This is a genomic window from Helicobacter pametensis ATCC 51478 (assembly GCF_000518225.1).
GTDB lineage: Bacteria > Campylobacterota > Campylobacteria > Campylobacterales > Helicobacteraceae > Helicobacter_G > Helicobacter_G pametensis.
Genome location: NZ_KI912401.1, coordinates 482164 through 539834 on the forward strand (window position 1 = coordinate 482164; position 57671 = coordinate 539834).

Genomic DNA, 57671 nt, shown 5'->3' on the forward strand with positions numbered 1-57671 from the left:
TCTTGGCTTCCTCAAGCTGGAAAAGATAGTGCTTAAGAGAATCTTTATCGGCAAATGCGATTCCATAGATTCTAGTGAGCATCTTGGCTTTTTCATCTCCTCCAAGATAGGCGCCAGCAACTTTTGTCAGTTTGAAAGCATGAAGAAACTTTGTGTTAGGAAGATGAGGACCACGGCATAGATCCTCAAAATCTCCTTGAGAATAAAGACTGAGAGTTGGAGAATCAATCCTTGAAATCACAGCCATCTTAAGATCATCATGCTCAAAACGCTTGATCACCTCTTCTCTTGGAAGTGTTCTTCTAGAGATTTCAAAGCCCTGCTTGGCCAACTCTTTCATCTTTTCTTCAATCTTGCCCAAATCCTCTTCAGAGATCTTTGAACTAACCTCAAAATCATAATAAAAGCCCTCATCTACTACAGGACCGACGAAGAATTTTGCTTCTGGATAAAGTGTTTTGATTGCCTGTGCCATCAAATGAGCACAAGAGTGACGCAAGATGGAAAGAGATTCTATTGAATTATCAAATACGACTTCTTCTCCTTTTAGCCCAAACTCCCTAGCAGTGCAAAGATCAAAAACTCCTTCAGCATTTTTGATGCCTATGATTTCAGACATATAACCTCTATATCATTAAAATTCACTAAAAGCTGTGATTATACACTAGGAGATGGGGTTTTTTTCTGAAATAAAAGTTTCAAGATAAAGATTGCAATCCCAAGATTGATCATCACATCCGCAAAATTAAAAATTGCAAATTCAAATCCATAATGCCAATACACATAATCCACAACACCCCCAACCACAAAGCGATCATAGAGATTGGATGCTCCAGATCCAACAATCAGTGCAAATTCTAAAACATGATTTTTGAGCAAATCTTTTGATGCCAATACACCATATCCCAGTAGCATAACAAAAGCAAGCTGTATCCACTTCAGCCATTCTCCCAAAAATTCAAACATCGAAAAAGCAACGCCATTATTAAGAATATAAACGATAGAAATCACATCTCCTTGATATCTAAATCCATCAAGAATAATCTTTTTGATCTCCTGATCAATCCAAACAACACAAACGCTCAAAATCAAAAAAATCAATATCATTTTGGGATTATTCTTTAGATTTTCCCATATTTTACATGGACACAAAGTGATTTCTTTTTGCAAGCTCTCTTCCCTCTCAACTCTATCTTTACAGCGATCCAAGTGATCAAAAAATAATTATAACTGTTATCATTGCATTTTTACTCAATGCCATCTCAAAGGATAATCATGCTATACATTATTATAGGTGTTATTTTTGAAATTTATTGGGCATGGGGACTAAAACATGCTGTAGGTGATTTTTGGGGTATTGCTAGCATTGCGCTTTCTCTTATGATCTCTTTTTATTGCCTTATTCAAGCTTGCAAAACTCTTGAGGTAAGTATTGCTTATGCAATCTATACAGGACTTGGAGCAAGTGGGTTGGTCATCATTGATATGTTTTCTCTTGGTTTTGATGTCACAAAATTTTCGCTCATTTGTTTATTGCTTGCTGGAATCATCGGCATCAAATTATCCAATCAACCATCAAAAGGTCAGATCAAATGAGCTGGATTTATTTGATCACATCTGGAATCTTTGAGATTTTTGGCATTTTGATTTTTAAAAAGGTAGCACATTCACAAGGTAAATCTCTCATCAAATGGCTTGTGATTTTGGCATTAAACTTTTGCTTCTCTTTGGGTCTCCTATCTTTAGCAATGCAAACGATAGACATGAGTATTGCTTATGCTGTATGGACTGGGATTGGCGCAAGTGGAGGAGTGATAGCAGCGCGCATTTTTTACCAAGAGCTTCTATCGATTCAAAAAACCCTCTGTCTGATTGTCATCATCGCCTCGATGGTTGGGCTCAAGCTTGTGTCTTGATGCCCAAGAAGTGCTTATCCCTGCACTTCACCCAAAGCATTTTTGAAAAACTCTATAAGCTCCTCCATCATTTCTGAAATCTCTCGCTCACTCTTGCCCTCTAATAAAATTCTAAGCTTATTTTCTGTCCCCGAATAACGAATCAAATGGCGCATTTTTTTCTTTTGAATTGTTTGGATCATCTGATTATAGCCTTTAAGCCCATCAAGATTTTGCTTTGAAGCAACATTCAGATTCACCAAGATGCTTGGATACAGATCGAATGGAGTAAGAACCTTGGAGGCTTGTTTTTGAGAATGCTTAACCATCGCCATCACCTGAAGAGCGCTTGTGATCCCATCTCCAGTCTTTGCAAAATTAGAAAAAATAATATGCCCACTTTGCTCTCCCCCAAAATTTGCATGATTTTTTTGCATCTCCTCTAGGACATATTTGTCTCCCACATTGCTCCTAATCAATTCTAAATCATGCTTTTTTAAGAATTCTTCGAGTGCAAGATTACTCATTAGCGTTGTGACGATCTTGGGACTTGTAAGGGCATTGATTTGTTTTTGATAGAGAGCTAAAGCCCCCAAAAGCTTATCTCCATCGATAATATTTGATTTCTCATCAACAACGACCAATCGATCTGCATCTCCATCAAAAGCAAAACCTATATCAGCACGATATTCTCTCACAGCATTTGCAAGCCCTTGAGGATGGAGTGCCCCACATTGTTCATTGATATTGAATCCATTGGGTTCATCATGGATCACAATCACATCAGCACCAAGTTCATCAAATACCAAAGGCGCGACTTTATATGCAGCTCCATTGCTTACATCAAGGACGACACGCACTCCTTGTAGATTTAAATCCTTGGGAAAAGAGTTTTTGATATGCACGATATAGCGCCCAACCACATCATCAATGCGTTTAGAACTCCCAATCTCTTTGCCACTTTTAAGAGCAGATTCCAAAAGATTCTCATCAGCAAAAATCTCTTCAATCTCTCTTTCTGCTTGGACATCGAGTTTGAAACCAAAACGATCAAAGAATTTAATCCCATTATCTTCATAAGGATTATGACTAGCACTAATCATAATCCCACCATCACAGCGCATATCTTCTGTCAAAAATGCGATTGCTGGTGTTGGCATCGGTCCAATCTGAATCACATCAAAACCCACAGAAGTCAGCGCGGATACCAAGGCGTTTTCTATCATATAGCCGCTACGCCTTGTGTCTTTGCCTACCAAGATCTTATTGGTGATTGAATGTTTGCGAAAATAGATTCCTGCGGCTATGCCAAGCTTTAATACTTTCATAGAAGTGATATCAACGCCAGCCTTACCCCTCACACCATCAGTTCCAAAAATTTTCATTTTTTCTCCATTTTTAAAGTATAATCCTAGGTTTATTTTGAAATCTTAGAAGGCATAATTTTAGCCTTAAATTCACAAAAAGGACTAAGCTAAACATGGCAAATCACAAATCTGCAGAAAAAAGAATTCGACAGACCATTAAGAGAACGGAGAGAAATCGATATTACCGCACTAGAATGAAAAATATCATTCGCGCCGTTAGAGAAGCAGTCAGTGCTAAAGATCTCAATAAAGCACAAGAAAGTCTCAAGATTGCAAATAGAGAATTACACAAATTTGTCAGTAAAGGGATCTTGAAGAAAAACACTGCTTCAAGAAAAGTTAGCAGACTCAATGCTTATGTCAAGAAGTTTGCCCTCCAAACCGCCTAACACAACTACATCCTATCATCGATGGGCCTTGCCCATCACATTCACCACAAATAGATAATCATTAGAGATATACGAGGTATTCTATGCTTGTAGATAAACTAAAACCCATTATTGCACGCTATGAAGAAATCACAACGCTCCTTAGCACTCCTGAAATCATCAACGACATCAAAGCCCTCACCACCCTTAGCAAAGAACAGAGTGATATTGCATCTATTGCTCAAAGTGCACGCGAGTATATTGTGACTTTGCAAGGTATCGAGGACAACAAAGTCTTATTGGAAGACAAAGAGCTAGGTGAGCTTGCAAAAGAAGAGTTAAAAATCTTAGAAGAGAGAAAAATACAGCTAGAAGAAGAGATCAAACTCTTGCTTATCCCAAAAGATCCCAATGACAATAAAAATATTTATCTTGAGATTCGCGCAGGAACAGGTGGTGATGAGGCAGGAATCTTTGTAGGAGATCTCTTCAAGGCCTATTGTCGCTATGCGGATTTGCAAAAATGGAAAGTTGAGATTATGAGCTCAAGTGAGAACAATGTCGGTGGATACAAAGAGATCATCGCGCTCATCAAAGGACATGGGGCTTACTCCAAACTCAAATACGAGGGAGGCACACATCGTGTCCAGCGCGTCCCTGAGACAGAATCTCAAGGGCGTGTTCATACCTCTGCTGTAACTGTGGCAATCATGCCAGAGGTCGATGATGTGGAGATTTCCATCAACCCAAATGATCTCAAAATCGAAGTTTTTCGTGCTGGAGGACATGGGGGTCAGTGTGTCAATACTACAGATTCTGCTGTGCGAATCACTCATATCCCGACAGGCATCAGTGTCTCAATGCAAGATGAAAAATCTCAACACAAAAACAAAGATAAGGCAATGAAGATCTTGAAGGCCAGAATCTATGAGGCTGAGATCGAAGCTCAACAAAGTCAAAATGCTGAAGCTAGAAAAAACCAAGTTGGAAGTGGAGATAGAAGCGAGCGTATCCGCACTTATAACTATCCCCAAAATCGCCTCACAGATCATAGAATCAACCTCACGCTCTATAGTCTTGAGGAGATTATGCTAGGAGGAGAACTAGATGCTGTGATCACTCCATTGATCACACATGCTCAAAGTGAAGCCATGGGGGGACATGGGGAGCAATGATCATTCTCTATATTGCAATGAGTTTGGATGGCTACATCGCTGATTTGGATGGAGGAGTTGCTTGGATCAATGGAGATGGCTCTGAAAATGACGCTATAGGAAGCTATGAGAGGTTTATCCAAGAGATTGATGTGATCATTATGGGGAGAAAAACTTACGATCAAATCACACAGGAGCTCTCCCCTCACTCTTGGCCATATCCCAATCAACACACATACATCTTCACCCGCCATCCCACTCCATCGCTTCCCAATCTCAGCTTCACTCAAGACTTTCACACCCTACTTCCAAACCTCAAGGACAAAAAAGTATGGCTATGTGGAGGAGCAAATCTCGTGCATCAGTTCTTGGAACTTGGCTATGTCGATGAGCTTCATATCAGCATCATTCCCATGCTTTTAGGCAATGGGATCTCCCTCTTCCCCCAATCTCAACTCTCTTATAAACTCAAACTCTTAGGGACAGAGAGCTATAATGGAATCACAGACTTGCGATATGCTTTTAGAAAATAGATTCGTCATCCATTATTTTTCAAATCCCAAGACTTCAAGCTTTAAAACCTCAACATATCAAAACGATGTCAAATAAAACATTAATTGCACCCAGAATACTTCATCGCTCACAAATAAATCAATTTCTTGGACAAATTTTGGTATATCAAGAAAAAAGAATTATTTTTAGGATATAATTTTGGTTTTTTATGTTGAAAACATACACAAAAAAGCTATAAATACAATAGAATACAGTTACACTATCTTTATCTTTGAGCACATTCTTAATACTTCTCTAGCAGGACCCATAGAATGAAAGTTGATCAAAAAAGTACGCGAATCGCAAAATTTCTCTCACAGAAATGCTCTAGGCAAAGGATGAAATTTTTTCCACTAATCACCACTTCTTTGACATTGAGCGCAGGCATAATGAATGCATCAACATGCACAAATACATCATCAGCATCCAATAATCAGCCAGCTTTTTGCGTAAAAAATGCCGTTGCCTCAGCTTCGGCACTAGGCGTCAATTACAGTCTGTATTTGATCAACTTTAACTCCCTCAATAAAAGGATGGGGGAGCTTAGGAACAATGCAAATACCCATGGAGTGTGGACTAGAATCTTCACAGGACAACTTTCTGCAGATTATGCCATCCAGACAAAAAGTATCTACACAACTCTTCAGATCGGATATGACTACGCAACAGGATCCAAAGGGGTGAATAATTATTGGGGAATTGCACTCTCTTATGCCAATGCTTCCACAGATTCCAAAGAAAAATCAAATATCGATGAGAGTACAAAAGCACTTAACAAAAATATGAGTCATGCTATCGAGCTTGCAGTCTATAACGCCCATATAGAAGATGAAGGATGGTTCAATAGTAATATCTTAAAATTTAGCTATATCATTAGCAACATTGAAATAAAGGAACGGAATTCAAGCTACAAGAGTAATAATTTTGCATTGAATATTTCAGAAGAATTTGGCTATCGCTTTGCTTTAGGTAAAAACAAAGAATGGAATATAGATCCGCAGGCAGAAGTGGGAGTAGGATATTTTAGTCAAACAGAATTTACTCAGATTTTGGAAGGAGCAAATCTTCAAGGCATTCAAAACAAGATACTCACTCTAAGAGCAAAAGTTGGAACAAATTGGATATATGATTTTAAAAACTTTACAGAGAATCGACCCATCAAAGCCTCTCTGTATGTCGGGACTTATTATGCTTATGATTACATCTATGGAGGAGAAATCACACTTAAAGCGAATCTAGGCAAAACAACTTCCCTACAAACCCTGTCTCCAACTGGAAGATTTATACTTAATATCGGAACAAATCTAATAGTCAAGGACAACACGAGGATTTACTTTGATTTTGAGAGAAGTTTTGGAGGGAAGATCAATATAGATTACCAAGTCAATCTTGGTGTGAGATATAGCTTTGGAGAAGGGAATTATACGCCGGTTATTCAAAAAGCCAATGCAAGGGAAGATTTTGCTCCATTGAAGTTAGAAATCGAGGAAATTCAGCCAGAAGAACCTGAACCGATCAAACCTATCGAGATTCTTCAACCTATTCAGCCAGTTCAACCAACTGAACTTATCCAACCAGTTGAACCAACTTTGGAAGAAGTCATCGAGGAACCACGAATCGAAGAGCAAATCGTTAGTCAAATCAAATTTCAAAAAACCCTTCAAGTTATGAAGGTAGAAAAACTCGTCAATTCTCTCAATACAGTCTCAGCTAAGATATTTTCAAATTCTTTTTTAAAAAATTCGATTGACAACCTACTTACATCACTTAGATATCTCCAGTTTTTCTCTGTTATTCCCAATGGAAACAGTCAAAAAGACAAAGATCAAAAGTAAGAAAGCAGAGAATAGCTTCTCTTTGTGATTGATCTTCTTTTCACTCTTGCCAGTGCCTATCCTTAGGCTCTAATCATCGCTTTGTGATTACCAAAGTTGAAAGTCTTGCTACCATTCTCCACTAGGAAAATTGATCTATAAAAAAAAAGGGGGGGGGGGTATTAGAATCATAAAAAAGATAATCAAAGGAGAAAAGATGGAAAAAGCGATTTTTTATAAGAGTAATGGTGATGTTTTGTGTGAATGTGAGCTAGAAAATGATTCCAGCATGACTCTTCAAAGAAAAGAGGATTTTGATTATTTTTTGAATCAAAAAGTAATAAGTGGAAAAATAACCTCTAGCGTTGCACAAAACTACAAAACACAGACTATGTATTTTTTTCAAGAATTACACGAACAAGAAGGGCTAGAAATTATTGGAAGAATTAACACTGATGAATACTTTCTTTATAGAATCAACAACATACAAATTTTGGAAAAAATTTATTCGACCATGCGTTCTAAATCGCCATTATTTGATGAAATCTATCATGCAATCAATAGAAAAAGAGGCAGCGGTTGCCCAAGTGCCTGTATAGGAAATTATCTTGAATTCCTTAATCAAAAGGACACACTTTTATCAAATGAAAAAAACGAATTGCTTAAGCTATATCATGATTTTAGACAAACTCTTTACCCTCTAACAACAAGAGAAATAAGTTTTAATAGTTTAGAAATAGCCAATATTGCAGATCAATATCCAAACAGCAAGCAATTTTACAAAAACGATATAGATTACTTTTATATTCTTCAAAATGGGCAAGGAATTACATTTGTTACCCCAAACGATACTGGAAGAACAAATAAAGAATCCCTTCCATTCTCCTTGTTTGAAGAATTCTACTCTACTGGAAAAGTAAGCTACTATGAAACATACGCAATCCCAACATTTCAAAAAATTCTTTCTATCCAATCAGCGTCACGAAAACAAACTATATTTGAAAAAATAACACCACAAACCCCACCACTCAATCAAATCCTCTATGGTCCACCTGGGACAGGGAAAACTTACAACACGATCAATAAAACACTAGAGATTTTGGGAGAAGAGACAGAATCTAAAAGCAGACAGGAGCTCAAAGAACTTTTTGAAGCATACAAAGCAAAGGGACAAATCGAGTTTGTGACTTTTCACCAAAACTATGGATATGAGGAGTTTGTGGAGGGAATCAAACCTAAATTCGATAGTGATAAAAACAATGATTTAGAATATGAAGTCAAATCTGGAATCTTTAAAAAAATCTGTGACAAGGCAAGAGAAAATCTAGAAGATTCTCAAATCACCCCCCACATCCTCATCATCGATGAAATCAATCGTGGGAATGTGAGCAAGATTTTTGGGGAGCTCATCACCCTTATTGAGCCAAGCAAAAGAATCGGAGCTGATGAGGCGTTGCAAGTGACCCTCCCCTATAGTCAAGAGTTTTTTGGTGTGCCAAATAACCTCTACATCATCGGAACGATGAATACAGCAGATCGAAGCATCACAAGTTTGGATACCGCTCTTAGAAGACGATTTGAGTTTGTTGAGATGATGCCTGATCACACAAAACTAAGTGGCAAGACAATCAATGGAATCGAGCTTGATAAACTACTACAAGCCATCAATGAAAGAATCGAGTTTCTTTATGATAGAGAAAAAACAATCGGACATGCATATTTACTAGGGATAGATTCTCTTGCTAAACTCAAAGAAGTGTTTCAAAACAAAATTATTCCCCTACTTCAAGAGTATTTCTACAACGATTATGAGGCAATCCAAGCTGTGCTCAATCACAATGGAATGATTCAAATAAAAACACACACTACAGAGGATTATTTCAAAACCTTTATCAATGATCGCGGATTGGATGAGAAAAAGATTTTTGAAATCACCCCAAAAAACAATAAGAACATTTGGGATATCCCATCCATCTATATCGCGATCTATGATGAACAAGTGGCAAAAAAACTTAGAGATAAGACAGATATTCCAAAAACACAGGATGATGGAGAATGAAGCCCCTTACCTACACAATCATCGAGTATCAAAGCTTTGGGATTGATGAGATTTTCAAAGCTTGGACAAAACAAAAGGACAAAGAGTGCAAGGAGATTAAAGAGAGGGCCAAAAAGTTTTTTGTAGCTCTAGAAAATTTTCAAAAATCAAGTCAGAATCATTCCAAATTCCTCAAACACTCCAGCAAACACAAGCTCAAAGCCCAAAACTATGTGGGGATCATCCAAACCAAGCATGGTATTCTTGAAATCTTGCCCAAGTGCTTTGTAGGAGACACTCTCACTCTCCAAATCTCCCAAACACCCACAAATTCACCTAAAGAGAGCAAAAAACAAGACAAAGAAAAACTTGAAGAATTTTTTGCATTTGAAGTTTTTGAACATCAATTCAGCGAGAATGAAAATCAAGAATCTCTCCAATCCCAAAGAGATCATTCCCCCAAAATCAAAGACTTTACCCTCTCTAGCACACCCAAGCAATCCACTCAAAATTTCCTACTCTTCTGCCTAAAAACTCTCAAAAAAGATCTCTTTAAATCAAGCCATCTTGCTTCACTAAGCACTACCTATACACCACTTCTTGAAATTTTTATACAAATGTTTTGCCAAGAGCTTTTGGAAGTTTGCAAAAAGGGCATAAGACACGATTATGTCGCTATAGAAGATAATAGAGCTTATCTCAAAGGAAAGCTTGTCTTTGGAGGACAAATCCGCCACAACCTTATCCACAAAGAACGCTTCTATACAAGCAGTGATGAATACATCACCGATATCGCTCCAAATCGCCTCATCAAATCCACTCTAGAGCTTCTCTCCACTCTCTCCACCTCACACACGACCCACTCACTCATCAATCACTCTCTTGAAATATTTGAAGAGATTCCAAGCAGTGGCAATATAGAGGGGGATTTTCTCTCTTGTCCCAACTCTAGGCATTTTAGTCACTATGATAAGATTCTAAAGTGGTGCGAGCTGTTTTTGAACAATCAAAGTTTCACAACCTATAGTGGAGAGAGTGAAGCGTATGCCTTGCTTTTCCCTATGGAAAAACTCTTTGAATCCTATGTAGCCCATATGTTCAAACACAGTAATCCAAGCCACACTATCCACACTCAAAGCTCAAGCAAATACTTGCTACACTCAAAAGATTCCAAACTCTTTCAACTCAAGCCCGATTTGCTCTTAAATCTAGAAAACAAAAGAAGGATTATCGCTGATACAAAATGGAAAACTCTCAAAAAAACAGAAGATAAAAAGAATGGAATCTCTCAAGCTGACCTCCATCAACTCTTTGCCTATGCTCACTACTATAAAGCCCATGAAGTATGGCTGATTTATCCCAAACTTTACGCACAAGATGAAAGCAATCAAAATGAAAAAAATGAGATTCTAAAAATCATTCAAAATCTCCAAGAATGGGATGGGCATCACTATCAACATCCCTGCTCCTTAGAAAACAACGATCACCAAATCAGGATCAAGATCCTCCTAGCTCCACTCGCCTTTCACCAAAAATAAAAAGAAAAATTAGAAAATATATGTGTAACTCACGCCAATCATCCAAGTTGAGAGCTCTGTCCTCCATTCTTTTTGCAAGATCTCTGAATGTAATGGGATCTTACTCTCAAGCTCAAATCGATTATTTTCATAAAGAGTATAAGCAAAGCCAAGAGAAAGTGCGGGCATCGCATAATACTCACTCAGTGTATCTGTGCCATCATTGCTAAACTCCCCATAACTCACACCAACTCCAAACCCACCAAAAACCCCAAAGCTATGATTTTGCAGCACAACAAAATCATATAAAACCTCAGCATAAAAACTATAGTTGAAGCTAAGCTTAGCATCCACTACCACATTTCGTGTGTCATCAAAAAATGTCTCAGAAAAATGATTGGACCAATCTCCCAAATGTGCATACGCCCTCACTCCAAGATAATCTGTGAAATAATGCTGATACCCCAATCTAAAATAATATGAAAATGCACTATCATAAAATCTTTGATTCCCACCATTTCCTCCAACCCACATACGATCAATACTTCCCCCAATCCCAGCACCAATCATCACCCCATTACGATTGCGGATAAATAATGGCTCGATATCTTCCCCCTCGTATTCATCAACCATCTGCACAACAGCAGGAGGTGGGGCTTGGATGGGTTTGGGTCGTGGTTTGCGTGGAGGAAGTTTCATTTTGTATGGGGGCATTTTTTGAAACATCATATCCTGAGTGATTGGTCGCGATGGACTAACACTTGGCTGAATCAAGTTTTGTGTATCCCTATCATTACTCACTTCTGGAGGATAAACCTTGACCTTAAGGTTTGGATTCTTCTGCTGTGTTTGTACAGGATTATAAGGTGGGATAACATTGACATTTGGCAAAGCTTGCTTAGGCTGATATTGAGGGGGGCGAGCATTTTGGACTTGAACATTTAGATTTTGCTTAAAAGATTGGGAATTATTATTTTGATTGGGTTGGATCTTCACCCCAAGACTCTGGGATCTAGATGGAGTAGAAGATCTTTGAGGAGGGATAACCTGAGGAGCAATTTTCCCAGTGTTTCTGTTGCTCATCTGAGCGCCACTACGGGATTCAGAGGGCAACACATTGTAGTTGATCCCCCATATACAAGAAAAAATAAGAAGACAAATGAAAATTATTTGCATACCCACCTAGCCATCTCAACAATTCGATTTGCATACCCCCATTCATTGTCATACCATCCCATCAGCTTAAGATGTGTATCAGCGACAACAAAACTCAAGTCTTTGGCCAATATCACACTTGAAGGATTCCCAATAAAATCACTTGAAACTCCATAATTTTCATCAAAGCTCAAAATTCCTCTAAGCGAAGTGGAGGCATAATGCTCAAAAATCTCATGCAAATTCTCAATTTTGACTTCTTTGGAAACTCTTAGACTCAAATCAATCATTGAAACATCTGGCACAGGCACCCTAACGCTATGACCATGCATCTTATCTTTGAGTGAGGGGAGCACACGATAGAGAGCCCTTGCAGACCCTGTACTTGTTGGGATGATATTCACACCAGCTGCCCGACTTCGGCGCTTATCACTCCTGTGGGCATGATCAAGCAGATTTTGATCATTAGTATAAGAATGAATCGTAGTCAAAATCCCACTCTCAATCCCAAAATGCTCATCAACGATCTGACAAATAGGGGCAATTGCATTGGTTGTGCATGAGGCATTGGAGAGAATGGTTTGGCCTTGATATGATTGATGATTGACACCTAAGACAAAAATAGGCATGTCCTCATCCATCGGTGGAGCAGAGAGGATGACTTTCTTGGCTCCTTTTTGGAGATGATGAGAGATTGTTTCTTGAGTGAGAAACTTCCCACTTGCCTCAATCACCACATCCACTTCTCCAAAGTTGAGTTCATCCTGATCCTTGACACAAGAGAGTAAAATCTCAGAATCTTCATAGACCAAACGATCCTGAAATAATCGCACATCTTGATCAAGCTGACCATGCACACTATCTCTTTGGAACAAATAATGCAAAATCTCCCAAGAAGCGATATCATTGATCCTAGTTAGTTTGACTCCTGGCGTCTGCATAATGACTCTAGCAATGCTGCGTCCAAGTCTTCCAAAACCATTGAGTGCTATTTTCATAACAATTCTCTCCATCCATGATGATTCTAAAATATAGCAAAAGCAAAAACTGCTCCCACTTCATCATCAATGGAAAATTCTGATTAACTAAGCAAAATTTAATTTATTGTATGATTTCTGCGCATTTTGCATTCAAAAAGGAGAAACAAATGAGTCTGTATGACAGAGAGTATACGCGATCTTATGATCATGCGCAAGCTCTTGATAATGCTCTTGTGAGCTTTGTTAAGACGACATATAAATTTTTTGCAGGTAGCCTTCTGCTTGGCACTTTGGGCGCGCTGTTTGGATTTATGTTCTTTGAAACCGTTGTGACCTATAAGTGGGTCTTTTTTATCGCTGAAATTGCCGCACTTTTTGGACTTATGTTTTCCAAAGGCAAGCCAGGATTAAATCTTTTGATGCTCTTTGCATTCACAACACTAAGCGGGATCACATTGGTTCCACTTCTTGGTTTTGTTATAGCCAAAAGTGGTGTCATGGCTGTGGCTCAAGCTCTTGGAATGACGACAATTGTTTTTGGAGTCATGAGTATCTATGCGATTAAGACTAAAAGCGATCTTGCCAATATGGGTAAAATGCTTTTCATCGCATTGATTGTGGTTCTTGTTTGCTCAATTGTCAACATTTTCTTAGGCTCACCAGCCTTGCAAACAATCATTGCTGGAGCAAGTGCTGTTCTTTTTAGCCTTTATGTTGCATACGACACACAAAATATCATTAGAGGTGCTTATGATAGCCCAATCGATGCTGCTGTCGCACTCTATCTAGATTTTCTCAATATCTTTATTTCGATTCTTCAACTCTTTGGATTGCTCGGCAATAGCAACCAAGACTAAAAAAAAGGGGGGGGTCTTCATAATTTTTCTTCTTTGATTGACTATCGCAATTTTTACATCATCAATTGAGTTTTATTCTAAAGGCTATACTTTTGGATTATTTTAAATGAAGGGATATCTCTCTCTTATGTGCTTTTGTCTTACTCAAAGTCAATCGACTCAATTTGATCGCTTCACCACTTCCAATCACTCAAGAAAATAGACATACCGACCAAATCAAGACACTCGTTATTGTGAGCTATATAAAGCATTGGCAAGAAAACAAAATAGATCTTATTTAGATGAATAAAGCGAATACTTGACCTTATAGTAATCAAAGTCTTCCAAAATTTTGTCTTGCATTTCTTTGTTATTAAGAAAAATCACAAGCTGGATGACTTCATTGGTTTTGTAGTATGCATACTCAACCTTGCTCTCAAGCAAAATCTGATTGATACAATAGAAGCGATACTCACTCAAATCATTGATAAAAACACGCAATGGCTCTACACCACGATCAAAATTATAATTGAGAACCATCTCATTGGCAGGATATGTATAGTTTTGCTGTGTTTGCTCTGATAGGGTCTCTACCCACTTCTCATCTTTTTTTGATTCTCTATCTTCAACCTTAGAAGTTGGAGGATCAAATAATGAGAAGCGAATAGGCTGCTGTAAAGAATAAATAACCCACCCCACCGCGCAGAAAAACAAAGCGCAAAATGCAAAAAAAGCTAAAGCTTTACTTTTCATTGCTCTCGTCGTTTGAGAATATCACCTAGAGTCATTTTAGAATCAGAGTTATATTGATTGAGCTGTTCACGCTCTTTGATACGATCAAGTCTCTTGATAGAGACTCTTACTCTTGAGTTTTGACGATCAATATGAGCAACAACACCTTCAATCTCATCACCAATTTTTATCTCTTCTTTCTTAAGTGGCACAAGATCCTCATCTCTAATCAAAGCTTCAATCTCACCCAAAGAGATAAACACACCAAATTCTTTGATATCTACAATATTTCCCTTCACAACACTATCAAGAGAGTAATCCTTGAGAAAACGATCAAGAGGAGACTCTTCAAGAGCCTTAAGCGAAAGAGAGATTTTTTCATTGGATCGATCGATTTTGATCACTTTGACACGAACACAATCGCCTACTTGCAAAGATGAAGCTTTTTTACTTTTATCCCATGAATAGTCTTCATTGTGCAACAATCCATCTACTTCTCCCACATTGACAAAAGCTCCAAAATCCGTAGTTTTCACAACTTTCCCTTCCAACACATCCCCCTCATTCACTCGTTGTGCAAACTGAGCAAAAGGCTTTGGCATCAATTTTTTAAGTGAAACTCTCAATCTTCTTTTAGTCATATCAATTTCGATGATTTCTACATCTAGCTCTTGTTTTTCAGAAATCACATCAGATGGATGCTGAAGCTGTTTATCCCAAGAAATTTCAGAAATATGCAAGAATCCCTCTGTTCCATTTCCTAGATCAACAAATGCTCCATAATTCTCGATCTTACTGACCACAACGCGGATCGTATCACCCACTTCTAGCTTATCTTCAATCTCTTTCCAAGGATCATCTTGTGTCGCTTTGATTGAAAAAGAAAGGCGTTTTTTCTCAGAATCAAATCCCAATACTTTCACCTGCACTTTATCGCCTGTATTGACAAATAACATCGGATTGACAGGACCCTTGTGACTGATCTCTGTATAATGCACCAATCCCTCGACGCCATCCACCTCTACAAAAATCCCAAATGAAGCTGCTTTGACAACGACTCCTTCATGCACCTTGTCAAGCTCGCCTAGAAGCTTTTGGATATTGCTCTCACGATTTTTTTCTATTTCATCAAGATATTTTTTACGAGAAACGACAATAGTTCTCTCAGCCTCATTGACACCAATAACAATAGCTTTGACCTGCTTGCCAATTATTTTGCCATCATCTCGAAGGGCTGATTCGCGTCTTGGCAAAAATGCTTCTACCCCATCAAACTCCACAACATATCCGCCCTTATTCTTGCGTATAATTTCGCAATTTACGACCAATCCCTCATAATTATCTTTAATCTCAGCAATCTTTTGCTCAAGTTTTCTTAGCTTCTCAACTTTTTTGTGTGAAATCGATAAGCGCTCTTGATTTCCACTCACATAAACCTCAATTTTATCGCCCACAGCAAATAAAACATTGCCAGACTTATCCTGAATCTCAGTGATTGGCAATCTCCCCTCTTGCTTAGCACCGCTCACAGCGATCATCGCATAATCATTATCAACCCTTACAATCACGCCCTCTTGGATCTTGCCCTCATCTAAGCGTCTCTCGCTCTCATTGAGCAGAGCTTCAAAATCAAGCTCATCATCTAATTTTAAACTTTCAATCTGTTCTGGGTTAATCCTCATGACCTTCATTCCTTACAATAAAATATTGCTATTCTATCTTATAACACAAGGGTTTTAGACTGATATTTATAATGCCTCAATCGCCCTTTTAACATTTTGAATAATCCAATCTGGTGTAGAAGCACCCGCTGTCAAACCACAAATTTTTTTACCCAAAAACCACTCTTTGTTCAAATCTTTTTCATCTTCGATAAGATAGCTATCTGGACAGTATTCTTTGGCAATACTAAAGAGCTGTTTTGTATTGGAAGAACTCAATCCTCCCACAACAACCATCACATCTACTTCTTGGGCAAGCTCACGCGTTGCATCTTGATTTTGGAATGTTGCATTACAAATTGTATTAAACACTCTTGTTTCATGAGCATTGCGGATCAAAAAATGTGCAATTTCGATAAATTTTTCCGTTTGCTTTGTAGTCTGAGAAACCAATGCTACGCGTTTTGGGATTTTGGTATCGATCAGTTCATCCAAGCTTCCCACTACGATTGCTGGGGTGCTTGAATAGCTCATCACACTTTTTACCTCTGGATGCGTCATATCTCCAAAAATAATCACTTGATATCCTTGAGCACTCATCTCTTCTACAATTTTTTGAGGTTTGGTGACATAAGGACATGTTGCATCTGTGACAGAGACATTCTTTTGACGCAAAGCCATTAGATCATTTTTGGGGATTCCATGCGTGCGGACAATGACTTGATCCCCTCCATCTACTTCATCTAGGGTTTGCACCAATTTCACACCAAAAGAATGACGCAACCGATCAATTTCTTTTTGATTATGAATCAAAGCTCCAAAGGTAACACCTCCACGACTTTTTTCAGCGATTTTGATCGCTCTTTTGACACCAAAACAAAATCCAAAACTCTTTGCCAAACGCACTTTCATTTCCATCCTTTATAACTCACAAAAAATTTTAAAAAATCAAAAAAACGAGGAAATGAGATATCAATACACTCACTCCCTACAATCTCAACTTGATTTCTCACTCCTGCAAGAGCAAAACTCATCGCAATGCGATGATCACCAAAACTCTGCACAACTCCATCACAAAATTCCCCACCATGTATTTTGATTCCATCTTCTAATTCCTCTGCCTCAATCCCCAAAGCTAGTAGATTTGAGACAATCGAGGCAATGCGATCACTTTCTTTAAACCTCAATTCCTGAGCATTATAAATATAACTCACTCCTTTCGCACAAGCTAGTGCGATACAAAGAGCAGGGATCTCATCAATCAGCCATGAAATAGAAGATGAAATCTCAATAGCCTGTAGCTCACTAGATCTAGCATACACTACGCCGATTGGCTCCACCCCATCAAGTGTGATTTCATAGCTTAGATATGCACCCATTTGTTTGAGAATCTCAAAAGCTTGGATTCTTGTAGGATTGAGCAAAACTTCTGAGATTCTAATCTCCATCTGATGTGAAATCAGACAGGCGACAATAAGATAGATCACACTTGAGGGATCATTGGGAATCTTAAAGTGATAAGAGGGTAATGGATGACTGAGAGGAGAGATCAAAATCTCTTTATCGTGCTGAATGATTTGGGCCCCCAAATGAGACAAAAAACGCTCACTATGATCTCGACTGAGCTCTTCTTCACTATAGCGACTTTCACAGTTAGCTTGCAAGGCTGCTAGGATAAAAGCACTTTTGATCTGTGCTGAAGCGATGGAGCTATGGAAGCAAATTCCTCTCAATGTTTCACTCCCCTCCAATACAAATGGAGCATTTGAGGAAGAAAGCAAGGCTCCCATCTGCTCAAGAGGATCTCGAATCCTCTGCATAGGACGCCTCCTCAAACTCATATCTCCATCAAATGTAAAACTCCCCCTGCTTCCACTCAAAAGTCCAGCAAAAAGACGCATTGTCGTCCCAGAATTATTGCATTGCAAATATGCTTGAGCTGGAAGCTTGTGTGGTGGAGAGATCAACAATCTCTCTCCTCTCTGCTCAATTTTTGCTCCCAAAAGTTGAGCAATCTCAAGAGTTGAGCGCACATCTTGAGAATCCAAAAGATTCTCAATCTCACTCACCCCCTGTGTAAGAAATGCAAAAATTAAACTGCGGTGAGAAAGGGATTTGTCTGGAGCAACCCAATCAAACTCAAGCTGTTTTGGCACATCTATTTTGGGACAAAGAATCATTGACGCAATGTTGCTCCAAATTTTTGATGTAAAAGATTTATGATGCTTTGCATACTTTGTTGCAAATCTTCTTCTTGAAGTGTTTTATGCATCGATTGAAGCACAAAGCGAATGCTCAAAGCCACAGATTCTCCAAAACTCTCATGCCTATATAGATCAAGGGGATAAAATGAAACAAGATTCTCAATCTTAGCTTGATGAATCGCTTGATGCACAAGATCAAATGAAATCTTAGAGTTAATCATTACTGTGAGATCTCGCACACTTGCCTGAAATTTTGAAAATTCTTGGCATTTTCTCTGCACATCTTGATACAAAGGTTTCAAAAGCACCTCACACACAAATCCTCCATCAAAACCACTTCTAGGATTGAGCTTCCCAATGTAGCCAATTCTCTGTCCATTTTTCACAATCCATGCACTCTGATATAAGTGCAAAAGCTTAGAAGTCAGTGCATTTTCTTCCATCTCCACAAGCCTAGCATCCCCAATCACCCTAAAAACGACATCAGCAAAACTATAAAAATCCCACTCTACTCCCTTAGAATGAGGAAAAGCTTCAATCTCTTTGAGAGAATTCACAGCAAATGCAAGCTTTTCGATCTCATCGCGCTCTGATGTATAGCAGATTCCACTCTCACACATCGCAATTGCCCTAAAGCCAAGATTCTCATTTCTTTGGATACTCTCAAGCATCGCAGGGATCAGGGAAGTTCTGAGCGAATTGAGTTCATTTGTGATTGGATTAAGCACATCAAGATGTTCTTTGAGCACCTCAAATCCAAGATCCAATAGTTTGTCTCGATCAACAAAAACATAATGAAGCGTCTCACAAAATCCAAGTGCAACGGCTCTTTTGAGGAGATTGCGCTTGGCCTTAAAATCAAAATAGGTTTGATTCTCTCTTAAGGAATGCTCTTGAAAAACAAGGGGGGCACTTTGGATATTTTCTATCCCATAAAAGCGCAAAATCTCCTCTGTCACATCTTGAATTGTCTGGATATCGTGGCGATACAAAGGTGGAAAGGCCATAAAAAAAGTCTCATCAAAACTTGCCTCAATTTTAAAGCCTATTTTTTTCAAAAGATTGGTCGCAATCTCGCGCTCAATTTCCTGTCCAATCATTGAGTTGATCGCTTCAAAAGTGATCTTAATCCCCCTCAATGGCTCCTCAACACTCACGATATGATGACTAGAATACACATCAACTTCGGTAAATTTAATCAAATAATCACAAAGATATTGCATTCCCAAAAGTAGATCTGGATTGCTTCCACGCGTACTTTTATGAGTCATTTTTGAATCTTTTGATAGCTGTTTGTGAGTATAAATGATCTCTGAGGCAATTTGAGGCAGGATAAAACTTGCTTCCAAGACAAACAAACCTTCTAGAGATAAAATCTCGTAATTTGGACTGATTCCCACAGCGACTCGATCATGACTTCCACATACATAATCGATCCCATCCTCACAACGCAAAAGAATCTCCCCCTTATTTTCTTCAAGCTTAGCATTTTGAAAATATGCAAAAGGATAAATGCGTAAAATCACCCCGACATTATGCATCGCATATGTCAAAAAATCCTGTATGTGATTTTCAATCTCCAAATCACACAACGCCAAAGAAAGGCTAACTTCAAGAGGAACTCTTAGAGATCTAAAATCTGCAACCTTATAGAGCACAGATGAAGCAAATTGCCCTTCATTGACAATCTGCAATACCCTTCCAATTCCAAGAACAGTATTTTCATCTTGATAGCTTTCCATCCTCAAAGGCAGCCCAAATGCTACACTCAAATCACGCGCAACACCCAAAACATTAAAGCAATCACCACGATTGGGCGTCAAGCCAAGCTCAATCACAAAATTATCAAACAAAGCATATGAGTGGAGAGATTCTCCAAGCCTAAGATGTCCAATACTTTCATCAAGCACCAAGATTCCATCATTGAGTTTTGGGAATCCAAGCTCCAAGCTTGAGCAAAGCATCCCACAACTCTCCACACCTCGTAGTTTAGTGGGTTGGATCAGTAGCTCTCCTTTGGGTGTTTGAAGCTTGCTTCCCTCTGTTGCCACAGCGACAAATTGCCCTTCTTGTACATTGGAAGCCCCACATACAATCTGAAGAGTTTGATCTCCAATATTCACCTGACATACACTAAGTTTATCTGCATCAGGATGTTTCTCTTTGCTCTCAACTCTCCCTACAACGACACCATCTGGGACTCTATACTCTATAAATGACTCAACCTCTAGACCAATTTTATTGAGTTCTTTTAGTATGTCTTCTTTTATGATTCCCTTTAGAGAAATAAACTGCTCTAATAAATGTTTTGTAACTTTCATTGACCTATCACCCTCAAATCCGCTTCAAAAAAACTTCGCAAATCATTGATTCCATAATAAAGCATTGCAAAACGCTCAACACCCAATCCAAATGCATAACCACTCACATTTTTATATCCCACAGCATCAAATACCGCTTGATTGACCATCCCACATCCCAATACCTCAAGCCATCCTGTATGCGAACACACTCTACACCCCTCTCCTTTGCAAAATACACAACTAATATCTACCTCAGCACTTGGCTCAGTAAAAGGAAAGAAACTGGAGCGAAATCGCACAGTAATATCACCAAAGATATATCTCAAAAAATCTTCCAAAATAAACTTGAGATTTGAAAAACTAACCCTCCCCTCAGAATCTACAACAAGCCCCTCGACTTGGTGAAACATCGGCGAATGCGTCAAATCATAATCTCGCCTAAACACAGCACCTGGAGCGATGATTCTCAAAGGCGGGGATTTTTTTTGCATAGTGTGAATCTGCACAGGAGAAGTATGAGTCCTCAAAAGCTTCTCATCACGAGTATAGAATGTATCTTGCATATCGCGTGCTGGGTGAAACTTGGAAATATTGAGTGCTTCAAAATTATGAAAATCATCCTCTACCAATCCCCCCTCACAAAGCTCAAAATTTAAAGCCACAAAATAATCAACAATTTTTTCAATCATCAAATGCACATAGTGTTCTTTCCCGCCATAGCTTTGTGTGAATAAACTCACATCAATTTTTTCATCTTGAAGCTTTTTGGCCAACTCAAGAATCTGAAGTTCTTGTTTTTTGCTTTCAAAAAGCTTTTCAAACTCTTGTTTGATTTCATTGAGTGTTTTGGCTTGTTTTTGTCTCTCTTCACCCTCTAGATTTCTCAACTCAGCAAAGGCAAGAGTGAGACCTCCCTTTTTGCCAATAATCTCAACTTTGAATTTCTCTAGGTCTTGCAAAGAGATAATGGAGTTAAATCTCTCTTTTAATGACTGTATCTCTATCATATTGGTGATCCTTCAATCTTGTCATGTATATCGTCATAATATAATGTTAGGATTTTAAAATCCGTAATTCTATATCAAAGGTCAAAAACAATGAGTTCGATTTTTACAAAAATTATCAATGGCGAAATTCCTGCAAACAAAGTCTTAGAATCCCCATCTTGTATCGCTATTCACGATATCGCTCCTCAAGCCCCTATCCATATTCTCATCATCCCCAAGCAAGAGATTAAAGATTTTCAAGAACTTGATTCCCAAACAATGACAGAGCTGCTTCAATTCACTCAAGAAGTCGCGCGAAAAATGGGACTAGATCAAAGTGGATATCGCCTGATTACCAATGTAGGCACACACGGAGGACAGGAGATCCCTCATCTACACTTTCACCTCCTAGGGGGAGCCAAGCTCAAATGGGAAAAGCTAGCCTAAAAAAAGAGCGATCTCATCTGCCAAAAAGACATCCAAAGCCCTCAAGCGCCCCTCTTGGATAAAACATTTCTTTTCTTCAATGAGCATTTGGGCTTTTTGTGGGCTTATATCTTGAAGTGAGACTCCATACTCACAACGCAACCCCAAAAAGATTCGCTCAAATCTTCTCTCTTCTTCTGTGAGAAATTCTTGATGCTTATGCATTGGGGATTGAATATAGCTTTGGATATTATGACTCCCCCATTGTCGCACCCCATTAAGACATCCCACACCCCCAGCACCACATCCAATATAGTCTTCACCACGCCAATATGCAAGATTGTGATGTGATTTATGTGTTTTAAAATAATTAGACACTTCATACTGAATAAAGCCATTTTCCTCTAGCATAGAACGCATCTCAAAAGAATAATCTTGATCTGGAAGTTTTGGAGGATTCTGATAAAACTTTGATCCCTTATCAATACTTAGAGCATAGGCCGATAGATGCGCGATCTCAAGTCTTTTGACACACTCTATCTCGGCTTGCAAGTGCTCAATACAATCAAAAGGCGTGTTATAAATCAAATCGATACTGACATTATCAATCCCCCCCTGCCTAATTCTCTCAATCGCTACAAACACATCATATTCACTATGATCACGCTGCAAAAAATCAAGCTTAAAATCAAAAAAACTTTGCACTCCAAGACTCACTCGATTGGCACCCAAATCCCTCAAAGCCTGACACCACGATAGAGTGACAAGATTGGGATTACATTCAAGAGTAATCTCATATTCTTCACTCAATCTAGCTTTTTTAGAAATGAGATCAAAGATCTTCTCATAGTGTCTTTGATGCAAAATATTGGGCGTCCCCCCTCCAAAAAAAATACTCTTCAAAGATTTGCCCTCAATCTGAGAGCCTAGATCTAAAAGCAATGCATCCACATAAGCATCTTCTAGATGCAACAAAGAATCGCTAGAGTTAAAAGCACAATATCCACACTTGCTTGCACAAAAAGGAATATGGACATATAAAATCATCAAGACCCCTCAAATCTATGCTTTAATTTCAAAACATTATGTCTTCACAAATCGCGTGGAAATATAACTCAAATCTAAGGAGGGAGAATGAACAAAAATTATCGCCCAAATGTTTCTGCTGTAGTTCTCACCTCAAGATATCCAAGCTCTTGTGAGATTCTCATCGCCAAACGCTTGGATATGAAAGATATATGGCAATTCCCTCAAGGAGGAATTGACACTGGAGAGAATCCTCAAGATGCACTCAGAAGAGAACTAAGGGAAGAAATCGGAACAGATCAAATTGAGATTTTGGCGCAATACCCAGATTGGATCAATTATGACTTTCCCTCACCTGTTGCACATAAGTTTTATCCATTTGATGGGCAAAGCCAAAAATATTTTCTTGTCCGACTTAAATCTGATTCGCTAATCAATATTGCCACAGAAAATCCAGAATTCAGCGACTACACCTTTGTCAAATTTGACAAAATCTTTGATAGGATAAAACACTTCAAAAAGCCAATCTACAAGCAAGTTTTGGATTATTTCAAAAAGGAAGGATTCCTATCATGTTGATTGTTCAAAAGTATGGTGGAACGAGTGTTGGGACTTGTGAGCGGATCGAAAATGTTGCCAAACGCGTTATTCAAAGCAAAAAAGAAGGACACCAGCTTGTCGTTGTTGTCTCAGCTATGAGTGGAGAGACAGATAAGCTTGTCCAACTCTCTCAAGCCTTCTGCTCTTCTGCTTATCCTCTACCCAATCCAAGGGAATGCGATGTGATTTTGAGCAGCGGGGAGCAAGTCACTCGAGCAATGCTTGCAATCGCACTAGAATCCCAAGGATACAAGGCGATCTCACTCAGTGGGCAAGAAGCTGGAGTGATGACAGATTTTATGCATACAAAAGCACGGATTGAGAAGATTCACACAGAGAGGATACGCAGCCTTTTGGAGCAAAATTACATCGTGATTGTCGCAGGTTTTCAAGGTGCCACATCCAAAGGAGAAATCACAACCTTAGGACGCGGTGGAAGTGATCTATCTGCTGTAGCTTTGGCAGGGGCATTGAGGGCAGATCGCTGTGAGATTTATACTGATGTTGATGGCGTTTATACCACAGATCCAAGAATCGAACCATCAGCTAAAAAGATTGACAAAATCAGCTATGAAGAGATGCTTGAGCTTGCCAGTATGGGAGCAAAGGTGCTTTTAAATCGCTCTGTTGAGATGGCCAAAAAACTCAATGTCAATCTCATCACTCGCAATTCATTTAGTGATAATGAAGGAACTTTAATCACAAGAGAGGAGAACATCATGGAACAACCCATCGTCAGTGGAGTTGCACTTGATAAAAATCAAGCGCGTATTAGCATCATCGATTTAGATGATCAGCCAGGAATTGCTGCAAAAATCTTTGAATCACTCTCTAGAGCCACAATCAATGTCGATATGATCGTCCAAACGATTGGCAGGGATGGAAAAACCGATCTTGACTTCACGATTCCTAAAACTGAAGTCACTCAAGCCCAGCAAATTTTGCAAGATTTTTCTCATCTTTTTGAAAGATTGGAATATGACTGCAATATCGCCAAAGTCTCTATCGTGGGTGTAGGGATGAAATCACACTCTGGAGTTGCAAGCCTTTGCTTCAATGCAATGGCTCAAGAAAATATCAATATCATGATGATTGGCACAAGTGAGATCAAAATCTCAATGATCATCGAAGATCGTCACGCACAAAAAGCTGTGCGAGCACTTCATGCCACATATCAACTCGATCAATAATGGAAAAAATCTCAGATTGGATGCTTAAAACCATCCGCGAAGAAAACAACCATGGTTTTTTGAGTGGATGGCTTGAAGAAGAGCGCTTCAAATGGACTAAGCTTGTCTCCAATACTTTGACACAAATAATGAATGAAACAAGCTTTTTACTCATTTGTGATTCTCCTAGGGAGTGGCTAAAATCCTACATTCTTAGCCATATCAATGCACACAAAAATCGCCCATTTGTCCCCATCCTTGATTTTCCATTTTCTCCCCATCAAGATCTTCAAAATATTAAAGATGTTTTGGGTATTGCTTATCGAGATTATGCGTTTTTTTATATTGGAAAGCGTAATAATGCATTTGCAGAACTAGCAATTGGACATGAAAATAGTTTTTTGTGGATTTTAGATGAATCGCTTCAAGATGCTTTTTCACTCAATTCCAATCATCCTATGCTTGATTTTAGATTGCTTCAGCTTTATAAAATCTTTGATCTTGCACTTAGTGCATGTATCTTTGGCAAGATAAGTTTGGATGACTAAATGGGCACGATATATCTCACGCAAGATGCACATAAAATCCTTGAGCAGCTCAATCTACCCAATCTCAGAATCTTTGAATTAGACGAGCTTAAAATCACTAGTGCAAGAGATATCATCCATGAGGCCTATATCTCTGAAGAGATGGGTAAAAATATCGCAATCATTGCAAAAATCTTCAATATCGAGGCTCAAAATGCTCTTCTTAAGGTCTTAGAAGAGCCTCCAAGTGGGGTAGATTTTCTTATCTTTACACAAAACAAAAATGCTCTTTTACCCACCATTAGATCCAGAATGCTTTTAATCAATGATCTTCAGAACTCAGAGATTCCGACACTCAACCTTGATCTTGCACATCTCACACTTGAGCAGATCTATCATTTTCTCAAATCACTTGATTCATCTCCCTCTAGAACTCAAGCAAGAGAAATCATTCAATCACTGCTCAAAACCATTCAAGCCTCCAACATCAAGCTTCCACAAAAAGAACTTGATTTTTTCAACAAAGCCATCCAAGCCAATGCTCATTATGAGCGAATCCATATCGTCCTTCTTCCCATACTACTTCATCTAGTGGAGCGCAAATGAAACCCTTTGTATGGCGCATTCATCCCTCATTACTTGAGCAAAATCTCAAAATTCTTGGAACTGATCAAGGTGGTGAGAAAATCATCAAACAAAAATCACGGGACTTTGTTTTCAAAATCCACAGACTTTCTTTAAGTGCGACACATATTCTCAAACAAGAAGCCATCAGTGTGGGTGCGGACTTGGCCACACCTAGAGATTTTATTCTGTGCAAACAAAGTCATTATGATTGCATTCTTTTGGGTTCTACATCACAGATTCGGAGAATCATCCAAAAATGTCAGATTCAGCCCTTTGGTCTCAAAGAAATTGCCAATACGCTCAAAACTCATCTCAAAAGTACACTCCCAGATCAACCAAAACTAATGGCAATCCTCAATCTAACACCAGATAGCTTCTATGAAGGAAGTCGCTTTGACCCACATCAAGCCATCAATCAGATCAGATCCTATATCGATCTTGGGATAGAAATCATTGATATTGGAGGGGCAAGCTCAAGGCCTCAAAGCGAACTTATCGATCCCCAAGAAGAGTTGAAACGCCTAAAAGATCTCATCCTCCTCATTGAGCAAAACAAACTTCACAATCTAGCAACATTTAGTATCGATACATACAATCCTAGTGTCGCTGATTTTGCGCTCTCACATGGATTTAGAATCTTAAATGACATTTTGGGATTTTCTAATCCTGATATGATTCAAGTATGCTCCAAATACAATGCTCAAGCAATCTTAATGCATTCAAGGGGAACACCTAAGACAATGCAAAATCTGACCAACTACACGCATCTCTTTGCAGAAATTGATGCATTTTTTGAGAGCAAAATCACACAGCTTCGAGAACATCGCATAGAAAATATTATTTTAGATATTGGTTTTGGCTTTGCCAAAGAAGTAGAGCACAATCTTTCTCTAATCCAAAATCTTATGCATTTCAAGCGCTTCAATCTCCCTCTACTTGTGGGAGCAAGTCGCAAAAATACCATTGGGATCCTAACCAAACAAAGTATAGAAAACAGACTAAGTGGAACACTCGCACTTCATCAAATCGCACTCCAAAATGGAGCAGATATTCTAAGAGTCCATGATGTCAGAGAGCATCTTGATCTTCTTGCGATCCATCAGGCAATGAGAAAACAATGGTAGAAAAGACAATCCAAAAATTCCTCATCTCTCATGGTCTAAGCCAAGAAGAAATCCAATCCAAAAGTCTGCAAGAATTACAAGAAATCTATACACAAGGAATCAAATCATTTGTGCAAAGATTCAATTCAGAAAAGCAACAAGAGACACAGATTCTCAAACCACAAAATCCATTCAAAACTCTCAAAGATCCTCAAGAAATCTTTGATTTGCCTCTTGGATTTTTTGAGCATTTTTCCATTGAAGATGTTATTTTGATGATTCACAAACATTTTCGCCAAATTCCAATGGAACAGATTCAAAAGATTGCAAAAATCTTATTTCACTCATTTCAAGAAAACATACTTAAAGAAATTAGACAAAAACTACACAACATCCCATTTGATGAGCAAGAGAGCATTATGGAGATTTATGAAGCTCAGCGTGATAACATCGAGCATCTTATTCAAATCAATCAACAACTTGAGCTTGAAAGCTTTAGAAGTAAATTTGAAAGTATTCTCAATCTAAAAACAATTATCCAAGCAAATCAGGAAGAATAATCACCCCATTTTTCACCCCCACCCCCATACTTTAAATAGTTATTTTCTAAGCTCTCGAATTCTCGCAGATTTTCCTTTGCGATCTCTGAGGTAATAAAGCTTTGCTCGGCGCACACGACCAATACGCAATACTTCAATTTTGTCCAATGATTCACTATAAAGTGGGAAAACCTTCTCAACACCCACATTGTTTGCACCCATTTTTCTCACCGTAAAAGTTCGATCTACACCATTTCCACGCACAGCGATGCAAATCCCCTCATAATTTTGAATCCTGCTCTTATCTCCTTCTTGGATCTTGATCCCAAGTCTCAAAGTATCTCCTGCCTTAAATGATGGGACTTCTTTTCCTGTAATTTGTGCTTTCTCAAAGCTCTCAATATAACGATTTTTCATTTTTTATCCTTATGATTTTTCCACTTCTGATAAAGATCGGGTCTATGATATTTTGTCTTACATTCAGAAAGGCTAAGTTTTAAACCCGCAATTTTACTATGATTTCCCCTAGAATATTCCAAAGGTGGAGAAATTTTTGAAAATTTTTCATCACATTGGATTGTTTTGGCAAAAACAGGAGCCTCGAGCAAAAAATCCTCAAAACTCTCTCCGATCAAAGATTGTGCATTGCCCAAAACTCCATCTAATTGCCTAGAGATACTATCACATAGACACAAAGCCGGTAGCTCTCCCCCAGTCACAATAAAATCTCCCACACAAAACACTTCATCAGCCCAGAGCTCAAGTCCTCGCTCATCATATCCCTCATAACGCCCACATACAAATACAATATGCTCTTTTTGAGCAAGCCTTATGCTATCTTTTTGAGAAAACAGTGGCGCACTTGGTGTTAAAAATACAATATGTGCCTCTGTAGAAATTGCACTCAAAGCACGATCCAAAACATCAGCACAGATCACCTGTCCAGCTCCACCCCCAATCTGAGGCTCATCGACTTTTTGATATTTATTCTGCGCAAAATCTCTTAGATTCACAATCTCAATCTCAATCAATCTTTGATCTATCGCACGCTTAAGAATCGAATCCTCAAAATAAAATCGCACAAGTGAAGGGAAAAGTGTCAAAAAGGTAAATTTCATCTAACTCTCTAGCCAGATATCTTTGGCTCCAGAAGTTTGAATCTCATCTGAAGATGCGGACAAAATATAGCGCTCAATATAGGGGATCATAAAAGTTTTAGGGCGTTTTGTCTCAGCACTATTGGCTGCAACGATTAGATAATCAGTCTCCCCAATCCGATCAATTTCTTTGACATACCCTAATAGCTCACCACGCTCCACTACTTTAACTCCAATCAGATCAAACCAAAACATCTCCCCCTCTTGCAATGGACATATCATCCTTGTATCTTCTATACTCATACTTAGCACAGCATTAGTCAAAGTCTTGGCACTCTCTAGGCTTTCATATCCATAAAAACACACAATACCATCTTGATAAGTCTTGATTTTGAGTTTAAAAATCTCTTGTTTGAGATGCCCCTTTTGAGCAAAAAAGGTAACATCAGAAGAAAAAATTTGTGGAAAATCTGTCAAAAGATGCAACTTAAGCCCCCCATAAACCCCCACCGTTTTTCCAATCTTAGCGACCTCAATCATATGGGTTGAACAACGATCCTGTAGCTCTTTCCATTTTTAACTTTGCAACCAGATAATACATTTTTCAAAGAATGAATCATCTTTCCATTCTTGCCTATAAATTTCCCTACATCTTCACAAGAAGCAAAAAGTGTCAAATCTACATCGCTCCCATGATCTTGGGATTCCACTCTAATGAGTTCTGGATGTGTTGCAAGTTTCTTGGCATACTCTCTGACAAAATGCTCAATCATTACTTTGTAGATGAAAGCTTCTCTACTCTCTCACTCATCTTAGCACCAACACTCTTCCAATAAGCCAATCTTTCTTGATTGATTTTGATATAAGCAGGCTCAACAAGAGGATTATAAATCCCAATAGATTCAATCCACCCTCCATCTCTTCTTTTTCTACTATCAGTCACAACTACTCTATAAAAAGGCTTTTTCTTTCTACCCATTCTTGTCAATCGAATCACTGTTGCCATGAATTCATCTCCTTATAAAAATGTTTCAGATATTTCAAAAGCGGTTATTATAAAGTGTTTTTACACGAAACTGATTAAGTTTTTGCAACTCGTGGCAAAATGCCACAAACTTTATAAGTTTAAGATTCTCTTTTGGAGATAGTATGCAACTCTTTAGCGCTGGACCCACTCAAACACCCGATCAAATTCTCTCACTTCTTGCATCTCCAACCCTACATCATCGCTCCAAGGAGTTTGAAGAAATTTTTGAATCATGTGTGACAAATATGAAAAAACTCCTAGGCTTACCCCATATATTCTTCCTACTCTCAAGCGGAAGTGGGGGGATGGAGAGCGCATTGAGCAGTCTTGCTCCAAGCAGTGTCCTTGTTTTAGAAAATGGAAAGTTTGCGCAACGCTGGAGTCAAATCGCACATAACCTCCGCATCCAAACTCACAGCATCACAAAAGAATGGAATCAAGCCCACTCACCCCAAGAGGTTTTGGATTATTTGCGATCTTATCCTCATATTGAGTGTGTTTGTTTTCAAAGTGTAGAAAGCAGTGGAGGGGTAAAACAACCCTATGCCCTCATCGCACAAGAAATCAAGGCATATAACCCACAGATTCTAATCATCCTTGATGGCATCGCCTCTATTGGAGCAGAATCTCTCAATCTTACTCATATTGATGCATGCATTGGAGCAACGCAAAAAGCACTTATGCTACCCACAGGACTAGCCTTTGTGGGTATCAGCAATCCTGCATTGAAACTCATTCAAACAAGATCACCCCTCTCCTTCTATCTTGCCTTGCAAAACTATCTTCACTCCCCTATTGCCTTTAGTCTTCCCTCTTCACTTTTTGTCGCACTCTCATGGGTGTTTGAACATCTTGATTTTGAGATAAATTATCAAGTAGTTGCCAAACGAGCCAAACAAACAAGAGATCTTCTCAATCACTACAAAATCCCCATTTATTCCACATCTCCTGCAGACTCTATCATCGCTTTTTGTGATCCACACAATCAGATCAAAAACATCCTTGCACAAGATAAACAAATCCTTATCTCAAGCGGACAAAGTCATCTCAAAACTCAAATATCAAGGATTGGAAATTTTGGAATTTTGCAAGACTATGACTATTTCTTAAAGAGCTTAGAAGAAGTTCTTATCTCACTACAAGATAAAAACCTCCAAAATACTCTATCCTAGACCAAAGTTTCTTGGAGCACCTCTTCTATTTTCTCCACAGCAATAATTTCAAGCCCTTCTTTGACCTCAGATGGAATCTCATCTAGATCTCTTTGATGATTTTTAAGCGGGATTAAAACCTTTTTCACTCCAGCCTTATATGCAGCGATCAATTTTTCTTTTAAGCCCCCGATGGGCAAAACTCTTCCGCTCAAAGTCAGCTCACCAGTCATCGCAACATCAGCTCTAATCTTGCGATCACTTAAGATAGAGGCGATTACACTTGCCATCGCAATGCCCGCACTTGGACCATCTTTGGGTGTTGCACCCTCTGGGACATGCAAATGCAAATCATAATACTCATAAATTGGCTTAACTCTCTTATCTTTATCATCTTTATGAGATGCTTCCTTTGGGGTTTTGAGTTTTGTATCTAGTTTTCCCTCAGAGAGCAAAACCTTGATCACAGAGTGAGCAATCCGTGCTGATTCTTTCATCACATCTCCCAGACTTCCAGTCAGAGCAAGATTCCCTTTCCCCAAAACACGCACAACCTCAATCTTAAGCACATCACCTCCCACACTTGTCCATGCCAATCCATTCACAACCCCAATGCGATTGACCTTATCAGCAGGATCGATCTCAAAAACAATCCTATCTAGAAAATCAGATAAATTTTTTTGATTGATTGAGACCTTACTCTCTCCTCCATCCAAACTCTCAAGTAAAATCTTTTGAGCACTTTTGCGCATGATTGTTGCAATTTGCCTGCGAAGATTGCGCACTCCAGATTCTCTTGTATATTTTTCTATGATTTCTTTGAGCGCACCTGAGGTAATACTCACTTCATAGTTTTTTAAGCCATGCTTTTTGAGCTCTTGGGGAATCAGATATTTTTTGGCAATCTGCTCCTTTTCTTGGGGAGTGTAGCTTGAAATCTGAATAAATTCCATACGATCTTTTAGGGGAGCTGGGATCTGTGAAATATCATTGGCTGTGGCAATAAAAACAACATGTGAAAGATCAAGATTAAAATTAGTGTAATAGTCGCGAAATTCTTTATTTTGTTCAGGATCCAAAATCTCTAAAAGCACACTTGTAGGATCTCCCCTAAAACTACGCCCTACTTTATCGATCTCATCAAGCACCATCACAGGATCCATACTTTTGGCATCAATCAATCCCTGAGTGATTCTCCCAGGCATTGCTCCAAGATATGTACGACGATGACCCCTTAACTCATTTACATCTTCCAATCCCCCCAAGGCAAGACGCACAAGAGATCTTCCCATCGCTTTAGCAATTGAATTTGCCAATGAGGTTTTTCCCACACCTGGAGGACCATAAAAACACAAAATCGTTCCCTTAGAATCTTTACTTTCTTTACCCCTGAGAGCAAGCAATTCTTTGACAGCAAAATATTCGACGATTCTTTTTTTGGGTTTTTCAAGAGAATAATGATCACTATCAAGTTGTTTTTGCACATTTTGGATTGAGATCTTTTCTTTGCTAAGTTTGCCAAAAGGGATCTCTAATACCCACTCGATATAGTTTTGGATGATATTTGCATCCCCACTATCTTGATTCATTTTACTCAGACGATCAATCTGGCGCTTAATCTCTTTGTGAATCTCCTCATTGATATGAGGCTTGATTTTGGCAAGCTTATCTCGATAGCGCTCAATTTCCTCTTCTTTCTGCCCCTCAAGTCCAAGCTCTTTGTGAATCTGTCTAATTTGTTCTTTGAGAAAATACTCTTTATTTACCTTGTCCATCTTGTTTTGGACACGACTTTTGATCTCTCGTTGTAACTTTTGATTCTCAATATCTGCCACGATTAGCTCAATCAAAAGCAATAATCTCTCTTGCACATCATCTTTGGCAAATAACTCATAAGCTTGAGATTTTTTAGGTTTAAGACTTGAGGCGATCAGATCAACTATTCGATTGGGATCTTGTGCTTCTTCTGTTGCTCTAAGAAGCTCTGGAGAGATAGAAGAATTGACATTGGCCAAATATTGAAGCTGCTCACGCAAAACCTCCAAAGTCGCCTCAATCATTTCTTGATTGTAAGGTTTATAAACAAAAGTCTGAGCACTTCCCTCAAGTGGCGAGTGAGAAGTGAGTTCTTGGATAATAGCCTTCCCAATCCCTCTAAATAAAATCTTCATACGACCATCAGGCAAAGCCACCTTGCGCATAATTTCCCCCACCACACCCACACGATAAAAATCCTCATTACTCCCCTCTTCAAAAAAGGCAATCAAGAGTTTTTTGCTTCCACTAAATGCTTGATTGATGGCTTGAATATTTTTTTGATTACTCACAAAAACGGGGGTGATCATAAAGGGATAGACAGAGAGATTCTCCTCTACAATAATGTTTATTTTGAACAAATCTGGATTCATCCAACCTCCTACCAATTAAAAATCATCACATACCAAGGTTTATAAGAAGGAAGAATATAATCGATCTTTTTGATCTCCAATGCCTCCATCACATACCAAGGCACTCCATTTGTGACATTTCTAAAATTCTTTCTCAAATCCTCATCATTGCGATCTAGATACAACTTGGCTGCATATTTCTTGTTTTCTTTTTGATATACATTAGCAATCGCTGAATTCAATTCTGCTTGACCTAACTTAAATTTGGTCAGAATATATGCGACATAGGGTGTGTAGATCTCATCTGGATAAGCATCCAAATAGTTTTGAATCTCAACCATAGAATCCATCATAAATTGCTGATCCTTGCTGTGATTTTTGAAAGAATAATATCTGGCTAAAATCTTGAGATAGTTGATATAACTATAGTTTGCACGATTTGAAAAACGCTTCAAATACTCATCAAAATAAAATTCTGCAAGCAAAAATTCATCTTGTGCCATATGTGCATGTCCCAAAGCAAGCATCGCCTCTGGCACTAGCGGAGAGTTCACATGCTCACTTTGCAATGAAGCGAATTTGGTATCAGCTGTTTCAAGATTGCCATAGCGAATCTCTTTGAAAATTTCTTCATACCAATACATCGCAGGCTTATCATACTCATCGACCTTTTTAGAGCATGCAACAAAAAACATCCCCAAACACACAACACAAACAAACAACCGAATCTTCATTCCCACATCTGACCTTACAACAAAATGCAATCATTTACAAACTCAATGCGAGTTTTTATTATTTTGCCCTTTAAGAAGTGTGCGATTATATCTCACACGGCTCTAGTTGTATATTAATTTTAAAATGTTTTAGGATAGAATAAATTAAAAACGACAAGACTGCACTCACTCCCAAATATCAAGATCAAAAAGCGAGAAGCCGTCCTGTTGATATTGAGATATAGACTATCAGGAGAATAAAGATGGTTTTTGAGGTAAAGTCACCCATTTTAGGTTTTGAAGATGTAGGCAAAATGAGACTTGAAAAGATTGATGATCTTTTTATGAAACTCTCTAATGATGAAGATTCTTCACCAATTTTCACTCTGATCAATCCCTTTGCACTGCGTCCTTATGATTTTGAGATCCCCTCAGCTCTTGAGCTTCTTTTAGATATTAAAAATGAAGAGGATGTTTTGGTTGGCAATATTATGGTGATTCAAACTCCAATTGAGCAATCAACGATCAACTTTCTAGCCCCAGTAATTTTCAATATCAAAAACAAAACAATGGCACAAGTCGTCTTAGATAGCGCCAAATATCCCCAATACGGACTTGCAGAAACCATTGACTCTTATTACAAAGATCAAATTCAATCTTAAAAGCCTATGCAAAACTTCATCTTAATTGGTTATGGGAATCTAGCCTCTGCGATGATGGATGGCTTTTCCAATCATCCTGACTTTCGTTTGGCCAACTTTTATGTATTTGGACGCGATTTTGAACGCGCCCAAACATTTGCTTCACGCTATCCCAACCTTCAAGCAATCTCATCTTTAGAGGAATTTGTCTCCAAAGATTCAATTCTTATTCTTTGTATCAAGCCCAAAGGTCTCTCCTCTCTTCAACTCAATCAATCATTTTTCTTGCTTTATTCTGTGATGGCTGGCGTGGAGAGCTCAACCCTCAAGCGGCATTTCCCCCTAGCGCAAAATATCACACGAGCAATGCCAAATGTCAGTGCAAAAGTTCAAAAATCAGCAACAAGTCTATTTTGCATAGGCACACATGAAGCTCAAGCCCTATCCATCAAACTCACTCAAGCCTTTGGCTGGGCAACAGTCCTAGGAGATGAAAGCTTGATTGATGCTAGCATTGCCACCAATGGAAGTTCTCCAGCTTTTTTAGCCCTCATTGCAGAAGCATTGATTGAAGCAGGAGTGCGTGAGGGGATTGCTTTTAATCAAAGTCGAGAGCTTGTATATGCTACTTTTGAGGGGTTTGCCCACCTTCTCTCATCCTCCACCCCACAAGAGATCAAAACACTTGTTACAAGTCCTGGAGGAACGACTGCTGAGGGCTTGGCCTATTTAGAAAGTCATGCTCTAAAAGGGATCATCCAAGAAGCAGCACACCAAGCTGTTTTGAAAGCTAAGGGAAAAATCTAACCTTGCATAATTTTCGCCTAATCGCCATTCTTGGTGCGACTGGAAGCGGGAAAAGTGCATTTGGCTTGGAGCTTGCTCAACAGCTCAACTGCGATATTTTTTCCCTTGATTCTCTAGCGATCTATCAAGAGTTTGATATCGTCTCAGCCAAACCCTCCAAAGAAGAGCTCGCGCAAATCCCACATCATGGAATCAACATCCTAAAACCCAATCAAGCAAACAATGCCCCACTCTTCAAAACTCTCCTTCTTCAAGCCATTCAGCAAAGCCAAAAAAAACAACACAAAGCCCTCCTTATCATCGGTGGATCAAGCTTTTATCTCAAAAGTATTATTGAAGGACTCTCTCCACACCCTCCTCTCTCTACCCAACAAAGTCAAGCTATTCACAAGCAGATTCAATCCCTACCCGATCCCTACACATTTTTGCATGCCATCGATCCAAACTATCCCATCCATCCCAACGATACCTATCGCCTCTATCGGGCTCTTGAGATTTATTTCGCAACCCACACTCCTCCATCTCTTTTCTTTGCCAATCATCCACGAGAGCCCTTTCCACATCCGATTGAAAAATATGCACTCTCTATCGATCGCGATCTCTTAAGAAAGCGCATCTTAAAAAGGACACAATCTATGCTGCAAAAAGGATTGCTTGAGGAGATTGAATCTATTTTTAAGCATTATGATTATTTGATTCAGCCAGCAGGTGCAATCGGCGTCAAAGAATGTATCCAATACCTCACCCAGACTCCACTTGAAGTCCTACAAGGAAAAACCCCTCCCCAAAACCCAAAGATTGCCTCAAATATCCAAGAACTCTGCACACTTATCTCAACTCACACAGCCCAACTTGCCAAACGCCAAAGCACATTTAATCGCACTCAATTTGGCTCAATCTTATCGACATCGCAATCAATTAAAAATTTACCAAAAACAGGGATCATCTGTGGCAACCAAGAAGAGCTTAAAGCTTTCATTCTGCAGACATTTTAAGCATTATAAGCCTCTTTATTGAGGGTTTTGAGCTCCTTATCCACAGCAATGCTTGCAATCATACCCCCACTGACATTGCTCATCGTTCTTGCCATATCCATGATTGGATCAACTGCCAAGACAATAGCCAAGATTCCAAAATGCTCACCCAAGCCAAGACCTGTCAAAACAATTGAGGCCACCATTGTGGCAATTCCAGGAATCCCTGCCACACCAATAGAAGCTACCACAGACAAAACAACGATCATAATCCCCTGCACAAGCCCAACCTCAATACCCAAAGATTGAAATGCAAACACCCCAACAAGTCCACCCAAATATCCAGCACATCCATTTGCTCCAATCGTAGTAGAAAGAGTTGCGACAAATGATGCACTCATAGAGCTAACCCCCATTCTATTCTTAAGCACATCAATCGTGACAGGAAGTGTGGCAATACTTGAGCGAGAAGTGAAAGCCATCAGCAAAGCAGGAATTGCTTTTTTGAAATACATCATAGGGCTAAGACCATGTGCTAGCAAGACCAAGGCATGCACGATAAATACACAAAATGCACTCAAATAAATCAGCGCAATAAAAATTAAAACGGGAGAAATCGCATCAATCCCATAACGCATCAATACCCCAGCAATCATTGTCACAACAGCATAAGGCATAAATTCAATCACAAGCATGGCAATTTTCATCATCACTTGATGCAAAAAATCCACACATTTTACAAAGGATTGATAGAAAGGATGCTCATCTCCCACAGCTCGTGCACTCAATGCAAAAATCATTGCAAAAATCACAACACCCACAACAGCATTTTGCTGCATTGATCCGATGATATTGCTTGGCATCAATCCCAAAAGAATCTGATCCAAGCTCTTCACTTCGCGAGCAATCTTGACTTCACCACTCACAAATCCCTCACCCAAAGAAAACTGCACTCCAAGATAAACAGCGATCATGGAAGCGATCCCCGTTGTCAAAAGAAGCCAAAATAAACTACGAGAAAATAAAGAAGAAAGTTTGATCTCATTTCTAAGATTTAAAATCACATATAAAATCCCAACCAATACAATAGGCACAACGATAAGTTTTAAAAAATTGATAAAAATAGAAGAAATAAATCCAATCCATGCATAAGTTTGATAATACCACTCAAGACCCACAATCCTCTGAGCCATACCCCCCTCTGGAAATCCTGCAAAATATTGCATCCCCAACCCAAGTCCAATTCCACACAATAGCCCCACAAACATTCGTTGCGCAAAACTTAGACGATTTTTTAGATATCCAATCAAGACAAAAATCCCAAGAACGATACCACAAGCAACTACAGTTCCCCATGATGAAAACAAAAAAAAGTCTCTTAAAAATGAATGCATTTTTTCTCCTTGCTATGTTCGCTCAAACCTTGAGCTTCAAGGCTTGAAGCCTATAAGATAGATAAAAATCCGCGATCTAATCCACTCAAATCTTGATAAAACTCAAGATATTGAGAATCTTTGAGTTTTTTGCTCATTTTTTCTCTTTGATCATATCCCATCTCACAAGCTAGATAAGGGATCCTCATCTCTTGAGCCAAATCCACCAATGCATACAACATCTCCTCTCCACCATCACCTCCAAATAAAGCATCTTTTGGTTCATATTGCACATTGGCTGGCAAGGGGAAATGATTGGCAATATAGGGAGGATTTGAAATCAAGAGATCAAAACTTTCTCCAAGAAAAAAATCTCTATTGCTCAAAACATCAATTTGGTGGAATTTAACACGATTTTTCAGTGTTTGATCATAATTTTGAGCAAAATCTTCAAGATTTACTTGACTTAGAGAAATTGCTCTTGGATTTATATCGCTTCCTATGATTTCAAGATTAGGATGAAGCAGTGCTAGCATGATAGAGATCACCCCACTCCCTACACCCAACTCAAAAACCCGATTGATTTTATATTGCTCAATCCACAAACTTGCTCGCTCAATCAAGATTTCAGTCTCAGGTCTTGGGATCAAAACTCCTTGCTGTATCCTCCATCTATAGCCATAAAAACTCACACTTCCAATCAAATATTCAATTGGCTCATCTTGCTGCAATCTTTCAAGCTTACTCACAAAGTCCTGTATCATCCAATCTTTGAGAAATTCATCACAATGTGTATGCAAATAAATACGCTCAACCCCTAAGATAAAAGCAAGCAAAATCTCCGCCTCAAGCCTTGGGCGCTCTTTATTGGAGAGTTTTTCTACCCCCACTTTTAAGGCATCAGAGATTCTATGCTTCATAATCTAGAGCTTTCAGGCGCTCTAAGAGTGGAGGATGAGTAAAATGAAAACAGATATAGAGGGGATGAGAACTTGGGAATGATTTATTTTCATTGACAAGGCGTATCAGTGCCTCTGCGAGTGTTTTTTTTGAACTTAATGATGCCCCAAAGCGATCTGCTCTAAATTCTGCCTTTCTTGAAAAAAATCCAACTAAAGGCAAAAACCAAAATGAAATCAAAGGAGCGAGCAAAAATAAGATTATCAATACATTAGCAGGGATTTTTTTTAGCCCCAGTTCAGCAAAAAGACTTTGAGGCAATGAACCTGCTATGTAAAAAATTGCAAACAAAAAAACTCCTTGAATCAAAACATTAAACACAACATCCTTATGTTTAAAATGCCCAAGCTCATGACCCAAAATCGCCACAAGCCCATCTGTGCTAATTTTTTCAAGCAAAGTATCAAATAAGACAACGCGTTTATTTTTGCCCAATCCTCCAAAATAAGCATTCAATCGTCCATCACGCTTGCTAGCATCCATCACAAAGATTCCATTACTCTCAAACCCCACACTCCTCATCAAGCCCTCAATCTTCTCTTGCAACACAGAATCTGCCAAAGGGGTGAAGCTATTGAACAATGGAGCAATCCAAGTTGGATAAACAAAATTGATCAAAAGCACCACACCTAACACAAACAAAGCCCCCCAAAGCCACCAATAACTCAATACACTCATCAAAAAGATCAAGACATACAAAATCGCTCCACCTACAACCCCAAGCAAAACGACCCCCTTGAGTAAATCCGTGATAAAAACACCCATCGTCTGATGACTAAAACCAAAGCGTTTATCAAGGATCATCTCTTGATAATACTTAAAGGGAATAGAGAGAATCTGTGAGAGAAACAAAAAACTAAAAACAATCAAAACCTGATGAGTTATCTCAGATCTCACATAATGAGCCAAAAGTGTATTGATCCACTCTAGCCCAAAGAAAATCCACAAAACAAAGACGATCAATCCCATCATATCTTGCATCACCGCTAAGCGCAATTTTTCAAGCGCATAGATCCCAGCCTCAACAAAATCCTTCGGAGAGAGCAAAATCGCCTCTTTTTGCATCGCTTTTTGGATGTGTCTATATTGCAAAAGATTCAAAACCAAACTTGGAATCGCAAAACACAAAGAATACAAACAAACCAAATAAAACGCCATAAATTCCCCTAATCAAAAAGTTTTTGCGAATGATAATCATTTTTTTGTTTGGCTAAATAAACAAGACAATACAGGATAGGAGTGTCCAAAATAGCCAAACACACAAAAATCGCATAGCTTGAGATAATGATCTGCAAAATCACATCCCATTCATACACACCCCAAAAAGCTCCTAGAGTAAATAAAACCGTATTGACAAATTGAGAAATAAGAGTAGAGCCATTATTGCGCACCCAAAGCCATCTCTCCTGATCTCCACAAAGCCTCACACTCCACTTCCACCACCAATGATAAAGCCATACATCCAAATATGAAGCAATCGCAAAAACAAGTAAGGAAGCACAAATCACTCTTGGCGTCTGTGAAAAAATATGCTGCAAGCTCTCACCCATCTGAAGATCAATGGGCACATAATGCAGCCAAAGTTGAGAAGACATCAGAAATAAAACACTAAAAAACAAAGTCAATTTCACTGCCTGCTTAGCTTCTCTTTTGCCCCTAAATTCGCTTAATGCATCCGTGATCAAGAAAGTTGATGCAAACAAAACATTACCCAAGGTTTGCGTCATCCCAAATGCCTCAATCAAAAGACTCACCTCAATATTGGCCACAATAGTTGCAAACACCCCAAACACCATCAATCCCTGAATACCAAAAAAGAAATAGGCAAGAATAACCCCCCCATAAACAAGCACAAGACTTACAATCAACAATAGTTCATTCATCACCCTACTCCAAAATCTGTATTATCAAGCAAGAAATCGATACGCCACTCATCTTTATACAAAGGATAAAGAGTGTCCAAAAACTCATCAATTACAGCCTGATTGGCGTGCATTTTGGAGTTATCACACATTACATTGACACAGATTCTCTCAAAATACTCCAAACCAAGAACAATATCTTGCTCAATCATATCAATGCTCTGCCCAGCCAGCCCTACCAATAGATTGGCCTCATCAAAATCATGGGCGATTTGATTTGGAAAAACCTCACAAATCCCCTTTTTCAAAAGCTTTTCCCTCAAATAGACATTGAAACTCTCAAGACCTAGTTTGACTTTCACCTCTATTCCATCAAAAAACTTTTTGAGATCCAAAATTTCATCACGATACAAATAATGACATTCAAAAATAAGTTGTTTGATCTTCTTTGTATGTGCGATGTGCAAGATTGCTTCCAAAGTTTTTTGACTAAGCTCACCAAAGCTTCCAGAATTGATGATTTCCAAGATTCCATATCTCCCCTCAACACAACTCAAGGCTTGATGATTAATTTCTTCATATTGAGGGGAAACATCCAAATAATAATCACAAAACAAGCAACGCTTATAGCGACATCCTAAGCCTTGGAGTAAAACAATCTCACGCTTATTTTTACTCTCAATCACCCCATATCTCTTTAGTTCACCCACGCTCCATCCCCCAACCATCAAAAATCTCACGCTTATATTCTCTAAATCGCCCTTGCAAAATCGCCTCTCTAGCTCCAATTGTAAGATTGAGATAATACTTGAGGTTATGAATGCTTGCTAGGCGATGATAAGTGATTTCATTGGCACGGAAGAGATGATGGAGATATCCTCGCGAAAAATGCTTGCAAGTGTAGCAATCACATCTCTCATCAAGTGGTTTATCTTCTAGGGCATAAATGGGAGATTTGATAGAGATTTTTCCTTGACTTGTAAAAATGCTTGCATTGCGCGCATTGCGTGTAGGCATCACACAATCAAACATATCTACTCCTCGCTCAATCCCCTCAAGAATATTCTCTGGTGTCCCCACACCCATCAAATAGCGTGGTTTATTTCTAGGAAGATAAGGCAGTGTAAAATCAAGCGTCTCATACATCTCCTGAGCACTCTCTCCCACAGCAAGTCCTCCAATAGCAAATCCATCAAAGCCAATCTCTACGCTCCCTTGTTGTGCCCTTAATGTCACCAAAGATTCTGCACTCATCTTGCGAAAGTATTCATTAGTCCCCCCCTGAACAATGGCAAAGATATGGTTTGTTTGAGCTTGATTGAGCTGCTTTTGAGAGAGATGATATTCTAAACTCTCTTTGGCCCACTTGGTGGTGCGATCGATGGATTCTTGGATGCGCTCATTTGTCGCAGGTAATCCAACCAAATCATCCAAAATCATCATAATGTCACTATTGAGTGCATATTGGATATCAAGCACTCTGGAGGGTGTGAAAAAATGTCTACTACCATCAATATGGGATTTAAACTCAATTCCCTCTTCTTTGCGTTTCCCACCCAAGCTAAAGGCTTGAAACCCCCCACTATCAGTCAAAAAATTCCCTCTATAGCCACTAAAGCCATGCAATCCCCCAAGTTCCCGCACCTTCTCTGGCGTAGGTCGCAGATACAAATGATAAGTATTGCCCAAAATAATCTCAGCCCTCAAATGCTCCATCACATCCATACAATCCAACCCCTTAATCACCCCTTGAGTCCCAACTGGCATAAACACAGGGGTTTTGACTTCTCCATGAGCAAGACGCAAAACTCCAGCACGCGCATCTCTATCCTCTCCCAAAAGCTCAAAAATCATCGCCAAAACTCCTTGAAAATCCAAAATCAGTCTTTGAGATTCTAGCAAGTTGATGGGCTAGATTACATCTCCATAGGGCAATCCTTGAGTTTTTATGATTTTTATTCTTAATCTCATTTCAGGATTTAAGCATTCCTGTATAATTCTGCAAAACTTCAATCATAAGGCTCTCAAAAACAAAATGAAACAAATTGCTCTCATTCTAGAAGGCGAATGCGCAAAGATTTTTTTAGAAAAACTGCTACATCAATACCACAGCTCAAATTTTTACACAATCATCACTCTAGATGCCTCACTGATTCCTCACACTTATCCCAATCACTTTTCTTTCCATCATTTTGATCCCACATCCACTCCAAGACTCCAAGAAGTATTTGTCTCACAACCTGACTCACTCTTTTTGGTTCATAATGATCCCAAAGAATGCAAACTCATTCACTCAGCCCTAAGGAAGATTTTTCCTGAGATTCCACTCATTTTGCACTCAACACATACTCTAGAGATCGATGATCCTCATCTTGAAGAAGTCTCTGCTCTATCTCTTGCTAGCAATAAGCTTCTCACACATCTTCCCAATATCCCAACACCTATCCAAGATGTAGGGATTGGAAAAGGTGAGATTATGGAGATTTTGGTCCCATCTGGCAGTGTTTATTGCTATCGCACACTAGGATCAATCTCTCAAAAAGAATGGAAAATCGCTGGAATCTATCGTGATGATGAATTCTTGCTTAGTTCATATTCTCTAAGTATCCGTCCCAATGATCGAATCCTAGCCATTGGAAATCCAAAGATTCTCAATAATGTCTATCGCCAAATCACAAGCTCTCTTGGACAATTTCCCATTCCATTTGGCAAAGATCTTTTCTTGTATCTTGATGAAGATCTACTAGATGAAGTTGAAATCCTTCAAGACATTGATGAGGCTCTCTTTTTGCACAAACACCTCAACAATGCCCAGCTAATGATCACCATTCTCAATCCAAGACGATTTGATCTTTTAGAGCATATCAAATCCATCCAAAACACCTCGATCAATGTCCAGATTGATTATCAATCTCTCTCGCTCTCAGAGATTCTCAATCTTCATCGCAAAAAACGCATCGGACTTGCCATTCTCAATCACAAGCTTTTCTCCTCAATGGATGTCAAAAAAACTCTTCTTGAATTTTCAATCCCCACTTTTAAAACAGCCAAGCATAAACTCCAAGAATGCAGCTCAAGCCTTATCCTTTTGGAAGAAGATCCACATATTGCTTCTATCACCCTTGATATCGCCTCGCAATTAAATCTTGATTTTGAGATTTATGATTTTGATGTGGATGGTCACTACCACACAGAGTGTTTTGACACATATAAAAATCTCTCACAAATTTTTGCCAAACCCATTCATCTCACCCAAAGTCAGAGCAAAAATCCGATCATTTATCTCTTAGAGCTTCAAAAACCCATCTTGCAATTCCTGCCCCTAGACCCAGCAATCAGCAACCACACTCTCTCAGGGATCGCTTCAACGCATCTCACCTATCACTCCATCCATCTTGATAAAAATCCACAGATTCTCATCCCTATGTCCTATGAAAACCATTAGCCTCAAATCAAGCACCATCCACTTTGGAGAAATCCAAGAACTTTGTTTTGATGGAAGCGTTCTAATCATCACAGACACACAGGTAGCTCCTCTTTATCTAGAATTTCTCAAGCAAAAAATCCAAGCCCATGCTCTTTTTTCGCTGGTGATTCCAAGTGGTGAATCTAGCAAAACACTTCAATCCCTTGAGCAAATCCTAGATTTTGCCTTTGAATGTGGGTTGGATCGCCACAGCACGATGATTGCATTAGGAGGCGGGGTGATCAGTGATCTTGTGGGATTGGCAAGTGGGCTTTATATGCGAGGAATCGCATTTTGCAATATCCCCACCACACTTTTGGCTCAAGTGGATGCAAGTGTTGGAGGAAAGTGTGGCATCAACACTCAAAAAGGCAAGAATCTCATCGGCTTATTCCACCATCCACGCCAAGTCTTTATCTCAGATATCTTCTTAAAAACACTCTCTGAGCGCGAACTTCATGCAGGGATTGCTGAAGTGATCAAAATGGCAATCTGCTTCTCTCCCGCACTCTTTGAACAGCTTTTTGATTCTCAATGGGTCAGAAATAATCTCCTTGAGATCATCTATCAAAGTATCTCCATCAAAGCTCAAGTCGTCTCTAAAGATGAGAGAGAATGCAACCTACGCTCAGCACTCAATTATGGGCATACTTTTGGACATGCCATCGAAAAAGAACAAAACTTCCAGCATTTTTTGCATGGAGAGGCGGTGAGCATTGGGATGGTGATGGCCAATGCGCTTTCTGCACGCATCACAGGATTTCAAGAATCAGAGCGCATCATCACACTTCTTCAAACATACAATCTCCCCACCACCTATCAGATCCAAAATCTTTCCGCGTTTTATCAATCACTTTTTTTGGATAAAAAAACCCAAAATAAACAAATAAAATTTATACTTCCACTCAAAATTGGTTCTTTTGATTTTTTCTATCCCTCCACCCAAGAGATCCAATCCATCCTAAGTGAGTTTTCAAAATGAAAAAAATATGCTTGATTTTCCTATCTGTTGCAATGCTTCTTTGTGCTTCTAGCAAGGAGACTAATCCCAAAGATTCTAAGCCTCTATCCAAATCAGAAGAGGAACTCATCCATGCAATCTCTGGAGAATTAGATCTCATCAACAAAGCACTTGATGGCAATGAGAATCCATGGGTGAGGCGCTACAATAGCTATCTCAAATATAATTCTATTATCAACCAAATCAAAACTATCGAATGGAGAATTAAGCGCACCAAACCTACACCTAAAAATACTGAGGAACTCCAAAGTCTCAATAATCGCCTTGAGGCCCTTCAAAGACAAAAGACATTTTTTTCAGACTATGAGGGAAATCCTTATAAAGAGCTCACAGAAATCAAAGAGATTCAAGAAGTGCCAAGTGTGACCAACCCTATCGCAATTTTTTCAGGGATCAACTTCCTCAAACAAATCAAAGCACAAGAAAAAACACTCCAAAACAACCAAGCAACACTCAAAAAAACACTAGCTCTCCTTGATCAGAAAAAAAACCTTCTCACCCAGCTTGTCAAACTTCAAGACAAAAAGGAGCAATATAATTCCATCAAAGAGATTCAAAAAGCTCAAAGTATGAAACTCGATCTTCAGTCTGCTCAAAGCATACTTGAGACTTCTTTAGAAGTCTTCAGTCGGCGTGTCACTGAGCTCAACTCAAGTATCACAAATCAGATCCAAAAGCAAACCCTCAAAACAATCTATATTGCAATCTTATGTCTTGTGATTTTCTTTATCGCTCTAGCAATCAAGGTCGCTCTTCGCAAATATCTCGATCATGAAAGACTCTATATCGCCAACAAAATTATCAATTTCTCATATATGACTATTATTGTGCTTACTGTTTTGCTGAGCTATCTTAGCAATATCACCTATCTTGTGACATTTTTGGGTTTTGTTTCTGCTGGACTTGCTTTTGCTATGAGAGACTTATTTATGAGTGTTTTGGGTTGGTTTGTGATCGTGATTGGCGGTGGTCTACATGCTGGAGATCGCATCAGGATTCACAGAGACAACACAACCTATGTAGGAGATATTCTAGACATTTCTATGACGCGTATCACGCTCCTTGAGGATGTAACACTCAATACATATCTTGAAACACGCCGAGCTGGAAGAATTATCTTCATTCCCAATAACTTTATTTTCAACACAGTGATTTCAAACTACACTCATGGCGGAATGACAACTATTTGGGATGGAATCGACTTTACTATTACCTTTGATAGTAATTACAAAAAGGCTGTCGAAATTGCCACAGAAGTAGCACGCAAATACTCCAAGCCCCATACAGAAATTGCCAAAAAGCGTATGTCACGCCTCAAAGAGCGCTATTCTCTCAAAAGAATCAGCCTAGAACCAAGGATTTTCAATATGATTGAGCCAAATGGGATGAAAATCTCTCTTTGGTATCAGACCAATGCATTCACAACGCTCAATGTCAGAAGCAGTATCTCAGGAGAGATCATTGATCTCTTAGCCAAAGAAAAAGATATCAAGATTGCCTACAATACGACCAAAATCGTCAATACAGGGAGTGATGGGGTATGGGAAAGATTCACACATGAGGAGCAAAATGAAACCAAAAGTCCTTTTTAAAACATTTGGATGCCGAACCAATCTCTTTGATACTCAAGTTATGATTGAGAATCTCAAAGATTTTGAAGTGACACACAAGGAAGAAGAAGCAGAGATCATCGTGATCAATTCATGCACTGTGACCAATGGAGCTGATGCTGGAGTGAGAAATTATCTCAACAAGATGCAAAAAATAGGTAAAAAAATCTATTTCACAGGCTGTGGAGTCGCAACAAAAGGAGAGGAAGTCTTCCCTCAAGTCTCTGGTGTCTTTGCTCACGATCACAAAGAAAAAATCAACTCTCTTCTCAAGCAATCACAAAAATTCTTTCTTCCCACCCAAAATGACGCCCATATCGATCAAACCTTGGTAAGCGAATTTGTGGGCAAAAGTCGCGCATTTATCAAAATCCAAGAAGGATGCGACTTTACTTGCAGCTATTGCATCATCCCTTTTTCAAGAGGAAAGGCACGCAGTATCCCCCAAGAGATGATTCTCACACAAATTCAAACCCTAGCCCAAGAAGGAATCCAAGAAGTCGTTCTCACAGGCACCAATATGGGAAGCTATGGCAAAGACACTCAAAGCTCTGTAGCAAAACTCATCCAAGCCATCTCAAAGATTCCCAATATCAAACGCATACGCCTTGGATCACTCGAACCTAGTCAAATTGATGAAGAATTTTTGGAGCTTTTGGGGGAAGATTTCTTAGAGCGTCATCTCCACATCGCTCTCCAACACACACATGATGTGATGCTTCAGATTATGAATAGACACAATCGCACACAAAGCGATCTAGAACTCTTTGAAAAAATTGCTGCCAAAGGGTTTGCTCTAGGAAGTGATTATATCGTCGGGCATCCTGGAGAAAGTGAAGAGATCTGGAATCAAGCCTTTGAAAATCTCAAAAAGTTCCCCCTCACACACATCCATCCCTTCATCTATAGCCCACGCACTGGAACACCCTCAGCCTCTATGAAACCACGCATTCATGGAGATATCGCCAAAAAACGCCTACACAGCATCAATCATCTAATCGCTCAAAAAAATCTTGATTTTCGCAAGCAGCATGCCACAACGCCTCTAAAGATTCTTATCGAGAGTCACAAAAATGGGAGTTTTTATGGATTGGATCAATTCTTCAACAAAGTCAAGATCAAGTCTTCCAAACATTTGATGGGTTGGCTTGAGTGCGACTCCTATACAATTATGCAAGAGTATAACCATATTGAACTCTAAGGAGATGATATGAAGCCCAAAACAAAACTCATTCTTGGCTTCTCTCTGGGGTTGGTGTTTGCTGCGCTCATGGCATTTTTGTTTTTAAGGGATTATTCTCAAAACATCACTCAAGAAGAGTTTAATGCCCTTCTTGCCAATGCTTCCAAATTTGAAACTGATGAAAATTATCTATATTTTTGGAATCAAAACAAAGAATACAAACTTCTCAAAGATGATCAAGTCTTAGCCCAAGTCAAAGAAAAATATCCCATCCAAACACGCTCTAATTGGCTTTTTATCTCTATCTGTGTGATTGTTTTTGCACTCCTTGTGGCACTCATTTTTTATTTTTTCTATCAAAAAAACAAAAAATCATTCTCTACCCCCATACAATCATCCCCCCACATCACAAACAAACAAGAATCGATCTCCCCCTCACAGCCAGATCCCAAAATCACTCTTGATTCTCTAGCAGGGATTAGCAAAATCAAAACTGATTTATTAGAAATTATTGACTATCTCAAAAATCCCAAAAAATACTCATCTCTTGGACTTAGAATGCCCAAAGGCGTGCTGTTGGTCGGCCCTCCAGGTGTGGGTAAGACAAAGCTAGCCAAAGCCCTTGCTAGCCAATCTGGCGTGCCTTTCTTTTATCAAAGCGGGAGTAGCTTTGCCCAAATTTTTGTAGGAAGTGGAGCCAAAAAGGTGCAAGAACTTTTTCTCCAAGCCAAAAAATGCAAACACGCCGTAATTTTTATCGATGAGATTGATTCTGTGGGTAAGATCAGGGGTCATGGCCGTAGTGATGAGCGTGAATCCACACTCAACCAACTCCTCACAGAGATGGATGGATTTCTTGATAGTTCCAATATCATCGTCTTTGGAGCGACAAATAACCCAGAAGTTCTAGATCCTGCCCTCCTTCGTAGTGGGCGCTTTGATCGTAAGATCTATATTGATCTCCCTACATTGCAAGAAAGGATTGAGATCTTCAATCTCTATCTCAAACAAAAAGATTTCAATTGCTCTATCAAAGAGCTTGCCAAAGATTGCGCGGGGTTTAGTGGAGCGATGATTGAAAATCTCATCAATGAAGCAGGATTATTGATGCTGCGCAATGGACGCTCTATCCTCACTCTTGATGATTTCAAAGAAGCCAAACAAACCCTGATTTTCTCACTCAAAAAATTCCCCTCTCTCAATCAAGAACAACGCGAGATTCTAGCCCTCTATCAAAGTGCAAAAGCTCTCTATGCACACAAATATAATATTGCTTTTGAAAAAGTTGCACTTTGGGAAGAGGAGAGCATTTATTATTTACAGGACTTTATGAGCAAAACTCAAATACTTCAAACTCTCAAATTTTATCTTTGCGGGAATGAAGCCCTCAAGCTCTTCAAACAAGAGCCCTATAATTGCGCCAAAGATGATCTAGCCAAAGCCAAGATGATTACAAGAGAATTTTTAGAACACAACGGAATGGGTACAAGTCTATTTGATCAAAATCCAGAGCCCATCATTGCACAAGCCCAAGAAGAGCTCATCACCTTCCTTACCCAATCCCAAGAAGCTCTCCACAAGCTTTCTAATCTTATGCTTGCGCAAGAGCATCTCACTCCAAAAGATTGCGATGCGCTTCTTTAGTGGATTTTGTTTTCAAAATGAGAGCGAACTTTTTGCTCCCCTAATCCAACTAGAAGGCAAATACACCCTCAATGGCTTTAGCTATGGAGGGATCAAAGCTTTTCAAACTGCACTTCACCATCTCCACAATCACCAACGCATCCAAACACTCAATCTCTTCTCACCTGCTTTCTTCCAAACCCAAAAACCAAGCTTTCTCAAAGCTCAACTTATGGGGTTTAGAAAAGATTCTCAAAGCTATATCAAGAAGTTTTTAGATCTGTGTGGAAATCCCTCTAGCAAATACTACAAACAAGGCACGATTGAAGAGTTGGAGGAATTATTGTTTTTTCAATGGAGGGAAGAAGAGCTAAACACTCTGGTTCAAAATGGAGTGGAAATCAATATTTTTCTTGGAGGAAGGGATCAGATCATCCCTCCTCAAGAAGCATTGGAGTTTTTTTCACATTTTGGCAATGCATATCTTTACAAAGATCTCAATCACTGTTTGCAATACGATCATCTTTGACCGCACTATAGGCAAATTTGACATACACACTCAACCCCAAGAGCAACAGCGCAACCCCACCTGTGAGATACAATGTATAGCGAATCATCTCTGGTTCAATAATGCTAAATTTAAACACAAGCATCAAGGCCTCAATTGCTAGAGCGATAATGATAGACCCAAGGAAGCGAATCATAGTTTTATGGATCGCATAATGACTCTCACCACTATTGCGTCCCAAAACCTCTTCTTCAAAGATTGCCTTGACCAAATCCACAATCGCTAGAGACAATGTGAGCAAGATCGTTGCCTCAAATACCTCCTTGATATCAAGCCTATTAAAATGCACCACAGCATGCCAAAAGCTATATACACCTCGTGCAAAAAGTAGCGCACTCACCAAAAACAACATCAAAGAAAGTGCCATATAAGCAAGATTGGATGTTTTTGAAAAGAAATTATAGAGCTTTGTTGGTGCCCCTATTGCTAGAGCCTCTTCTAGTGTTAGATCAATGCAGGCAATGTATTGCAATTCTTGATTTTGATCATAGATTGGATAGCTTGCGGTGACGACAAGCTTTCCGCCATTTTTACTGGGATATGGATCAGTTAAGATACAGCGCCCCTCTTTCTTACACTCATAAAAATAAGCACGATCAGAATAGTTTGGCAACTCTTTTGGAATAACATCACAGCTTTCCTGATTGAGCTTGCGTACCTGATTGCCTTGAGCATCAAGCACATAAAGCGCATCAAAAATCTGAATCTCTAAAGCAATCTTTTCAAGCTCTTTTGTGATTTTCTCAAGAGATAGAGGAATGAGTGGATTGCGAATATGGCGTGAAAATAGATAGCACATATATGCTCTCACTTCATAGCGAATCTTTAAATACTTAGCGATATCCTTAGATAACATTTCTTCTCCTTATTGTGTAAAACAAAATGCTATCAGACTTTGAGAACACTATAGAAAGATTTGATAGCTTTGGATTATTTGCCTAGACAAAATTCTCCAAACATCTTATCTAGTAGCTCCCCACTCTCATAAGGCTGAGTGATAGATCCTATGGCCATAATTGCATCTTTGAGATTATAAGAGAAAAGCTCCAAGACACCATTTTTCAATTCAGACTTGGCTAATTTTAGAGCATTGATGGAATCTTGCACACTTTGGATTTGATTGGCACTTGAGAGGATGATTTCATCACTATCTTCTCCACTCAAAATCTCCTCTAGCTTCATCAATACAGAATCAATCTCTTTTTGTTTGGCACTCAAACTCAAAGGCTCTATCTTCAAAACCTCTAGCTTACTTGCATCTAGCTTTCTTGCTAGATCACTTTTGTTCAAAATCACAATCAATGTTTTATTTTTGTGATGAGTTTCGCGCAAAAGCGTCAATATTTCTTCATCTTCCATATCCCATTCTCTTGAGGCATCAAAGAGTGCAAGAATGATATCGCTTTGCATAATCATCTCCTTACTTCGCTCAATCCCGATGCGCTCAACAGTATCCAATGATTCTCGAATCCCAGCAGTATCGATGATCCTCACAGATACCCCTGCGATATTAAGACTCTCCTCAATCGTATCTCTTGTCGTCCCTGCAATCTCACTCACGATCGCTCGCTCACGCGCAAGCAGAGCATTGAGCAGGGAACTCTTGCCTACATTGGGTTTGCCCACAATACTCAAGATAAATCCCTCCAAAACTCCACTTCTTGCAACAGAATGCTTCAAAAGCTTTTCAAGTTTTTCCAAAATTGCATCAATTTTTTGCTCTAAGCGCTCAATCAAATCTAGGGGCAAATCCTCATCACTATAATCAATCATCACCTCACTATATGCCAAAGCCTCATAAAGATGATCGCGTGCAATACTGACAAACTCACTCAATTCACCACAAAGATGGCGCGCTAGTGCTTTTTGGGCACGCAAACTTTTTGCCTCAATCATCTGAGCGATTGCCTGAGCTTGTGATAGATCGATGCGTCCATTCAAAAATGCCCGCTTTGTGAATTCTCCGCCTTGAGCGAGTCTAGCCCCATGTGCCAATACAAGCTCTAAAATCCTTCTTGCAATCACACTCCCCCCATGACACTGAATCTCACAAACATCCTCTCGGGTATAACTCAATGGAGCTTGAAAATAAAGGATAATCACCTCATCCAAAATATCTTTTCCATCATAAAGATGGCACAAAGTCGCATGGCGTGGGACGAAAGATGAGCGATGTGTCAGAGATTGGATGATTTGAAGAGATTCTTTGCCACTTAAGCGCACCACAGCCATCGCACCTCCCCCCAGAGGTGTTGAGATCGCTGCGATTGTTGAGTTATCGTGATCGGAAATCATTGACCACAATCACACTCTCAGATTCTGAAATTGTCTTCATGACAATGTATTTATCAGGGATTGCTTCTCTAAAGCGTCGTAATGCAATACTTGCACTAAGTGGATCAAATGGCTGAGTTTGAAAAAAGCTTCTTGAGATCATCTTGTCATAATGTTCTTCTAGATATTCTTCAACTCGTTTTTCTTTATTTTTCAAAAAATCCGCAATCTCTAGGCGCAAATTCAGTGCATAATCTTTCTTGATCCAAACAGACAAAAGATAATGAATCGCATGATAACGATAGCCCTTCTCTCCGATCAAAAGGCCACAATCTGGTCCATCAAACTCAACATAAAGCCAATCCTCTCTCTCAATCTTGACTTTGATTTGATCAATCCTATAAGGAAGAAGTTTGAAAAGCTCCCTGATTTCTTTGGCGATCTTTGCATCTTGCAAAGAAGGTTTTTTTGAAGCGGGCTTCTCTTGGAAAAATGCATCTTGTATAGGCAAATAACTATCTATATTTTCCCTCTGGATCTCTTTTTCATCCTCTTCTGGCTTGATCTTTTGATGATTTTTCTTTTGAGCCACGATCACTGCATCTTGCTTGCCAAAACCAAAAAATCCTTTTTTGGGAGAAACTGCGATCTCATATTCTACTTCCTCAATCGAGCAAGCAAACTCTTGGATTGCCAAATTGAGGGCATCTTGAATGGAAGGAGCGATAAACTTTTTCATTGTTTTGCCTTCTTTTGATTTTCAACGATGCGATTGATGAGAATCTGCTGGAAAATTGAGATGATGTTATTCACACTCCAATACAGCACAAGTCCTGCTGGGAATGGGAAGATGATGAAGAAAATTGTAAAGAACAAAGGCAGCATTTTGAAAACTTTTTCTTGCATAGGATCTGTGAAATTTGATGGAGTAAGAATCTGAGAGATATACATCGTAACTCCCATCACAACAGGTAAGACATAGTAGGGATCAATGGCAGAGAGATCAATGATCCATAAAGCCCAAGGTGCGGATTTGAGCTCAACAGCACAATAAAGCACCTTATAAATCGCAAAGAAAACAGGGATCTGCAAAAGAAGTGGCAAACATCCACCCAAAGGATTGGCTCCATGTTTGCGATAAAGATCCATCATATGCTTTTGCATCTTTTGAGGGTCGTTTTTGTATTTTGCTTGGATTTCTTTCATCTCAGGAGCTAGATCTTTGAGTTTTTGCATCCCCATCATTCCCTTATAACTCAATGGAAAAAGCACTAAGCGCACGATAATCGTCAAAAGGACAATCGCCCATCCCCAGTTTCCACAAAACTCATAAAGCATCTCTAAAAGCAAAAACAAAGGCTTAGCAAAGAATGTGATCAACCCATACTCCACCACATCAGTCAATGGTGCATAGAGTGCCTTGAGATCTTGATAGTTTTTGGCTCCGATATAACCCTCTAGCTTTGCATCTCCTTGAAATTGAGCAAACGCAATAGGGTTTTTAGCCTTAATATTTCCATCCACAACGACATTGAGGTTTTTTTCGCGATCAAAAATCACACTTGCAAAGTAGCGATCTGCACTTGCTACAAAAATCGAATCTCCATATTTTTCAACCCCCTCTACATCCCCCTCTTCAAGATTCTCAAGCTTGCCATCCTTTTTAGCGATGATTGTTCCAAGGAATGCATAATGATCAGAATCTGCAACAGGTCGCGCACCATTAGTTAAAAAATATTCTTTATTTGCACTTGTTTTGATCTCAAGCACATAGCTCAAATCTGGCTTCAAAGTCAAAATCTTAGTCACAACAAAATCCCCTAGCTTTTGAGTGAGCTCAATCTGGATTGGCTGATCATCCATTTTAAAAGTGCTTTGATTGACTTGATATGGCGTATTGAAAGCCATTTGATTAAGAGTTTTATCCACGAAACGGATCTCAAGAGGCCGAATCATACTTGGATCAAACAAAGCCAAAGCATCCAAAGCCTCATGTTCTTGCTTATGATTGAAAAATTTGGCAAAAATACTCTTTTGTGGATTTGTCAAGAACTTCTTCTCTTTGAGATAAACCTGCTTAATCCGACCAAGGGTATCAATCTCCAAAGTAAAATCTTTGGCTTCTACTCGTGCTAAAACTTCCTGATCTGAACTCATTTGAGCTGAAGCAGAGTTTGGCTGCAAAGATGGAGCAGATTTAGATACCTGAGCTTGCTGGCTTGGTGTAGTTTCTATTTTTTGTTGTTGTGGGAAAAAATAGGTATAAACACTCAAAAAAACTAGAGTGAGCACTCCAGCTAGTAAGATTTTTGAAAAAGAAAAAACATTCTGATCTTGTTGTTGCATTTTAATCCTTTAGTAAAATATAGGCCCAAAAATGAATTGGCTTTGTCATCAGGCAGTGAAACTCAATCTTGTCCTTAGGAATCATCCAGTAAGAACACTCTATCCGACGATACTCAAGTTTTGAAATCTTCACATGCACCAAGGGATAGTCATACCCCCCATCACACCACGGATGGCATTTTGAAATCCTAATTATAGAAAAAAACAAAGCATACAATGGATGAGTTAATTTAAAAAGCGTGAGAGAATAGCTAGAACAGCTTGGATAAAAGCGACAACTTGGTCTCTTAAGTGGAGAGATAAACAAACGATAAAAAACAATGATTGCAATAAAAAATCGAGAAACCACCCATCGCATCATTCCAATCATCGACCCAAAACTCTCAACATTTCCTCTTGAATACAAGAATAACTCAACCTAGATGCATCCTTGGCAACAAAAATAATAGCTTTCCCGACAAGCAAATCCTGATGGATACGACAAAAAGCACGAAACCATCTCTTGATCTTATTGCGAGTTGGTGCATTGCCAATTTTTTTGGAAACACTCAAACCAGCATAAAACTGATCTTCTTGGGACAAAAATGAAGCAAAAACTTTCCTCTCCTTAAAGGAAAGTTTTCTCTCCTTAAGTGATGGATGAGAAAAAGTAAGAATATATGAGCAAAAACTCCCCCTATCGCATTTTTTGCTATTTTTATAAACGAAGTCAAACTCAGCTTTACTCTTGAGCGTTCTCATTTAGACAGAAAGTCTTTTGCGTCCTTTAGCTCTTCTTGCATTGATCACTTTTCGACCATTTTTAGTCTTCATTCTCACTCTAAATCCATGAGTTCTTTTGCGAGGAGTATTATGTGGCTGATAAGTCCTTTTCATGCTCAAATCCTTTATCTAAAAATACAAAAGCGTAATTATGCCCTTGTTTTCAGGTATTTTTTCTTATTTTTCAGAATCCTGCACCAAAATATACACATCATCCATTTTGTTTTTTTGAAGCATTTGCATCACTTGCACAAAAGCATCAAACTCACTCTTACGATCTCCCTTGAGGATAATATGCGTTTTTTTATCCATACTTGCTACCCTAGCACTAAGAGTTGAAAAACTCACAAGCTCCTCTCCCAAAAAAAACTTTCCATTTTTATCGATGGAGAGAATCACTTCTTTCTTGTCTATCTCTTTATTGCTTCGCCCTTCTTCTTGAGATTTTGGGATATCGATAGGGACTTTTGAGGTATTGACAAAGGTCGCACTTGTAAGCACAATCACAAGCAACACAAGCATAATGTCAATAAATGGAACCAAATTCATCGAATCCATTTTTTTCATCGATCTACTCTCCCAAAGGCTTGTGTGCGATATCCCAATGCGTCAAAATCACTTCAGCTTTCCTGATCAAAAGATTATAAGCCACGATGGAGGGGATGGCGACAAGCAATCCAGCAGCAGTTGCCTTCAATGCCAATGAAAGTCCCACCATGATATTTTGAGTATCCGCACCACTTCCAAGCTCAGAGAAAGTCACCATAATCCCAGCCACAGTCCCTAGCAGACCAACATAGGGAGCATTTGATCCAATAGTTGCAATCAAAGTCAAGCGCTTATATAAATCAATCTCCAAAAGCCTCTTATCCGCATAATCACTCACCCTCATCGTGGCATAAAACCAGATTCGCTCCAATGCAATCGTCACCACAATCACACTCAAAAAAAGCAAAAACCCAAGCACCCCATAGTCAATCATTTCTCGCATATCTTCTCCTATCTATAATCCTTCAAAGCACTCCTAGCTTCACGATCCAAAATCTTTTTCTTCAAACTTTCACGCTTATCATGGAGATTCTTACCCTTTGCCAAAGCAATCTCAAGTTTTGCTCTATTGCGCTGATTAAAATAAAGCATCAAAGGCACGATTGTAAGCCCTTCTTGAGAGACCTTTCCAAAAAGCTTATCAATCTGCTTTCTGTGCAAAAGCAATCTTCGCTCACGCCTTTCATTTGGCTTATAATAGCTATGAGTTGTTTCAAGATAGGAAATATGAGCATTAAACAAAAATGCCTCTCCTTTCACAATCTTAATAAAACTATCTTTTAGGTTTACTCTTCCAGCTCGAATAGATTTCACTTCAGATCCCTTAAGTTCAAGTCCTGCCTCAAGCTTTTCTAAAATATGAAAATCAAACAAAGCTTTTTTATTTTTTGCAATAACGCGCATCCAATCCCCTATCTCTTAATCCTAAAAAAACTACTTCCACTTCCACTAAAAAACCACCCCTCTCCAAGCTCTTTTGCCACATCCAAAAGCTTTGGATACGCATTACAAGCGGGTAGATATAAGTCATTGAGCTCTTCCAAGTCATAACGATGCAAAAGCTCCACACTTGAAAGATTTAAAAAATCAAGTTTAATCTGTGGGGACAAATTAAGAGAATCAAAAGCTTGATACACTACTTTGGTATTGCAAGAAAATGAGGGGGTAAAAATCTCATATTGATAATGATTTGATTCTATAAATTCTTCAATCACTTCACCAATCCCACTGACATTGGCACTCTCATATTCACTGACAAAAAACGCCACATCTGATCCGATCTTGGGCGCAAGATTCATCAAATCTTCCTTTGAGATTCCAAACTCTCTCCCCACTTCAAGCAAAAATGCCCCAGCATTTGCGCTCCCTCCACCAAGCCCAGCTCCACAAGGAATCTTTTTCTCCACCTCAATATGGATACTTTCTAGTTCCCCAGCAAGATGAGGAAAAGCGACTTTTAATTTTTCTTTTGCATGAAAAATAAGATTTTGCTCCATCGCGCAATCAAAATTTCCACTGATTTGAAACCCCTCTTGATTGAAGCAAATCTCCATCTCATCATACACATCACCCTTAGCCAAAACAAAGCGTGAAAAGAGTGGATGCATCCCATCTTGCAAAGCTAAAACATTCAAAAAAATATTGAGTTTTGGAAAAATTTTCATGACTTGAAGTGCTTAGAAAGATCTTCAAGTTGCC

The 57671-nt window shown here is 39.0% G+C and carries 63 protein-coding genes (2 of these 63 only partly in view); 26 read left to right on the plus strand and 37 right to left on the minus strand.

The window, feature by feature from the left end:
- Window positions 1-619, minus strand: the 5' portion of a protein-coding gene (gene thrS, locus T391_RS0107035; protein ID WP_027327736.1) for a threonine--tRNA ligase. It extends 1193 nt beyond the left edge of the window; 619 of the gene's 1812 nt are visible here — the first part of the coding sequence; the start codon lies at window positions 617-619; the stop codon falls past the left edge of the window.
- A gap of 38 nt (window positions 620-657) precedes the next feature.
- A complete protein-coding gene (gene lspA, locus T391_RS0107040) occupies window positions 658-1107 on the minus strand; it encodes a signal peptidase II (protein WP_034584310.1) in 450 nt (149 codons plus the stop codon).
- 168 nt (window positions 1108-1275) lie between these two features.
- Between lspA and T391_RS0107045 the strand changes: the two genes are divergently transcribed.
- On the plus strand, window positions 1276-1596 hold the full coding sequence (locus tag T391_RS0107045) for a DMT family transporter (protein ID WP_034584083.1): 321 nt from the start codon (window positions 1276-1278) through the stop codon (window positions 1594-1596).
- Window positions 1593-1916 carry a DMT family transporter gene (locus tag T391_RS0107050; protein ID WP_027327739.1) on the plus strand — a complete coding sequence of 108 codons (324 nt, stop codon included), beginning with the start codon at window positions 1593-1595 and terminating at the stop codon, window positions 1914-1916. The genes T391_RS0107045 and T391_RS0107050 overlap by 4 nt, the downstream gene beginning before the upstream one ends.
- A 14-nt stretch (window positions 1917-1930) precedes the next feature.
- Here the strand turns inward: T391_RS0107050 and glmM are convergent, their stop codons facing one another.
- On the minus strand, window positions 1931-3280 hold the full coding sequence (gene glmM / locus T391_RS0107055; protein ID WP_027327740.1) for a phosphoglucosamine mutase: 1350 nt from the start codon (window positions 3278-3280) through the stop codon (window positions 1931-1933).
- Window positions 3281-3375: 95 nt separating this feature from the next.
- Here glmM and rpsT point away from each other — a divergent pair, with 95 nt between their 5' ends.
- The 6 genes from rpsT (at window position 3376) to T391_RS0107090 (ending at window position 10726) form a co-directional block, all read left to right on the plus strand.
- Window positions 3376-3651 (plus strand): 30S ribosomal protein S20, encoded by a 276-nt coding sequence (rpsT, locus tag T391_RS0107060; protein WP_027327741.1) that lies wholly within the window; start codon window positions 3376-3378, stop codon window positions 3649-3651.
- A gap of 83 nt (window positions 3652-3734) precedes the next feature.
- The gene (gene prfA / locus T391_RS0107065; RefSeq protein ID WP_027327742.1) at window positions 3735-4805 is read left to right on the plus strand and encodes a peptide chain release factor 1; all 1071 of its coding nucleotides are present in this window, start codon (window positions 3735-3737) and stop codon (window positions 4803-4805) included.
- Window positions 4802-5317: a dihydrofolate reductase family protein gene (locus T391_RS0107070; protein ID WP_027327743.1), complete on the plus strand. Its 516-nt coding sequence runs from the start codon at window positions 4802-4804 to the stop codon at window positions 5315-5317. Before prfA ends, T391_RS0107070 begins: the two co-directional genes overlap by 4 nt.
- Before the next feature lie 291 nt (window positions 5318-5608).
- Window positions 5609-7171, plus strand: coding sequence for an autotransporter outer membrane beta-barrel domain-containing protein (locus tag T391_RS0107080; RefSeq protein ID WP_027327744.1), 1563 nt, complete (start codon window positions 5609-5611; stop codon window positions 7169-7171).
- A 196-nt stretch (window positions 7172-7367) separates the two neighbouring features.
- Window positions 7368-9209: an McrB family protein gene (locus tag T391_RS08485; RefSeq protein ID WP_233709545.1), complete on the plus strand. Its 1842-nt coding sequence runs from the start codon at window positions 7368-7370 to the stop codon at window positions 9207-9209.
- Window positions 9206-10726: an McrC family protein gene (locus tag T391_RS0107090; RefSeq protein ID WP_027327745.1), complete on the plus strand. Its 1521-nt coding sequence runs from the start codon at window positions 9206-9208 to the stop codon at window positions 10724-10726. Before T391_RS08485 ends, T391_RS0107090 begins: the two co-directional genes overlap by 4 nt.
- A gap of 9 nt (window positions 10727-10735) precedes the next feature.
- Here the strand turns inward: T391_RS0107090 and T391_RS0107095 are convergent, their stop codons facing one another.
- Window positions 10736-11881, minus strand: a complete 1146-nt coding sequence (locus T391_RS0107095; RefSeq protein WP_027327746.1) for an outer membrane beta-barrel protein — start codon at window positions 11879-11881, stop codon at window positions 10736-10738.
- Entirely contained in the window at window positions 11872-12858 is a 987-nt protein-coding gene (gene gap, locus T391_RS0107100; protein WP_027327747.1) for a type I glyceraldehyde-3-phosphate dehydrogenase, read from the minus strand. Before gap ends, T391_RS0107095 begins: the two co-directional genes overlap by 10 nt.
- Window positions 12859-13007: 149 nt before the next feature.
- Here gap and T391_RS0107105 point away from each other — a divergent pair, with 149 nt between their 5' ends.
- Window positions 13008-13697: a Bax inhibitor-1/YccA family protein gene (locus T391_RS0107105; RefSeq protein ID WP_027327748.1), complete on the plus strand. Its 690-nt coding sequence runs from the start codon at window positions 13008-13010 to the stop codon at window positions 13695-13697.
- A gap of 273 nt (window positions 13698-13970) precedes the next feature.
- On the opposite strand, the gene T391_RS0107115 is transcribed toward T391_RS0107105, so the two are convergent.
- From T391_RS0107115 to pheS, 6 genes are all read right to left on the minus strand, one after another.
- Entirely contained in the window at window positions 13971-14429 is a 459-nt protein-coding gene (locus tag T391_RS0107115) for a hypothetical protein (RefSeq protein WP_027327749.1), read from the minus strand.
- Entirely contained in the window at window positions 14426-16090 is a 1665-nt protein-coding gene (locus T391_RS0107120) for a 30S ribosomal protein S1 (RefSeq protein ID WP_027327750.1), read from the minus strand. Before T391_RS0107120 ends, T391_RS0107115 begins: the two co-directional genes overlap by 4 nt.
- Before the next feature lie 66 nt (window positions 16091-16156).
- Window positions 16157-16981: a 4-hydroxy-3-methylbut-2-enyl diphosphate reductase gene (locus tag T391_RS0107125; protein ID WP_027327751.1), complete on the minus strand. Its 825-nt coding sequence runs from the start codon at window positions 16979-16981 to the stop codon at window positions 16157-16159.
- Window positions 16978-18249, minus strand: a complete 1272-nt coding sequence (aroA, locus tag T391_RS0107130; protein WP_034584091.1) for a 3-phosphoshikimate 1-carboxyvinyltransferase — start codon at window positions 18247-18249, stop codon at window positions 16978-16980. Before aroA ends, T391_RS0107125 begins: the two co-directional genes overlap by 4 nt.
- Complete coding sequence (gene pheT / locus T391_RS0107135; RefSeq protein WP_027327753.1) at window positions 18246-20594, minus strand: phenylalanine--tRNA ligase subunit beta; 2349 nt, start codon at window positions 20592-20594, stop codon at window positions 18246-18248. Before pheT ends, aroA begins: the two co-directional genes overlap by 4 nt.
- Entirely contained in the window at window positions 20591-21574 is a 984-nt protein-coding gene (pheS, locus tag T391_RS0107140) for a phenylalanine--tRNA ligase subunit alpha (RefSeq protein WP_027327754.1), read from the minus strand. Before pheS ends, pheT begins: the two co-directional genes overlap by 4 nt.
- 99 nt (window positions 21575-21673) lie before the next feature.
- Between pheS and T391_RS0107145 the strand changes: the two genes are divergently transcribed.
- Window positions 21674-22009, plus strand: coding sequence for a histidine triad nucleotide-binding protein (locus T391_RS0107145; protein WP_027327755.1), 336 nt, complete (start codon window positions 21674-21676; stop codon window positions 22007-22009).
- Here T391_RS0107145 and hemW read toward each other — a convergent pair.
- The gene (gene hemW / locus T391_RS0107150; protein ID WP_027327756.1) at window positions 22001-23035 is read right to left on the minus strand and encodes a radical SAM family heme chaperone HemW; all 1035 of its coding nucleotides are present in this window, start codon (window positions 23033-23035) and stop codon (window positions 22001-22003) included. The two genes, T391_RS0107145 and hemW, sit on opposite strands and share 9 nt — an antisense overlap.
- Window positions 23036-23122: 87 nt before the next feature.
- Between hemW and T391_RS0107155 the strand changes: the two genes are divergently transcribed.
- From T391_RS0107155 to T391_RS0107180, 6 genes are read left to right on the plus strand one after another with little or no spacing between them, the layout of a single operon-like run.
- Complete coding sequence (locus T391_RS0107155) at window positions 23123-23593, plus strand: RNA pyrophosphohydrolase (protein WP_027327757.1); 471 nt, start codon at window positions 23123-23125, stop codon at window positions 23591-23593.
- Window positions 23587-24804 (plus strand): aspartate kinase, encoded by a 1218-nt coding sequence (locus T391_RS0107160; RefSeq protein WP_027327758.1) that lies wholly within the window; start codon window positions 23587-23589, stop codon window positions 24802-24804. The genes T391_RS0107155 and T391_RS0107160 overlap by 7 nt, the downstream gene beginning before the upstream one ends.
- On the plus strand, window positions 24804-25331 hold the full coding sequence (locus tag T391_RS0107165) for a HobA family DNA replication regulator (protein ID WP_027327759.1): 528 nt from the start codon (window positions 24804-24806) through the stop codon (window positions 25329-25331). Before T391_RS0107160 ends, T391_RS0107165 begins: the two co-directional genes overlap by 1 nt.
- The gene (locus tag T391_RS0107170; RefSeq protein ID WP_027327760.1) at window positions 25332-25916 is read left to right on the plus strand and encodes a DNA polymerase III subunit delta'; all 585 of its coding nucleotides are present in this window, start codon (window positions 25332-25334) and stop codon (window positions 25914-25916) included. It abuts the gene before it with no gap.
- A complete protein-coding gene (folP, locus tag T391_RS0107175) occupies window positions 25913-27061 on the plus strand; it encodes a dihydropteroate synthase (protein ID WP_027327761.1) in 1149 nt (382 codons plus the stop codon). Before T391_RS0107170 ends, folP begins: the two co-directional genes overlap by 4 nt.
- A complete protein-coding gene (locus T391_RS0107180; protein ID WP_027327762.1) occupies window positions 27055-27600 on the plus strand; it encodes a hypothetical protein in 546 nt (181 codons plus the stop codon). The genes folP and T391_RS0107180 overlap by 7 nt, the downstream gene beginning before the upstream one ends.
- Before the next feature lie 39 nt (window positions 27601-27639).
- Here the strand turns inward: T391_RS0107180 and rplS are convergent, their stop codons facing one another.
- From rplS to rpsP, 5 genes are read right to left on the minus strand one after another with little or no spacing between them, the layout of a single operon-like run.
- Window positions 27640-27996, minus strand: a complete 357-nt coding sequence (gene rplS, locus T391_RS0107185; protein WP_027327763.1) for a 50S ribosomal protein L19 — start codon at window positions 27994-27996, stop codon at window positions 27640-27642.
- Window positions 27993-28697, minus strand: coding sequence for a tRNA (guanosine(37)-N1)-methyltransferase TrmD (gene trmD / locus T391_RS0107190; RefSeq protein WP_027327764.1), 705 nt, complete (start codon window positions 28695-28697; stop codon window positions 27993-27995). The genes rplS and trmD overlap by 4 nt, the downstream gene beginning before the upstream one ends.
- A complete protein-coding gene (gene rimM / locus T391_RS0107195; RefSeq protein ID WP_027327765.1) occupies window positions 28698-29216 on the minus strand; it encodes a ribosome maturation factor RimM in 519 nt (172 codons plus the stop codon).
- Complete coding sequence (locus tag T391_RS0107200; RefSeq protein WP_027327766.1) at window positions 29213-29449, minus strand: KH domain-containing protein; 237 nt, start codon at window positions 29447-29449, stop codon at window positions 29213-29215. Before T391_RS0107200 ends, rimM begins: the two co-directional genes overlap by 4 nt.
- Complete coding sequence (rpsP, locus tag T391_RS0107205) at window positions 29449-29682, minus strand: 30S ribosomal protein S16 (protein WP_027327767.1); 234 nt, start codon at window positions 29680-29682, stop codon at window positions 29449-29451. The genes T391_RS0107200 and rpsP overlap by 1 nt, the downstream gene beginning before the upstream one ends.
- A gap of 143 nt (window positions 29683-29825) precedes the next feature.
- On the opposite strand from rpsP, the gene T391_RS0107210 reads away from it, so the two are divergent.
- The gene (locus T391_RS0107210; RefSeq protein ID WP_027327768.1) at window positions 29826-30875 is read left to right on the plus strand and encodes a pyridoxal-phosphate-dependent aminotransferase family protein; all 1050 of its coding nucleotides are present in this window, start codon (window positions 29826-29828) and stop codon (window positions 30873-30875) included.
- Here the strand turns inward: T391_RS0107210 and lon are convergent.
- Window positions 30872-33262, minus strand: coding sequence for an endopeptidase La (gene lon / locus T391_RS0107215; RefSeq protein WP_027327769.1), 2391 nt, complete (start codon window positions 33260-33262; stop codon window positions 30872-30874). The two genes, T391_RS0107210 and lon, sit on opposite strands and share 4 nt — an antisense overlap.
- Window positions 33263-33270: 8 nt before the next feature.
- Window positions 33271-33975 (minus strand): outer membrane protein assembly factor BamD, encoded by a 705-nt coding sequence (gene bamD, locus T391_RS08320; RefSeq protein ID WP_084340148.1) that lies wholly within the window; start codon window positions 33973-33975, stop codon window positions 33271-33273.
- Between the two features lie 242 nt (window positions 33976-34217).
- Between bamD and fliW the strand changes: the two genes are divergently transcribed.
- The 3 genes from fliW to miaA are packed head-to-tail and all read left to right on the plus strand — an operon-like array spanning window position 34218 to window position 36397.
- A complete protein-coding gene (gene fliW / locus T391_RS0107225; protein WP_027327770.1) occupies window positions 34218-34616 on the plus strand; it encodes a flagellar assembly protein FliW in 399 nt (132 codons plus the stop codon).
- Window positions 34617-34622: 6 nt separating this feature from the next.
- Window positions 34623-35402 carry a pyrroline-5-carboxylate reductase gene (locus tag T391_RS0107230; protein ID WP_027327771.1) on the plus strand — a complete coding sequence of 260 codons (780 nt, stop codon included), beginning with the start codon at window positions 34623-34625 and terminating at the stop codon, window positions 35400-35402.
- 2 nt (window positions 35403-35404) lie between these two features.
- On the plus strand, window positions 35405-36397 hold the full coding sequence (gene miaA / locus T391_RS08325; RefSeq protein ID WP_034584097.1) for a tRNA (adenosine(37)-N6)-dimethylallyltransferase MiaA: 993 nt from the start codon (window positions 35405-35407) through the stop codon (window positions 36395-36397).
- Here miaA and T391_RS0107240 read toward each other — a convergent pair.
- Genes T391_RS0107240 through tgt form a run of 6 tightly spaced genes read right to left on the minus strand, consistent with a single transcriptional unit; the run spans window position 36394 to window position 42425 of the window.
- Window positions 36394-37770: a dicarboxylate/amino acid:cation symporter gene (locus T391_RS0107240; protein WP_027327772.1), complete on the minus strand. Its 1377-nt coding sequence runs from the start codon at window positions 37768-37770 to the stop codon at window positions 36394-36396. The two genes, miaA and T391_RS0107240, sit on opposite strands and share 4 nt — an antisense overlap.
- Before the next feature lie 50 nt (window positions 37771-37820).
- The gene (locus T391_RS0107245) at window positions 37821-38669 is read right to left on the minus strand and encodes a HemK/PrmC family methyltransferase (RefSeq protein WP_034584101.1); all 849 of its coding nucleotides are present in this window, start codon (window positions 38667-38669) and stop codon (window positions 37821-37823) included.
- Window positions 38659-39867: a M48 family metallopeptidase gene (locus T391_RS0107250; RefSeq protein WP_027327774.1), complete on the minus strand. Its 1209-nt coding sequence runs from the start codon at window positions 39865-39867 to the stop codon at window positions 38659-38661. The genes T391_RS0107245 and T391_RS0107250 overlap by 11 nt, the downstream gene beginning before the upstream one ends.
- 8 nt (window positions 39868-39875) lie before the next feature.
- Window positions 39876-40592 carry a queuosine precursor transporter gene (locus T391_RS0107255; protein WP_034584103.1) on the minus strand — a complete coding sequence of 239 codons (717 nt, stop codon included), beginning with the start codon at window positions 40590-40592 and terminating at the stop codon, window positions 39876-39878.
- Window positions 40592-41281 carry a hypothetical protein gene (locus T391_RS0107260; RefSeq protein WP_199769594.1) on the minus strand — a complete coding sequence of 230 codons (690 nt, stop codon included), beginning with the start codon at window positions 41279-41281 and terminating at the stop codon, window positions 40592-40594. Before T391_RS0107260 ends, T391_RS0107255 begins: the two co-directional genes overlap by 1 nt.
- The gene (gene tgt / locus T391_RS0107265) at window positions 41274-42425 is read right to left on the minus strand and encodes a tRNA guanosine(34) transglycosylase Tgt (RefSeq protein ID WP_027327777.1); all 1152 of its coding nucleotides are present in this window, start codon (window positions 42423-42425) and stop codon (window positions 41274-41276) included. The genes T391_RS0107260 and tgt overlap by 8 nt, the downstream gene beginning before the upstream one ends.
- A 181-nt stretch (window positions 42426-42606) precedes the next feature.
- Between tgt and T391_RS0107270 the strand changes: the two genes are divergently transcribed.
- The 6 genes from T391_RS0107270 to bioV are packed head-to-tail and all read left to right on the plus strand — an operon-like array spanning window position 42607 to window position 50003.
- On the plus strand, window positions 42607-44016 hold the full coding sequence (locus tag T391_RS0107270; protein ID WP_027327778.1) for a TrkA C-terminal domain-containing protein: 1410 nt from the start codon (window positions 42607-42609) through the stop codon (window positions 44014-44016).
- Window positions 44003-45019 carry a 3-dehydroquinate synthase gene (gene aroB / locus T391_RS0107275; protein ID WP_027327779.1) on the plus strand — a complete coding sequence of 339 codons (1017 nt, stop codon included), beginning with the start codon at window positions 44003-44005 and terminating at the stop codon, window positions 45017-45019. The genes T391_RS0107270 and aroB overlap by 14 nt, the downstream gene beginning before the upstream one ends.
- Complete coding sequence (locus T391_RS08330; RefSeq protein ID WP_051420689.1) at window positions 45016-46650, plus strand: mechanosensitive ion channel family protein; 1635 nt, start codon at window positions 45016-45018, stop codon at window positions 46648-46650. The genes aroB and T391_RS08330 overlap by 4 nt, the downstream gene beginning before the upstream one ends.
- Window positions 46628-47869 (plus strand): tRNA (N(6)-L-threonylcarbamoyladenosine(37)-C(2))-methylthiotransferase MtaB, encoded by a 1242-nt coding sequence (gene mtaB, locus T391_RS0107285; RefSeq protein ID WP_027327780.1) that lies wholly within the window; start codon window positions 46628-46630, stop codon window positions 47867-47869. The genes T391_RS08330 and mtaB overlap by 23 nt, the downstream gene beginning before the upstream one ends.
- Window positions 47870-47878: 9 nt before the next feature.
- Window positions 47879-49495 carry an AAA family ATPase gene (locus T391_RS0107290; protein WP_027327781.1) on the plus strand — a complete coding sequence of 539 codons (1617 nt, stop codon included), beginning with the start codon at window positions 47879-47881 and terminating at the stop codon, window positions 49493-49495.
- Complete coding sequence (bioV, locus tag T391_RS0107295) at window positions 49482-50003, plus strand: pimelyl-ACP methyl ester esterase BioV (RefSeq protein ID WP_027327782.1); 522 nt, start codon at window positions 49482-49484, stop codon at window positions 50001-50003. The genes T391_RS0107290 and bioV overlap by 14 nt, the downstream gene beginning before the upstream one ends.
- Here the strand turns inward: bioV and T391_RS0107300 are convergent.
- The 12 genes from T391_RS0107300 to T391_RS0107355 form a co-directional block, all read right to left on the minus strand.
- Complete coding sequence (locus T391_RS0107300; protein WP_027327783.1) at window positions 49972-50898, minus strand: PDC sensor domain-containing protein; 927 nt, start codon at window positions 50896-50898, stop codon at window positions 49972-49974. The genes bioV and T391_RS0107300 overlap by 32 nt on opposite strands.
- 74 nt (window positions 50899-50972) lie before the next feature.
- A complete protein-coding gene (gene mnmE / locus T391_RS0107305; protein WP_027327784.1) occupies window positions 50973-52337 on the minus strand; it encodes a tRNA uridine-5-carboxymethylaminomethyl(34) synthesis GTPase MnmE in 1365 nt (454 codons plus the stop codon).
- Window positions 52318-53055, minus strand: a complete 738-nt coding sequence (locus T391_RS0107310) for a Jag N-terminal domain-containing protein (protein WP_027327785.1) — start codon at window positions 53053-53055, stop codon at window positions 52318-52320. Before T391_RS0107310 ends, mnmE begins: the two co-directional genes overlap by 20 nt.
- On the minus strand, window positions 53052-54662 hold the full coding sequence (gene yidC / locus T391_RS0107315; RefSeq protein ID WP_034584107.1) for a membrane protein insertase YidC: 1611 nt from the start codon (window positions 54660-54662) through the stop codon (window positions 53052-53054). The genes T391_RS0107310 and yidC overlap by 4 nt, the downstream gene beginning before the upstream one ends.
- A gap of 1 nt (window position 54663) precedes the next feature.
- Window positions 54664-55032 carry a membrane protein insertion efficiency factor YidD gene (gene yidD, locus T391_RS08815; RefSeq protein ID WP_420806131.1) on the minus strand — a complete coding sequence of 123 codons (369 nt, stop codon included), beginning with the start codon at window positions 55030-55032 and terminating at the stop codon, window positions 54664-54666.
- Entirely contained in the window at window positions 55029-55403 is a 375-nt protein-coding gene (rnpA, locus tag T391_RS0107325) for a ribonuclease P protein component (protein ID WP_027327787.1), read from the minus strand. The genes yidD and rnpA overlap by 4 nt, the downstream gene beginning before the upstream one ends.
- Window positions 55404-55538 (minus strand): 50S ribosomal protein L34, encoded by a 135-nt coding sequence (gene rpmH / locus T391_RS0107330; protein WP_027327788.1) that lies wholly within the window; start codon window positions 55536-55538, stop codon window positions 55404-55406.
- 63 nt (window positions 55539-55601) lie between these two features.
- Window positions 55602-55991 (minus strand): ExbD/TolR family protein, encoded by a 390-nt coding sequence (locus T391_RS0107335; RefSeq protein WP_027327789.1) that lies wholly within the window; start codon window positions 55989-55991, stop codon window positions 55602-55604.
- Between the two features lie 4 nt (window positions 55992-55995).
- A complete protein-coding gene (gene exbB / locus T391_RS0107340) occupies window positions 55996-56415 on the minus strand; it encodes a TonB-system energizer ExbB (RefSeq protein WP_027327790.1) in 420 nt (139 codons plus the stop codon).
- A gap of 8 nt (window positions 56416-56423) precedes the next feature.
- Window positions 56424-56876, minus strand: coding sequence for an SsrA-binding protein SmpB (smpB, locus tag T391_RS0107345; RefSeq protein WP_027327791.1), 453 nt, complete (start codon window positions 56874-56876; stop codon window positions 56424-56426).
- A gap of 8 nt (window positions 56877-56884) precedes the next feature.
- A complete protein-coding gene (locus T391_RS0107350) occupies window positions 56885-57637 on the minus strand; it encodes a 4-(cytidine 5'-diphospho)-2-C-methyl-D-erythritol kinase (RefSeq protein ID WP_027327792.1) in 753 nt (250 codons plus the stop codon).
- Window positions 57634-57671, minus strand: the end of a protein-coding gene (locus T391_RS0107355) for a carbon storage regulator (protein ID WP_027327793.1). It continues 193 nt past the right edge of the window; 38 of the gene's 231 nt are visible here — the last part of the coding sequence; its start codon lies beyond the right edge, outside the window; the stop codon is at window positions 57634-57636. Before T391_RS0107355 ends, T391_RS0107350 begins: the two co-directional genes overlap by 4 nt.

Excerpts from the sequence above, each read along its gene's own strand:
- T391_RS0107105 (WP_027327748.1), top strand. The coding sequence starts at position 13,008 with ATGAGTCTGTATGACAGAGAGTATACGCGATCTTATGATCATGCGCAA.
- rpsT (WP_027327741.1), top strand. The coding sequence starts at position 3,376 with ATGGCAAATCACAAATCTGCAGAAAAAAGAATTCGACAGACCATTAAG.
- pheT (WP_027327753.1), bottom strand. The coding sequence starts at position 20,594 with ATGAAAGTTACAAAACATTTATTAGAGCAGTTTATTTCTCTAAAGGGA.
- T391_RS0107070 (WP_027327743.1), top strand. The coding sequence starts at position 4,802 with ATGATCATTCTCTATATTGCAATGAGTTTGGATGGCTACATCGCTGAT.
- T391_RS0107245 (WP_034584101.1), bottom strand. The coding sequence starts at position 38,669 with ATGAAGCATAGAATCTCTGATGCCTTAAAAGTGGGGGTAGAAAAACTC.
- trmD (WP_027327764.1), bottom strand. The coding sequence starts at position 28,697 with ATGAAATTTACCTTTTTGACACTTTTCCCTTCACTTGTGCGATTTTAT.
- yidD (WP_420806131.1), bottom strand. The coding sequence starts at position 55,032 with ATGATTGGAATGATGCGATGGGTGGTTTCTCGATTTTTTATTGCAATC.
- T391_RS0107350 (WP_027327792.1), bottom strand. The coding sequence starts at position 57,637 with ATGAAAATTTTTCCAAAACTCAATATTTTTTTGAATGTTTTAGCTTTG.
- T391_RS0107210 (WP_027327768.1), top strand. The coding sequence starts at position 29,826 with ATGCAACTCTTTAGCGCTGGACCCACTCAAACACCCGATCAAATTCTC.
- bioV (WP_027327782.1), top strand. The coding sequence starts at position 49,482 with ATGCGCTTCTTTAGTGGATTTTGTTTTCAAAATGAGAGCGAACTTTTT.
- exbB (WP_027327790.1), bottom strand. The coding sequence starts at position 56,415 with ATGCGAGAAATGATTGACTATGGGGTGCTTGGGTTTTTGCTTTTTTTG.
- mnmE (WP_027327784.1), bottom strand. The coding sequence starts at position 52,337 with ATGATTTCCGATCACGATAACTCAACAATCGCAGCGATCTCAACACCT.
- aroB (WP_027327779.1), top strand. The coding sequence starts at position 44,003 with ATGAAAACCATTAGCCTCAAATCAAGCACCATCCACTTTGGAGAAATC.
- gap (WP_027327747.1), bottom strand. The coding sequence starts at position 12,858 with ATGAAAATAGCACTCAATGGTTTTGGAAGACTTGGACGCAGCATTGCT.
- mtaB (WP_027327780.1), top strand. The coding sequence starts at position 46,628 with ATGAAACCAAAAGTCCTTTTTAAAACATTTGGATGCCGAACCAATCTC.
- rnpA (WP_027327787.1), bottom strand. The coding sequence starts at position 55,403 with ATGAGAACGCTCAAGAGTAAAGCTGAGTTTGACTTCGTTTATAAAAAT.
- folP (WP_027327761.1), top strand. The coding sequence starts at position 25,913 with ATGAAACCCTTTGTATGGCGCATTCATCCCTCATTACTTGAGCAAAAT.
- T391_RS0107050 (WP_027327739.1), top strand. The coding sequence starts at position 1,593 with ATGAGCTGGATTTATTTGATCACATCTGGAATCTTTGAGATTTTTGGC.
- rplS (WP_027327763.1), bottom strand. The coding sequence starts at position 27,996 with ATGAAAAATCGTTATATTGAGAGCTTTGAGAAAGCACAAATTACAGGA.
- T391_RS0107160 (WP_027327758.1), top strand. The coding sequence starts at position 23,587 with ATGTTGATTGTTCAAAAGTATGGTGGAACGAGTGTTGGGACTTGTGAG.
- prfA (WP_027327742.1), top strand. The coding sequence starts at position 3,735 with ATGCTTGTAGATAAACTAAAACCCATTATTGCACGCTATGAAGAAATC.
- T391_RS0107290 (WP_027327781.1), top strand. The coding sequence starts at position 47,879 with ATGAAGCCCAAAACAAAACTCATTCTTGGCTTCTCTCTGGGGTTGGTG.
- rimM (WP_027327765.1), bottom strand. The coding sequence starts at position 29,216 with ATGATTGAGGTCGCTAAGATTGGAAAAACGGTGGGGGTTTATGGGGGG.
- T391_RS0107170 (WP_027327760.1), top strand. The coding sequence starts at position 25,332 with ATGGGCACGATATATCTCACGCAAGATGCACATAAAATCCTTGAGCAG.
- T391_RS0107155 (WP_027327757.1), top strand. The coding sequence starts at position 23,123 with ATGAACAAAAATTATCGCCCAAATGTTTCTGCTGTAGTTCTCACCTCA.
- T391_RS0107125 (WP_027327751.1), bottom strand. The coding sequence starts at position 16,981 with ATGAAAGTGCGTTTGGCAAAGAGTTTTGGATTTTGTTTTGGTGTCAAA.
- T391_RS0107095 (WP_027327746.1), bottom strand. The coding sequence starts at position 11,881 with ATGCAAATAATTTTCATTTGTCTTCTTATTTTTTCTTGTATATGGGGG.
- lspA (WP_034584310.1), bottom strand. The coding sequence starts at position 1,107 with ATGATATTGATTTTTTTGATTTTGAGCGTTTGTGTTGTTTGGATTGAT.
- T391_RS08330 (WP_051420689.1), top strand. The coding sequence starts at position 45,016 with ATGAAAAAAATATGCTTGATTTTCCTATCTGTTGCAATGCTTCTTTGT.
- T391_RS0107045 (WP_034584083.1), top strand. The coding sequence starts at position 1,276 with ATGCTATACATTATTATAGGTGTTATTTTTGAAATTTATTGGGCATGG.
- T391_RS08485 (WP_233709545.1), top strand. The coding sequence starts at position 7,368 with ATGGAAAAAGCGATTTTTTATAAGAGTAATGGTGATGTTTTGTGTGAA.
- tgt (WP_027327777.1), bottom strand. The coding sequence starts at position 42,425 with ATGATTTTTGAGCTTTTGGGAGAGGATAGAGATGCGCGTGCTGGAGTT.
- T391_RS0107270 (WP_027327778.1), top strand. The coding sequence starts at position 42,607 with ATGAAACAAATTGCTCTCATTCTAGAAGGCGAATGCGCAAAGATTTTT.
- T391_RS0107120 (WP_027327750.1), bottom strand. The coding sequence starts at position 16,090 with ATGAGGATTAACCCAGAACAGATTGAAAGTTTAAAATTAGATGATGAG.
- T391_RS0107255 (WP_034584103.1), bottom strand. The coding sequence starts at position 40,592 with ATGAATGAACTATTGTTGATTGTAAGTCTTGTGCTTGTTTATGGGGGG.
- T391_RS0107335 (WP_027327789.1), bottom strand. The coding sequence starts at position 55,991 with ATGAAAAAAATGGATTCGATGAATTTGGTTCCATTTATTGACATTATG.
- rpsP (WP_027327767.1), bottom strand. The coding sequence starts at position 29,682 with ATGGCAACAGTGATTCGATTGACAAGAATGGGTAGAAAGAAAAAGCCT.
- T391_RS0107310 (WP_027327785.1), bottom strand. The coding sequence starts at position 53,055 with ATGAAAAAGTTTATCGCTCCTTCCATTCAAGATGCCCTCAATTTGGCA.
- T391_RS0107180 (WP_027327762.1), top strand. The coding sequence starts at position 27,055 with ATGGTAGAAAAGACAATCCAAAAATTCCTCATCTCTCATGGTCTAAGC.
- T391_RS0107200 (WP_027327766.1), bottom strand. The coding sequence starts at position 29,449 with ATGATTGAGCATTTTGTCAGAGAGTATGCCAAGAAACTTGCAACACAT.
- smpB (WP_027327791.1), bottom strand. The coding sequence starts at position 56,876 with ATGCGCGTTATTGCAAAAAATAAAAAAGCTTTGTTTGATTTTCATATT.
- glmM (WP_027327740.1), bottom strand. The coding sequence starts at position 3,280 with ATGAAAATTTTTGGAACTGATGGTGTGAGGGGTAAGGCTGGCGTTGAT.
- rpmH (WP_027327788.1), bottom strand. The coding sequence starts at position 55,538 with ATGAAAAGGACTTATCAGCCACATAATACTCCTCGCAAAAGAACTCAT.
- yidC (WP_034584107.1), bottom strand. The coding sequence starts at position 54,662 with ATGCAACAACAAGATCAGAATGTTTTTTCTTTTTCAAAAATCTTACTA.
- T391_RS0107080 (WP_027327744.1), top strand. The coding sequence starts at position 5,609 with ATGAAAGTTGATCAAAAAAGTACGCGAATCGCAAAATTTCTCTCACAG.
- T391_RS0107115 (WP_027327749.1), bottom strand. The coding sequence starts at position 14,429 with ATGAAAAGTAAAGCTTTAGCTTTTTTTGCATTTTGCGCTTTGTTTTTC.
- fliW (WP_027327770.1), top strand. The coding sequence starts at position 34,218 with ATGGTTTTTGAGGTAAAGTCACCCATTTTAGGTTTTGAAGATGTAGGC.
- T391_RS0107240 (WP_027327772.1), bottom strand. The coding sequence starts at position 37,770 with ATGCATTCATTTTTAAGAGACTTTTTTTTGTTTTCATCATGGGGAACT.
- aroA (WP_034584091.1), bottom strand. The coding sequence starts at position 18,249 with ATGATTCTTTGTCCCAAAATAGATGTGCCAAAACAGCTTGAGTTTGAT.
- bamD (WP_084340148.1), bottom strand. The coding sequence starts at position 33,975 with ATGAAGATTCGGTTGTTTGTTTGTGTTGTGTGTTTGGGGATGTTTTTT.
- T391_RS0107165 (WP_027327759.1), top strand. The coding sequence starts at position 24,804 with ATGGAAAAAATCTCAGATTGGATGCTTAAAACCATCCGCGAAGAAAAC.
- T391_RS0107300 (WP_027327783.1), bottom strand. The coding sequence starts at position 50,898 with ATGTTATCTAAGGATATCGCTAAGTATTTAAAGATTCGCTATGAAGTG.
- T391_RS0107145 (WP_027327755.1), top strand. The coding sequence starts at position 21,674 with ATGAGTTCGATTTTTACAAAAATTATCAATGGCGAAATTCCTGCAAAC.
- T391_RS0107090 (WP_027327745.1), top strand. The coding sequence starts at position 9,206 with ATGAAGCCCCTTACCTACACAATCATCGAGTATCAAAGCTTTGGGATT.
- T391_RS0107250 (WP_027327774.1), bottom strand. The coding sequence starts at position 39,867 with ATGGCGTTTTATTTGGTTTGTTTGTATTCTTTGTGTTTTGCGATTCCA.
- hemW (WP_027327756.1), bottom strand. The coding sequence starts at position 23,035 with ATGATTTTATATGTCCATATTCCTTTTTGTGCAAGCAAGTGTGGATAT.
- T391_RS0107230 (WP_027327771.1), top strand. The coding sequence starts at position 34,623 with ATGCAAAACTTCATCTTAATTGGTTATGGGAATCTAGCCTCTGCGATG.
- lon (WP_027327769.1), bottom strand. The coding sequence starts at position 33,262 with ATGAATCCAGATTTGTTCAAAATAAACATTATTGTAGAGGAGAATCTC.